Consider the following 57,671-nt stretch of genomic DNA (forward strand, 5'->3'; position numbering starts at 1 on the left):
AACTGATGCTTCAACAAAAGCAAATGCAGCTCAAGCAGCAGCAATTACGGCAGCAGCAACTGATGCTTCAACAAAAGCCGATGCAGCACAAGCAGCAGCAATTACGGCAGCAGCAACCGACGCTTCAACAAAAGCAAATACAGCACAAGCAGCAGCAATTACGGCAGCAGCAACTGATGCTTCAACAAAAGCCGATGCAGCACAAGCAGCAGCAGCAACTGATGCAACTGCAAAAGTTTTAATAGAAACAAACCGTGCAACAGCAGCTGAAGTAAAGTTAACAGCTGATAAGGAAGATACAGCTAATAAATCAACAACTATAGTACTTACTTCTAATTCAGACCTAAAATTCCCAACAGAAAAAGCGGTAATAGATTATGTTAATACAAGAAGTATTATTTCTATTGTTACCCATACTTCAGCTTACACTGCATTAGCTACTGATAATACTATTCTTTGTAATACTTCATCTGGAGGTTTTAAATTATCCTTACCAGTAGCCTCAGGATCTATCGGAAAAATTTATGTAATTCGTAAAACAGATTCGTCAAATAATGCACTAACTTTTGATGATTTAACGCTTGTAGACCTTACAACTATTAATTCTTTGAACTATCCAAAAACAATTAGAGTTCAATCTGATGGTAGTGCTTGGTATGTTATTGACTAATTTTTCTGAATTAAATTTAAAATAATAATGCATACTACTTCATTTTCTAAAACATTCCTCTGTCTAACCTTGCTTTGGTTTTGCACCTATGGTGTTTCGGCACAGATAATGCAGAAATTCGGAGATAATTCAAATATTATAAATGATAAGGCTGTTTTAGAAATAGAAAGTACCACCAAAGGATTTTTGCTTCCCCGAATGAATAAAGCCCAAAGAGATTTAATTCAAAATCCACCTGAAGGTTTAATGCTTTGGTGTACGGATTGTTCTCGATCTAATGGCTCAGAAATAGTAGTTTGGGTTAAGAATTCTTGGACAGGGCTTTTGATTTCTAATCTAGGAGTTAACAATTTTTTGCTAGGAAATGCTGATGGAAAAGCCACCGCTGTCACTTTTAGTGGTGATGTTACTATTGACAATGCTGGAGTAAGTGCTATTGGTAAAAATAAGGTGGTTAGTTCTATGATTAATGATGGAACTATAATCACATCAGATATAGCAAGTGATGCCGTAGTTACTAGCAATATTTTAGCCGCCAATGTTACCTATTCTAAAATTCAGAATGTGACCACTAATTCTATTTTAGGCAGAACCACATCAGGTGAAGGATCGGTGGAGGAAATTGCTACAACAGGAAATGGTAATGTGGTTTTATCAGCATCTCCTTCTTTAACAGGAGTGCCACTTGCACCCACGGCAAGCTTGTCTACCAATACGGATCAAATTGCTACTACAGCTTTTGTTTTAGCAAATAACACTAACGATTATAAATCGTTAAATGCCAGTATTGAAACATCTACTACGTCACCTATTGATTTAGTGGTAGGAGGAATGAGTGTAAATCCTGGTGCAGGAACCTATTCGGTTATGTTTAATGGGCAATATGTAAGTTCATCAGCAGGTACAACAGCTCGAGGGATTTCCTACTTGTCGAATGCAAATCAACAACTCCTTGACATTGCAACAACAAATTTAAGCCATTCTGCTACATTTGGAAACGGAGAAACTTTAACCGCTGGTGTATATGCTATTGGTGGGGCAGGGTCACTATCAGGAACGCTAACTTTGAATGGAACGGCGGATGATCTTTTTATATTCAAAATAAATGGGGCGTTGGCTACTGGTGCTGGTGCAACTGTTATATTAACCGGTGGTGCCCAGGCTTCTAATGTTTTTTGGGTAGCTACTTCAGCCGGTGCAATGGATATTGCTGCTGACAATAAAATGGTAGGAAGTCTTTTTGCCAAAGATGCTGCCGCTTCGATAGGTGCAGGAAGTACACTAGAGGGAAGGTTGTTCAGTAATACAGGAGCTATTACGGTTGGTACTAGTATAGTAAAGTTACCTTTAGGAAGCTCCTCCATCAACTTAGGGGAATTGAGTAGTTATGCACTATTCACCTCGTCGGGAGCAATAGTGAATGCTGGAACTTCAACTATAATAGGAAACATAGGTACCAATACAGGAGCTATAACGGGTTTTACTTTTCCAACTGTAGTTGATGGTTCGATTTATACCCCTGTTGCTGATTTAGGAGGTGCGTTGTCTAGTTTCAGTATCTATCAAAATGGAGCATTAATAGCCAATTCTACCAGAACAAAAATGGGTGATAAAGGAGATATTTCACTACTCGCCATTGCAAGCGTGTCCGAAGGTCAGACCATCGACATTAGATGGAAGACCTCTTTAGGGATATTAAAATTACAAAATAGAATTCTTACTTTGATTAAAGTTCGTTAATCACATATTATTTTGACATTGCTAAACGTTACTTATTTATCTCTAAATAAATTTAACTTTTTCATCCTTATCAATTTATTACTTTCCTATAAAAGATTAATTTTAAAAGTATAAATTTAATCTAGTTTAAAAGTAATCCCTATTAGCAATGGATTTAAGTAAAAACAATCAGAAACGTGATTTTAATTCCACCACCAAACCCAAAGGTGAGATAAAAAAATCTAAAAATGAATTGACTTTTGTAGTACAAAAACACGCAGCATCCCATTTGCACTATGATTTTACCTCTAAATGATTGGTGTTTAAAAAAGTTGGGCAATCCCAAAAGAACCCTCAATGAATCCTGAAGAAAAAAGATTGGCGATTATGGTGGAAGATCATCCTCTTATAGATACAAGGTCTTTGAAGGCAACATTATGTGCAGGAACAGTTATTATTTGGGATAAAGGAACTTATTCTTTAGCTGACAAACAAAATACAAAATTAATAGGAGACAATGTCAAATCCGGTTTACAAAGCGGAAACCTAAGTTTTTTTTCTAAAAGGAAAGAAATTCATAGGAGAATTTCCCCTGGTAAAATTAAAAATCAAACAAAAAAACGACTGGCTTTTGATATAAAAAGAGGACCAGTATATCAGTGAAAATGATGTTTTGAAAGCAAATAAATCAGTGCTTTCCAATTTGACTTTGGAGGAAACGGAAAATAATTTTTCAATACTAAATTGACATTCAAATAGAGATTCACATATATCACTCTTCCTCCATACGAAACACAAAGTAGTGAAGAAATAATGAGGAGAACGAATTGTAGTTTTTGAGATTTAAAAATTGATTTTCCAAAGGAAAGACTAAACAATCCCAAGCGAGACTAGTGAGTCCATTTATTGGTGAACAATTGCCCAGAATTTGTTAAAAAAGAATTGTTGTTTTTTTAATTCTGGAAAAATGAGATTGAGTCGCACCAATCTCATTTTTTTATTTAAATGTACTTAAAAATCAATAAAAAATATAACATTAGCAGGCGATACTGTTATTTTTTTATACTTTTGAACTACTTAAAAAAAGCAACTTTCATGACTTTCGACAGCAAAAACCTTAGCAACGAACAATTATTAGATTTATATAAAAGACTAGTTGTACCAAGACTAATCGAAGAAAAAATGTTGATTCTGATTCGGCAAGGAAAGGTTTCGAAATGGTTTTCTGGAATTGGTCAGGAGGCTATTGCTGTAGGTGTTACAGCCGTTTTGGATGATGACGAATACATTCTGCCGATGCACCGCAACTTGGGAGTTTTTACGGGACGAAATATTCCATTACACCGATTATTTTCGCAATGGCAGGGTAAGGCTAATGGTTTTACCAAAGGTCGGGATCGCAGTTTTCATTTTGGCACACAAGAATTCAAGATTATTGGGATGATTTCGCATTTGGGTCCTCAATTAGGGATTGCTGATGGGATTGCTTTGGCGAATAAACTAAAACAAAACGGAAAGATAACTGCGGTATTTACTGGCGAAGGTGCCACAAGCGAAGGAGATTTTCACGAAGCCTTAAATATTGCAGCCGTTTGGGAATTACCAGTTCTGTTTATCATTGAAAACAATGGTTATGGACTTTCGACACCCACAGACGAGCAGTTTTGTTGTAAAAATATTGCCGATAAGGGCATTGGTTACGGAATGGAAAGTCATATTTTGGATGGCAATAATATTCTGGAAGTTTTTACTAAATTATCCGAATTAAAAGCATCAATGAAGGAAAATCCACGTCCGGTTTTATTGGAATTTAAAACCTTTAGAATGCGAGGTCACGAAGAGGCGAGTGGTACCAAATATGTTCCTTCGGCCTTGATGGAGGAGTGGGCTGCCAAAGATCCGGTGGAAAATTACAGGAACTATTTAAAAGATAAAAACGTTCTTTCGGAGGAATTTGATTCTAATTTAAGAAGTGAAATCAAGAACGAAATTGATGAAAATCTAGCTCTTGCCAATGCAGAACCAGAGATTGAAGCTACTTATGAAAATGAATTAAATGATGTTTATAAAAAATATGATTATCAAGAAGTTAAGCATTCTTACAAAACAGGAAATATTCGTTTTATAGATGCTATTTCCAGTAGTTTGAGACAGTCGATGGAACGTTATGAGAACTTGGTTATCATGGGTCAAGACATTGCTGAATATGGTGGTGCTTTTAAGATCACCGAGGGTTTTGTAGATCAATTTGGAAAAGAACGAGTTCGCAACACACCCATTTGCGAAAGCGCGGTGGTTTCGGCTGGAATGGGATTGTCTATCAACGGTTATAAAGCGATTGTCGAGATGCAATTTGCCGATTTTGTCTCTACAGGTTTCAATCCGATTGTGAATTTATTGGCGAAAACGCATTACCGTTGGCAAGAAAAAGCTGATGTTGTGGTTCGGATGCCTTGCGGCGGCGGCACACAAGCGGGGCCATTTCATTCGCAGACTAACGAAGCCTGGTTTACTAAAACTGCGGGTTTGAAAGTGGTTTATCCTGCCTTTCCGTATGATGCCAAAGGATTGTTGAACGAAAGTATCAACGACCCGAATCCAGTATTATTTTTTGAACACAAACAATTGTATCGTAGCATCCACCAAGAGGTGCCAACTGATTATTATACGATTCCACTAGGGAAAGCCGCGTTGTTGAAAAAAGGAAGCCAAGTGACGATTATTGCTTATGGTGCTGCAGTGCATTGGGCGTTGGAAACTTTGGCTAAAAACCCTGAAATTTCTGCCGATGTGTTGGATTTAAGAACCTTGCAACCATTAGATACAGAAGCTATTTATAATTCTGTAAAGAAAACTGGAAGAGCGATTGTTTACCAAGAAGATTCTTTATTTGGTGGAATTGCCAGCGATATTTCGGCTTTGATTATGGAAAATTGTTTTACCTATCTCGATGCTCCAGTAAAACGTGTGGCGAGTTTGGACAGTCCGATTCCATTTACCAAAGCCTTGGAAGACCAGTATTTGCCTAAAGGAAGGTTTGAAAAGGAGTTGCTGGAATTGTTGGAGTATTAACGTTCTCTATTGTTTAACTTTACCATCTTTCATACTAAAATAGTATCGAAAAATATTTAACCCCATTATTTTAAATTAATTATGCCAATAAACCTAACAGTAATCCTTAAAAGCAAAACAGAAAGTATAGAAACTTTAAAATCTCATTTGCTTGATTTAGTACAAAAAACCAAAAAAGAAACGGCTTGTCTTCAGTATGATTTGCATCAAAGCGACCAAGAGCCCAATACTTTTATTTTTCATGAAGTATGGGAAAATCAAAGTGGATTGGATCACCACAATCAACAACCTTATATTCAATCTTTTTTCCAAGATGCAAAACTGTATTTACAGGAAACCCCCATTGTTTATAAAACGAATAAATTATTTTAATAATTAAATATATATACACAATACCCTCAAAAAATTAAAAACTTTTTGAGGGTATTTTTATGAAAATAAAAACTAAGATTTACCTATTACTCAACTTCGCTTTCTCCTTGATAATATCACTTATTTTTCGGTTTTCGATTTTGCTTTCGAGCCAAGAGATGATGTCGAGATAAAGGAAAGCCCTTTTTTCGTAAGTGTTTTTTTCCAATTCGACAAAACGCTCTTTTACTTTGATGAATTCTTTTTTGATGTCACTTGGATAAATGGTGCTTAATTTTTTCAAAAAGCGAATGATTTCCTTTTGTACTTCGTGTAAATCGTTCATCTTTATTAGAAATTTATAGGTGCTCACCAACTGATTTTCTAAGTTAAAATCTTTACCAGATTCGTAATGCGCAATCAAGCACAACAATCGGGCGAAACAGGCCAAATCTTCACGAACATACAGGTTTTTGTTATTGATGATTTTTTCGAGATACAACACACATTCGTTGTATTTTTCGTTGCCAAAATAAATACAGGCAATTTTGTAGTAAAACAACATTTCGTGATGCTCATCCAGATGCTCAGAGTGCAGATTTATTTTGTCTAAAACTTCTGGAATCAGGTATTCCGCTTCGGCAAAAGTGCCTTCGAGAATGTGATAATTGAGTTTGTTGTTGTACAAATACAGGAAAGACAAAGAAGTAATATTATCATTGATAGGAAACTGCGGATCGTTGATGGTTTCTTCCAGTAGCTCTAAATATTTCTTGAAATTGGACTTGTATTTCAGCATAAATAGTGACTCCAATAAATAATGATTCCCTTTCAAGAAAAATACTGGATTAAGGAAAATCATATTTCTATTGTCATAAAAAAGCGTCACCCATTTGTGCGAAAATTTATAACAGGACAAGAAATCCTGAACTAAGAAACTGCGCCAAAGATTGGCATTGAAATACCAATAGCGTTCTCTAAAGCCAAACTTTTTCTCGTCGAATTTAGAGATGTGTTTATTGAAATAATCGTCAATATATTGGTGTTCTTCATCACTGCGCACATAGCCCGTTTTCAGCATAATACCATACAATTGCAAAGACAAATTCGACAATTTACTCGAAATCGTATTTTTATAATTCAGTTCTTTGGCCTGAATAACTAATTCGTCGGCACGACCTTGAATACTGCGGGTAATGTACTGAGATTCTATTAGTTTTTCGAATTCTACAATTTCATACGCCATATATTTTTCGTCGTTTTCCATCGCTTGTTGTTTGGTTTTGTCCAAAATTTTCAAACTCTGCTTGTACAACCCTTTATTGTATAAAATAGCCGCAAAATCAATTTGCTCTCTTAATTGGTAGCGAATGTTTTGGCTGGGAATATTCAACCGAATACTCACTAATATTTGTTTGTATAAATACGATTTAAGGTTCGATAATTGTGCTTTCTTGATGACGCCACTTTTCAAGATAATTTTCTCGTCATAGGCTTCAGATTTATCCAAAACATTGAATAATTCGATAAATTTTGTATTTGAACTCGTTTCAAGACGACTAGCAAAAATCTTAAATTGTCTTTTTTCAGACTTTGAAAGGGATTTAATTAAAACAAATAAAGAATCTTTTTGATGGTTAGCCATTGTAAAATATAGTATAGTAACGTATTGTTTTTAAGTAGTTTACAAAGATTTTACATCCCTTATAAACAGTATAATTTACAAAAATGAGTTTTATTATAAAAGAATGAAATCTATTTTTGTTCAAAGATGTGAAATTACATTAAATATTTTAAAATGAATAGAGAGAAAGTCCAAATTTTTGATACCACTTTAAGAGACGGTGAACAGGTCCCAGGATGTAAATTAGATACCAAACAAAAACTAGTAATTGCAGCTCGTCTCGACGAAATGGGAGTTGATATAATTGAAGCTGGGTTTCCTGTTTCAAGTCCCGGTGATTTTTTATCTGTTTCTGAAATAAGCAAAATTATAAAAAACGCTACGGTTTGCGGACTTACAAGAGCTGTTAAAAACGATATTGATGTGGCTGCGGCGGCTTTGAAATACGCCAAAAGACCCCGTATTCATACCGGAATTGGAACGTCAAATTCACATATAGTTCACAAACTTAATACCACAAGAGAAGACATTATTGCCCGAGCAAAATATGCCGTTTCTTATGCCAAATCATATGTTGAAGATGTAGAATTTTATGCAGAAGATGCGGGTAGAACGGATAATGAATTTTTGGCACGAGTCTGTGAAGAAGTCATAAAATCAGGAGCAACTGTATTAAATATTCCCGATACAACAGGATATTGTTTGCCTGATGAATATGGTGCAAAAATAAAATACTTGAAAGAAAACGTAAAAGGCATCGAAAACGTAATTCTTTCTTGTCATTGTCATAATGATTTAGGAATGGCTACAGCCAATTCGATTGCTGGTGTTATCAACGGTGCCAGACAAATAGAATGTACCATCAACGGAATAGGGGAAAGAGCAGGAAACACAGCACTTGAAGAAGTGGTAATGATTCTAAAACAACACCCATATTTGAATTTAGATACCAGCATAAACACAAGACAATTGAACGAAATGAGTCGATTGGTATCTGAAAGTATGGGAATGATTGTACAACCTAACAAAGCCATTGTAGGTGCCAACGCATTTTCACACAGTTCAGGAATTCATCAGGATGGTGTGATTAAAAATAGAGAGACCTACGAAATTATGGATCCTCTTGAAGTAGGAGTCAACGAATCTTCTATCATTCTTACAGCTAGAAGTGGTAGAGCAGCATTGGCCTACAGAGCCAAAAAAGTGGGTTATGAATTGACAAAAGTACAATTGGATATCGTATATGTTGAATTCTTGAAATTTGCAGATATTAAAAAAGAAGTTCTGGATTCAGATATTCACCAAATTGTGGAAGCTTGTAAAATTGAAAGCGACTTAATAAGAAGCTAAAAATAAAATTAGAAAGAAAATCAAATAATGGAATTAAATAAATATAGTAAAACAATAACTCAAGACATCACACAACCTGCTGCGCAAGCTATGTTGTACGGAATTGGCTTGACAGAAGAAGATTTGAATAAAGCGCAAGTGGGTATTGTAAGTATGGGTTACGAAGGCAATACCTGTAATATGCACTTGAATGACCTTGCAAAAGATGTTAAAAAGGGCGTTTGGAATGCGGATTTAGTGGGCTTGATTTTTAATACTATCGGAGTAAGCGACGGAATTTCAAACGGAACCGAAGGGATGCGCTTTTCATTAGTTTCTCGTGATGTCATCGCCGATTCTATCGAAACGGTAATGGGAGCACAATGGTATGATGCGATGATTGCTATACCAGGTTGTGATAAAAATATGCCGGGAGCCTTAATTGCAATGGGAAGAGTCAATCGTCCTGCAATAATGGTTTATGGTGGAACAATAAACTCAGGAAGATGGAAAGGCGAACACCTTAATATAGTATCTGCTTTTGAAGCCTTGGGAAAAAAATTCAATAATGCTATTTCCGATGAAGATTTCAAAGGAGTTATCAAAAATTCTTGTCCAGGTCCAGGCGCTTGTGGCGGAATGTATACTGCTAATACAATGGCGTCTGCAATTGAAGCATTAGGAATGAGTTTACCTTATAGTTCTTCAAATCCTGCAGTAAGTCAAGATAAATTACAAGAATGTGAGGATGCTGGAAAAGCTATCAGAATATTATTGGAAAAAGATATTAAGCCAAAAGATATTATGACTCGTAAGGCTTTTGAAAATGCTATTACTATTGTAGCCGTTTTAGCTGGTTCAACCAATGCTGTGATGCACTTAATTGCTATGGCTCATTCAGTTGACATCGAAATTACATTAGACGATTTTCAAGCTATTAGCGATAAAACCCCAGTTTTGGCCGATTTAAAACCAAGCGGAAAATTCATGATGGAAGATTTGCACGCCGTTGGTGGAATTCCTGCATTAATGAAATATTTATTAAAAGAAGGCTACATCCACGGAGATTGTATGACTGTAACAGGGAAAACAATTGCTGAAAATTTAGAATCTGTACCAGATTTATACGAAGGTCAAGAGATAGTTCATGATATTAAAAATGCATTAAAATCTTCAGGAAACATTCAAATATTGTACGGTAACCTAGCTACAGAAGGTTGTGTTGCCAAAATAAGTGGCAAAGAAGGAGAATATTTTGAAGGAACAGCTGTGGTTTTCGAAAGCGAATTTGAAGTTATTCCGGGGCTTGAAAAAGGAATGATAAAACCGGGCGATGTTGTCGTCATCCGATATTGTGGTCCAAAAGGCGGACCCGGTATGCCAGAAATGCTAAAACCAACTTCAGCAATTATGGGTGCTGGTTTAGGAGATAAAGTGGCTTTGATTACCGATGGTAGATTTTCAGGTGGTTCTCACGGTTTTGTCGTAGGACATATTACACCAGAAGCTTACGACGGTGGTGGAATTGCTCTAATCGAAAATGGAGATATTATAACAATTGACGCCGTAAAAAACACCATCAATTTAAAAATTTCCGATGCAGAATATGCCGAAAGATTGGCCAATTGGGTTCAACCTGATTTAAAAGTAACTAAAGGAGTGCTATTAAAATATGCTAGATCAGTTTCAAGCGCCTCTACAGGATGTGTAACTGATAAGTAAATTTCAAAAATCAATACCAATTGCAATAGCAAATAGGCACAAGTTTAAAATATAAATAATGGAAAATAATAAAATATCAGGCGCAGAAGCCGTTATACGATGTTTGCTAGAAGAAGGCGTGGACTTGGTTTATGGTTATCCAGGTGGAGCCATAATGCCAGTTTATGACGAATTATATAAATTTAAAGATCAATTACACCACGTTTTAGTAAGACATGAACAAGGTGCAACCCACGCTGCTCAAGGGTATGCAAGAGCTACAGGAAAAGTTGGTGTTGCTATAGCCACTTCAGGCCCTGGTGCAACCAATTTGGTAACTGGAATTGCCGATGCTCAAATCGATTCAACTCCAATAGTGTGCATCACAGGTCAAGTAGGTAAACATTTATTGGGTTCTGATGCTTTTCAGGAAACGGATATTATCGGAATTTCAACTCCTGTAACCAAATGGAATTACCAAATTACCGAAGCATCTGAAATTCCAGAAATCATTGCCAAAGCTTTTTACATTGCTAGAACGGGTCGTCCGGGTCCTGTTTTAATTGACATTACCAAAAATGCTCAATTCGACAAAATTGATTTTAGTTATAAAAAATGCACAGGAATTCGAAGCTATAATCCAAGACCTACCTTAAATCTTGAAAAAGTTAAGGAAGCCGCAGATTTAATCAATACTGCTAAAAAACCTTATATCATTTTTGGTCAAGGAATTATTCTTGGAGAAGCCGAAGCCGAATTAAAAGCATTGATCGAAAAATCAGGAATTCCAGCTGCATGGACCATTTTAGGACTTTCGGCTTTACCAACAGACCATCCTTTGAATGTGGGAATGTTAGGAATGCACGGAAATTATGGACCCAATTTATTGACTAATGAATGTGATGTATTAATTGCACTCGGAATGCGTTTTGACGACCGAGTTACCGGAAATTTAGCCACTTATGCAAAACAAGCTAAAGTAATTCACTTCGAAATTGATCCAGCTGAAATTGATAAAAACGTAAAAACAACAGTAGCCGTTTTGGCCAATGTCAAAGAAGCATTGACTGCATTGATTCCATTAATTGAAAAAAAATCACACGATTCTTGGCACAATGAGTTCAAAGAAAAATACAAGATTGAATTGGAAGCAGTTATCAACGAAGAGTTGGCTCCAACCGTTGGTGGAATTTCGATGGGAGAAACAATTGAAATGATTAATAAGCATTCTAAAGGAGATGCTATTATGGTTTCGGATGTGGGTCAACACCAAATGTTTGCTTGCCGCTATGCCAAATTCAATTCAACCAAAAGTAATATTACCTCCGGAGGTCTAGGTACGATGGGATTCGCTTTACCCGCAGCTATTGGTGCCAAAATGGGAAGACCCGATCGTGAAGTGGTGGCTATTATTGGCGATGGTGGTTTTCAGATGACCATTCAAGAATTAGGAACTATTTTTCAAACCAAAGTTCCGGTGAAAATTGTTGTACTCAATAATGAGTTTTTAGGAATGGTTCGACAATGGCAAGAACTATTTTTTGATAGCCGATATGCTTCAACAATAATGACCAATCCCAACTTTGTGGCCATTGCCGAAGGCTATCATATTAAATCAAAAAAAGTGACTAAAAGAGAAGATCTAGATGCAGCCGTTGCCGAAATGTTAGCTTCAAAAGATTCCTATTTCCTTGAAGTTATGGTAGAAAAAGAAAACAATGTATTTCCTATGATTCCAACAGGAGCTTCGGTTTCGGAAATGCGATTATCATAAGAAAGTTTAAAAGTTTAAGGTTTAAAATTGTTTAAAAAGTCAACTAATTTGATGAAACAACTTTAAATTTTTAAACAGTTTAAACAACCTTAAACAAAATAAAAAATGGAAGAAAATAAAATATTCACTATTTCTGTTTATTCAGAAAATAATGTGGGCTTATTGAATAGAATTTCAGGAATATTCTTGAAACGCCACATCAATGTGTTGAGCCTTAACGTATCCGAATCGGAAATCGAAAACGTTTCCCGATTTATCATTGTAGTAAAAACTTCAGAGAAATGGGTGCAAAATATTGTAGGTCAGATCGAAAAACAAATCGAAGTTATCAAAGCTTTTTATCATATTGACGAAGAAACCATCTTTCTCGAAAGTGCCATCTTCAAAATTGAATCCAGCTTATTATTCGACGAAAGACAAATTCAAAACATCATCAAAGAAAGTCATTCGGAAATTGTAACGGTTTCAAGAGACTTTTTTGTGATTTCAAAATCAGGAAAACGTGCCGAAATCAATGATTTGTATAATAAATTAAAACCTTTCGGAATTATGCAATTTGTTCGCTCCGGACGAATTTCAGTTTCCAAAGAAAAAATGGAAGTAACGACTTTATTAGAAGAACTTAAATAGGGTTCAGGTTGCAGGTTACAAATAGCAGATTACAGATTGCAGGTTATGGAAAAATCATAACTTTAAATTATAAAATTATAAATCATTCAATTATTAAATATTAAAAAATGGCAAATTATTTCAATTCATTACCACTTAGATTACAATTAGAACAATTAGGCGTTTGCGAATTTATGGATCAATCCGAATTTGCTGATGGAATAGAAGCACTTAAAGGTAAAAAAGTTGTTATCGTAGGTTGCGGAGCACAAGGTTTGAACCAAGGTTTGAACATGAGAGATTCTGGTTTAGATATTTCATATGCGTTGCGTGCCGAAGCGATTGCTCAAAAAAGAGTCTCTTTTATGAACGCTGCCGATAATGGTTTCAAAGTGGGAACTTATGAGGATTTAATTCCAACTGCTGACTTGGTTTGTAACCTTACACCAGACAAGCAACATACTGCCGTAGTTACTGCGATTATGCCCTTGATGAAAAATGGTTCTACATTGGCATATTCACATGGTTTCAATATTGTTGAAGAAGGAATGCAAATTCGTAAAGACATTACTGTAATTATGTGTGCTCCAAAATGTCCAGGTTCTGAGGTTCGTGAAGAATACAAAAGAGGTTTTGGTGTACCAACATTAATCGCTGTTCACCCTGAAAACGATCCAAATGGAGTTGGTCTTGCTCAAGCCAAAGCCTATGCAGTAGCAACTGGAGGAAATAGAGCAGGAGTATTGCGTTCTTCTTTCGTAGCCGAAGTAAAATCAGATTTAATGGGAGAACAAACTATCCTTTGTGGTTTGTTGCAAACAGGTTCTATCTTGTGTTTTGATAAAATGGTAGCCGAAGGTGTTGATGCTGGATATGCTTCAAAATTAATTCAATACGGATGGGAAACTATCACCGAAGCATTGAAACACGGTGGTATCACCAATATGATGGATAGATTATCTAACCCAGCAAAAATTACAGCATTTAAAGTTTCAGAAGAATTAAAAGATATTATGCGTCCGTTGTTTCAAAAACATATGGATGATATTATCTCTGGTGAATTTTCTAAAACAATGATGGAAGACTGGGCAAATGATGATGTGAACTTGTTGTCTTGGAGAGCTGCAACTGGTGATACAAATTTTGAAAAAACACCAGCAGCTAAAGTTGAAATTTCAGAACAAGAATATTTTGACAATGGAGTATTGATGGTTGCCATGGTAAAAGCGGGTGTCGAATTGGCATTTGAAGCTATGACTGATTCAGGTATTATCGAAGAATCAGCATACTACGAATCATTACACGAAACACCTTTAATTGCTAATACTATTGCAAGAAAAAAATTATTCGAAATGAACCGAGTAATTTCGGATACTGCTGAATACGGATGTTATTTATTTGACCATGCTTGTAAACCGCTTATCGCTGACTATGTGAAAAATGCTCCAAGTAATCTTGTAGGTCGTCCTTTTAGTGACGGAAATAATGGTGTAGATAACAAAGAATTAATCGAAGTAAATTACATCATCAGAAATCATCCTGTTGAAGAAGTTGGAGCTTGGTTGAGAGAGTCAATGACTGCAATGAAAAAAATTGGATAATAAAATTTATTAGTTGGGGATTATGCACTGCATCTTTTTATAATATTTTTGAATTAGTTAGAACATATTAAAAAATAAATGAGATAAAGTCAAAAAAACATTCACTTAACTTGAAATCTCGTGGAGAGTTAAGTGAAGTAATCCCTAGGATTTAAATATAAAAAAGCGAAATAGAGAACTTCTATTTCGCTTTTTTTATGTAAAAATTAAATTTAATTATGTAAATAAAGTGGCTTAATAATTACTAAATTAGCAAAACTATGGAAACTAATGTAGATGTGTTAATTATTGGCGGAGGCTTAGCCGGCTTGACTAGTGCTATACATTTAGCAAAATCTGGGTTAAAAGTTACCTTAATTGAAAAAAATGAATACCCAAAACATAAGGTTTGCGGTGAATACATTTCAAATGAAGTATTGTCTTATTTGCAATGGTTGGACTTGGAAATTTCAGATCTAAAGCCTTCCCATATTTCTAAAATAGCTTTTTCTACTGCAAATGGAAAAATGATTTCTGGTAATTTACCTCTCGGTGGTTTTGGTATTAGTCGCTATGAATTGGATAATTATTTATATCTAAAAGCTATCAAAAAGGGTTGCCAAATCATTCAAGACACTGTTACTGATATTCAATTTATCGAAGACGAGTTTCGAATTTCTACTTCCAATACTTTAGAATTGAAGTCCAAAATAGTAATTGGAGCTTTCGGAAAACGTTCTAATATTGACCAAAAACTCAATCGTGGTTTCATTCAAAAAAAATCACCTTGGCTGGCAGTAAAAGCACATTATTCGGGTGAATTTCCTAATGATTTAGTAGGTTTACACAATTTCAAAGGTGGGTATTGTGGTGTTTCAAAAGTAGAAAATAATATAATTAATATATGTTATCTTGTCGATTATGAAACTTTTAAACAATATAAAAATATAGAAGAATTCCAATCAAAAGTAATATATAAAAACCCACATCTGAAAGCTGTTTTTGAAAACTGCGAACTGCTTTTTGAAAAACCTTTGACGATAAGCCAAATTTCTTTTGAGGAAAAAGAAGCTGTTGAAAACCATATTTTGATGATTGGCGACACCGCCGGATTAATTCATCCTTTGTGTGGTAACGGTATGGCAATGGCCATTCATAGTGCCAAAATAGTTTCGGAACTTATTTTAGAATTTTCAGAGAATACAATCCGTTCTAGAAAAGAATTGGAAGAAAAATACACTCAAGCCTGGAATGCTCATTTCAAAAGTAGATTGCGAATGGGTCGGTTTTTGTCTAAAATTTTACTGTCACAAAAATTAACTACTTTTTTGATGCAATTATTAGCTATATTTCCCTTCGTATTACCAGAAATAATAACGAAAACGCATGGCAAACCCATAATTTTAAAATCCTAAGATGTTTATAAACACAAAATATAGGTCTGAAGAACCTGAAATTATGGATGATTTTGCGATGGAGGGCGAAATCTTGCGCGAGGCTTTGGATAAAATTGCCAAAATAAACCAACTCTTGGGCGGAAACCAGCTAACTTTACAAGGCGTTCAGGAATTGATTGTGAAAATTCCAAAGGGAACACAAATCAACATTGTAGATGTGGGTTGTGGCAATGGTGATATGTTGCGAACCTTGGCAGATTATGGGTTTAAAAATCATTTTAAATTTAATTTGATAGGAATCGATGCCAATAATTTTACCATCAATCACGCTATAAAATTATCCGATAATTATCCAAATATTAGCTATCGATGCGAAGATGTTTTTGATAAAGCTTTCACCGAATTAAAATATGATATTGTACTCTGTACATTAACATTACATCATTTCAAAAAAGATAAAATTTTACAATTGATGACTGTTTTTAATGCCAATTCAAATATTGGAATTGTAATTAATGATTTGCAAAGAAGTGCATTAGCTTATCGATTATTTCAAGTTTTATGTTTTGTTTTCAGACTGAATTCAATGTCAAGAGAAGATGGATTAGTTTCGATATTAAGAGGTTTCAAAAAAGAAGATTTTGTTTGTTTTTCAAAAAAATTAAAACTCAACAACTATAAAATTCAATGGAAATGGGCTTTCCGTTACCAATGGATAATTGAGAAAGTGGGAAGTTAGAAGAGGGAAGTTAGAAGAGAGAAGTTAGAAGAGAGAAGTTAGAAGAGGGAGGTTGGAAGAAATCTTTCCGTGATTGATTAAAATATTGCTGGTATAATGGTTATTTTTTTTTGATTTTGCCATTGCCATTGATATTGCCATTGATATCGTCATTGATATCGTCATTGATATTGCCATTGAATTTAAATTTTATTATGAAATGAGTGTAAAAATCAAATGTATTTCTAAGCAATTGCCAAAATATTCCCGAACCACCGAGGAAATTATACCTTTCTTGGACGCTTGGCTCGTTGGACAAGACAGTCGTTTTATCAAAAAAATAAAGAAGATTTTTGAAGGTGCCGCAGTCGATAAGCGCTATTCTATTATGGATCCAATCGAAGTTTTTACCAACACTTCTTTCGAAGAAAGAAACGATATTTACGTTCGCGAAGTCATAGATTTAGGTACGAAAGTTTTGGAAAAAGCCTTAGCGAAAGCCAATTGGAAACCCGAAGATTTAGATTATATTATCACGGTAAGTTGCACCGGAATTATGATTCCTTCTTTGGATGCTTATCTGATTAATAAACTGAAATTACGTCAAGATATTGTGCGACTTCCTGTAACCGAAATGGGTTGTGCTGCCGGTATTTCGGGTATTATTTATGCCAAAAATTTCTTGAAAGCCAATCCCGGAAAACGAGCAGCTGTCATCGCTGTCGAAAGTCCAACGGCTACGTTTCAACTCGATGATTTTTCGATGGCCAATATTGTAAGCGCAGCCATTTTTGGAGACGGAGCAGCTTGTGTTTTGCTTTCTTCCCATATTGACGATGAAGGTCCTGAAATTTTGGATGAAGAAATGTATCATTTCTACGATGCCGAACATTTGATGGGTTTCAAACTAACGAATTCTGGCTTGCAAATGATTTTGGATATAGAAGTTCCCGAAACAATTTCTTCTCATTTTCCGGATATTATTAATCCTTTTTTGGATAAAAACAATCTAAATATAGAAGATTTAGAACACTTAATTTTTCACCCTGGTGGGAAAAAAATTGTTCAAACTGTAGAAGGTTTATTTTCTGATTTAGGCAAAAACATCAATGATACGAAAGAAGTATTGCGATTGTACGGAAATATGTCGAGTGCCACAGTTTTGTATGTTTTAGAACGAATTATGGATGCCAAACCGAAGAAGGGCGAGAAAGGATTGATGTTGAGTTTTGGTCCAGGATTTTCGGCTCAAAAAGTTTTATTGCAGTTTTAAATATTTAGCCACAGATTCACAGATTTTAATATTTTTAATGAATTATTTTTTTAATTAATCTGTGAATCAGTGGCAAAAAACAGTATGAAAAAAGAAGATATTATATCAAAATTACCCTATTCCAAACCTTTTTTGTTTGTGGATGAATTGTTGCATGTAGATGAAAACGGAGTGGAAGGATGTTATGCTTTTGATGAAAATCTAGATTTTTATAAAGGTCATTTCAAGGGTAATCCTATCACGCCAGGAGTAATTCTCACCGAAGTTATGGCGCAAATTGGAGTTGTTTGCTTGGGGATATATTTATTGAATGATACATTTAACAAAAATACTACAATTGCCTTAACCTCAAATGAAATAGAGTTTTCAAAACCTGTTTTTCCAAACGAAAAAGTGACGGTAATTTCAGAGAAAATATATTTTAGATTTGGCAAACTAAAATGCAAGGTTGAAATGAAAAACGAAAAGGGAGAAGTAGTTTGCTCGGGAACAATTGCTGGAATGATTGTTTAATAATTTTATATGAATAAACGTGTCGTAATTACCGGTCTTGGTATTGTTGCTCCCAATGGAGTAGGATTGGAGACGTTTACAAATGCCATAAAAAACGGAATCTCTGGTATAAAACACGATCCCGAATTAGCACGATTGCAATTTTCTTGTCATATTGCTGGAAAACCAGAAGTTTCAACAGAGTTATCATTAAACTATTTTACCGAATTAGAACTCCGAAACTTTAATTCATCAGGGATTTTATATGGAGTTATTGCCGGAATTGATGCTTGGAAAGACGCTGATTTATCAATGGAAATTAACGATGAACCCGATTGGGAAAGTGGAACTATTTTCGGCACTGGAACCTCTGGAATAGACAAATTCAGAGAAAGCATTTATAAAATTGACGATTTCCAAACTCGAAGATTGGGAAGCACAGCCGTGGCACAGACTATGAACAGCGGTGTGAGTGCTTATTTAGGAGGAAAATTAGGCTTGGGAAATCAAGTGACCACCAATTCGTCTGCTTGTACAACAGGAACCGAAAGTATTTTGATGGCTTTTGAGCGTATTAAATCAGGTCAAGCCAAACGTATTTTGGCAGGAAGTACAAGCGATTCTGGCCCTTACATTTGGGGAGGATTTGATGCAATGAAAGTCTGTACTTTTAAGAATAACGAAATTCCAGAACAAGGTTCAAGACCGATGTCGGCAACAGCTTCTGGCTTTGTTCCGGGAAGTGGGGCAGGAGCTATGGTGATGGAAGATTTGGAAACGGCTTTGACGCGAGGAGCTAAAATTTATGCCGAAGTTCTTGGCGGAAACCTGAATTCTGGTGGTCAACGAGGTTTGGGAACTATGACAGCTCCAAATCCGGTTGCTGTGCAAAAATGTATAAAAGACGCTTTGAAAAATGCTGGAATTCATCCAAAAGAAATTGATGCTATCAATGGTCATTTAACCGCCACTTCAAAAGATAGTTTGGAAATTCAAAATTGGAGTGAAGCCTTAGATAGACGTGGCGTGAATTTTCCTTATATTAACTCCTTGAAATCAATGGTTGGCCATTGTTTAACGGGTGCTGGAAGTGTCGAAAGTGTAGCTTCGGTATTGCAATTGCATCACGGATTTATTTTTCCGAATACCAATTGCGAAGATTTACACCCTGAAATAACGGCTTTAATTGATGTATCAAGAATTCCTCAAAAATTAATTGAAAAAGAATTGACTATTATTGCCAAAGCTAGTTTTGGTTTTGGAGATGTAAATGGTTGCGTAATTTTTAAAAAATATAATCCCAACCCCAGCCCTTCTCACCCGAGCAATAGCGAACTGGAGTAGCAAAGAGGAGGGAGCTAATACGAAAATAAATATACATTATGGACAAAAAAGAAACTATTGAAAAGTTAAAGAATATAGTCAAGCCTTATATCAAAAACCAAGAAGCTTTTGAAAATATAACTGAAAAGACTGATTTTATTGCTGATTTACAAATCAATTCGGCTAATTTGGTGGATGTTATTTTAGATATTGAAGAAGAATTCGATATTATTATCGACAATCAATCTATGGAACGAATGCTCGATATAAAATCGGCCATGGAGATTATTGAAATCAAATTATCCGAAAAATGATTGGAAACGACATTGTAGATTTGGCTTTAGCCGAAAAAGAAAGCAATTGGAAAAGGAAAGGTTTTATGAATAAAATATTTACCCAAAACGAACAATTACTGATTTCGATTGCCGAAAATCCTACAATTATGGTTTGGAATTTGTGGAGTAGGAAGGAGGCTGCTTACAAAATCCACAATAGGAAAACGCAAATTCGAGGCTATTTCCCTTTGCAATTGGAATGTTTTGATTTGGATTGTATTAATGAAATCACTTTTGGAAAAGTAGTGATAAAAGACTTCGTTTATTATACAAAAACGGAAATTAAATCCGAATTTATCCACACAATAGCGGTTGAAAACACCCAACATTTCGATTCCATTTCAATATTGGATAATAGAAAAAATATTAGGAAAAAAAATGGAATTCCAGAATATTTTGAAAATAATATTTTATCAAAAAAACCAGTATCTATAAGCCATCACGGTCGGTTTGAACAAATAATTACCCTTTAATTCAATCCCAATCTCGATTTTAATTTCAAGAAAAGTAAGCCAATTTTATAAGCATCTTCAGAAGAAGAATTTCGGTCACTTTTAGGTAATTTATAAATATCGCATAATTCTTCCAATGAAAATTGTTTGTTATTAATATCCAATAATTTTCTGTGCATTACATCAATATCTAACGCCTCGTTTTTTAATCTTCCACAGTCCAATCTTTCGAGTGCTGCATTAATCATTTCGACATCAAAATCGATGTGATGCCCCACTAAAACTGAATTGCCAATAAATTCAACTAGGGACTGAATGGCCTCAGATTCTCCCATTTTTTTCATTTTTGTTTCAATAGTAAATTCGTTAGAAATACCATTCTCATGAAAGAATTTATATTGTGCAATAACCGTTTCAAAACTATCACCAATAACAATGCTATTGTTGATTATTGAAAAAGAACCAAATGATAAAATAACATCCTTTTCTAAACTCAAACCAGTAGTTTCAGTTGATAAAACAACAAAACGATTTGATTTTTTTTCAAATTTAGAAAGGTATAATTTCCAAAATTCAGGATATTCCTTGTTGATATTTTTTATCCAGTCTAACATTATTATGAAAATTGGGTCAGTTGAAATTTGTTTTTGATTAAGTCTTCCAATTCATCCATTGGGGCAAGGGCATTTTTTAAAATTTCCTTGTTTGCTTTTGACAATTCCTGCATATTTATATATTGACCTGAATTATCATTTTTTAAGCCTTCCATAGTTCTAAATTTTGACAAGGTTAAAAAAGCTTTTGCACAATTTAGATAAATCTCTGAATTTCGTGGGTCTGTGATGGCTAGTTGTTTGAAACGCAAATAAGTATTATTAACTCCACGCAGATTATAGCTTAAACTAAACAAACGAGCTCCGTCGATTAGTGGCATCAAAGCACGAGTTTTGATGTCAAATTTATCTTTGTTTGGGCCTTTTTCTTCGACATTAAATTTTTTGAAAAAAGTTAACGGAGAGTTTTTTCTTAAAGCTTCATTTCCAAGAAAATCAAATAATAATGTATTGTTTTTTATGTTATTAAAAACAACATTCTCGATCACTTCTTCAATTTTATTCTCTCCAATTACAATTTCAAAATCAAAGAAAATACTGCTCAATTGATTGCTATTTTCGCCTGGAGTATTCATCCAACTGTTGTATTGATTTGTCCAGTCAGTCAGTGATTTACACCACAGCATGTTGCTTGCCATATGTCCGTAAGTACAATATCCGTAACCCACTTTTTCAAGAATTGCCGTAGTTCTTTTTCCTAATTTTAAAAAATAATCTTTAACATCTCGATATTTTTCGGCAGTTACATCTTCAAAAATTAGCATACTATCCTGATCAGTAGTTAATAATTGTTCTTTTCTACCTTGACTTCCAATGCTTAACCAAGCATAACGAGCAGGAGGAGAGCCCAAATCCAAAATAGATAATTCTACAGATCGCTTAATAATGGCCAGATTTATTTCACTTGCTAGGTTATTTACGTGCGAAAGTGGAATATTTTTAGAAATTGATTTTTGAATAAGTTCAGTCAACCGTTCTCGAATTCCTTTTAAATCCTTAGGAGTTTGTGAGCGTTTGATTTCCTTAATTAAAACACCAGGATTGCTGGCCTGAGCAACAATTAAATCATGTTCAGAAATGACACCTTTAACAGCAGATTTATCGGTTCCGTCTTGTGTAACACACAAATGTGTTACATTGTATTTTAACATTAATAATTGAGCCTCTGCCAATGAAACATTTTCAATAACAGTGACTACTGGCGAAGACATAATTTTATCTAAGGTTGTCGTAATTGGAAATCTACCAGTAGCAATTTTTGAGCACATATCCGTATTGGTAACAATGCCAATAGGCAAATTGTTTTCGCAAACCAGTACACTAGTAGACAAAGAATTTGTCATCAATTGAGCTGCTTCTTGAACAATACTAGATGCTGTTGCAGTTATTGGAGCAATATTGTAAGTCAGAGATTGAAAATATTGCATTTCTGATTGTTGGTTGGAAAAATATACATTGTCAGAAATCAATTTTCCACGTAAATTTTCTTTATCACTTGGATTACTTGTGTTAGTTGCAAAACTGTGCAATAAAAAGTCCAAAACCTCAGAATTATTCGCTACAAACGGACGGAAAACAGCTATCGGAATAGCATAAATAATACTTTCTTCACGTGCTTTTGCCGTCATCATATAATTATTTTTGGCAAAAAACGGACGCAAACCAAAAATATCACCTTCGTAACATTTATTCAATAAAGTTTCCTCGGCATCTGCAATGACTGAAAGATTGATAACACCAGAAGCCACGACATAAAAACTATCGTGCAAAACGTCATTAATTTGAAACAAAACTTTGTGTTTTTCAAGATTGATTACCCGAATACTAGTAGCAATTTCAGATAGTTCTTGAAAAGTTAAATTGTCAAATGGCGGATATTTCTTTAGAAAATCAGCGATGTGTTCAGCAATTGAGTTCATATATTTTTTATATTGTCGATTGTAAAAATAATAAATTAATAAATTATAATCCCTTAATAATTAGACAAAACGATTAATTTATAAAATCCTTAATTTTTTCTTAAAGTTATTGTGAAATATGATAAAATTAGATTAGAAATTATAAATTTAGTCCTTAAACTAAAACAGTATAATATGAAATTACAAAAGAAAATTCAGGCTATTGTCTTTGCTTTATTTATGACAACTTTCGTTAATGCTCAAAACAAACCTGCTAGTCCTGCGGCTGTAGCAACCGGTAAAATTAATGGAGCAAACATTAGCGTAAATTATAGTAGTCCTTCAGTAAAAGGTAGAGTTATTTGGGGGGAATTGGTACCATTCAATAAAATTTGGAGAGCTGGAGCGAATGCAGCAACAATTATCGAAACCGATAAAGATCTTATTGTTGAAGGCTCAAAATTGGCAGCAGGAAAATATTCGTTTTTTGTAATACCAAACGAAAAAGAATGTGTTTTGATTTTTAATAAAGTTTCTAAAATGTCTGGAACCAATAATTACAATGAAAAAGAAGATCAATTGCGAGTAACTGTCAAACAGCAATTAGCTGGTTCAAGTACTGAAAGTTTGGTTTATACTATCAATGAGAATTCAATTGTTTTGAGTTGGGAGAAATGGAATATTCCGTTTTCTGTAAAATAATTTCAAACTAATTGATTTATTAAAGCATCATCAAGATATCTTGATGGTGCTTTTTTATTTGAGGGATATTATGAGAGTAGGATTTAAAAGTAATTAGTATTGTTATTAATTAGGACAACACACTTTAATTAATTTTCTATTTTACATAATATAAATTATAGTTCATTTGTGGTATAAACTATCAACAAATAAATTATGTGCATAAAACGTTCCCCTCTTGAAAATTATGTCCTTCTTTTGGACTTGGTTTTAAAAATGCGTGATAAACCATTTAAGCCTAAAACTTTCCTAAAAAAAATAAGACCTTTTTGTAAAACTGAACATTCAAATTTCCGAATGCTTCATATCCGTGTTCGTGGTGCTAAATTAGGTGTTACAATCCAGATAAAAAAGGATTGTTTTGTTGTTTGTCAAAATCGATTAATTCACGAGTTTATTTTTTATGGTAATCCTTTCGAATTTTCTTCTAAAGTGCTTCTTACTAAATTATTAAAACATAACCTTTTAACTGCTTAATTATGGCTACTATCCCCGAATTTATTAAACAACGTGAATCAAAATATTTTGACTTGGTTGTATTGAAAGATGATATTCAGGAATTTATTAAATCTCCTGTAGATACTGTTTCTATTCATTATTTAAAATATCAATATGCTTTTTTGCTCCTTGAGATTAAAAATATTGATGCTTCTATAAAAAATATCATTTTATGTCAAATTGAAACTGCAAAGTTGGATTTAAAGAATTTAGAAACCCAATTGACTATGTTTCCCTAACGTTTCAGATTTACCTTCTTATTCCTAAATTTTTAAATAATAATTATGAAAAACATTGAAACTGTTTTTGAATATATTGTAGATTCTGAATTGACTATTTATAAAACTTTATCACTTCATCAGCGTATAAATTATAAATCAAATTTGTTTTTAGACCCTATAAACGTTTTTTTAAAATTATGCTTTCTATGCCTGATTTGGAAAGGTTTTACAATTGAGTTTTATAATTTCTATCATAACTCGCTCCCGTTGGGTATAACGGGAGCCAACTCACTATAACATCAAAAATATGAACCAACCTACAATAATAGAAAATCAATCAACTTTAATAAACATTGATTATCTAATTTTAAACCTAGAGGGGTCTCCGTTCGGGGAATTTCCCGAAACCTCAAATTTTTTAACAATCCAACACGATTACGGAACAAAAATATTTTTATTTCGTGCTGATTTGTATTATAAAAAAGAAAAGATAGCAACGTTTATGCATTCGCCCCGAAGTAAAATTATTAATGACCAACTTTGCCAAATTCAATTTGAAAATCATTTGTTTTATACAATATCATCAAATCAATTAAAACACATTTTAACAGAATTTCTCGAACAAACAGGGTACTATTTCAAATCTATTAATCGTCTAGATATTTGTTTAGATAAACAGGACAAAGAAAATACCTATCGAAATTTATTTGATAATCTTATATCAGGAAATTATTTAATATCAGGCAGACCAAAGAATATATCTTCACACTTTGAAACCTATAAAGGCAAATCAATATTAAACGGTTTCCAAATTGGTAAACGTACAAGTGATAAATTGATAAGAATTTACAATAAATCTTTAAACTTACAAATCACTGAAAAGCCCTATATCAATGAATATTTTTTTAACAATAATATCAAAAATGATAATATTTGGCGTTTCGAAATTCAACTTAATGCACCCTTTTTTAGAGATTTAAAACAAATTGCAACCCACAATGAAACAGTTCAACAAGATATGACATGGGGAATTTTTGACGTATCAACCCTTTTTGAGCTGCTTAAATCTAGTACAAAAGGATTTTTTGAAGTTCGGGAAAATACAGGTCTATCTCAAGTAAACAAAGAAAAAATTATTGAGGTTTTTAATTACGATAATTTGCGTGACCAAGTGACTAAACAAAAATGTATTCTTCGAAGAAATTTCAAACTACCAATTTCAACTACTACCATTAAAAAACGCTTGGCAAAGTCATTATTTAGAGAGTATTACGCAAATGAACAAGATATTTCATATATCATAGCCTTGAACTTGGTTCTTGAAGAAATTGATTATTCAAATGAATTAAAATTAAAATATTGGTTCGATTCTAAAATTTATTTCTACCTACAGGAATTTAAAGAAAAGGATAAAATTCTTAAAAAATTCGACAAAACTCTATTTCTCGAACATCAAAATTTATTCTTATGATACAAAAAAATCTGTCTCAAAAAGTATCAAAAAAGCAATTAGCATCAATTTTAGGTGTATGTTATAAAACAGGAATCAAAGAATATTCAATAATTATTGATTGTTTATCTATCAAAAGAAAATTTTTGACTTTGCAAGATTTGGTCGATTACGGTTTGTTAAAATAATAACAATAACCCAAAATATCCAAAAAGTGGTAAAAACTGTTACCCTTAAATTCAAATTGAAATAACCTTTGTATCGAAATAAATTATTAATCAAAAAAAAATACAAATGAAAATTATTGAATTAACAGGGGTAACAAAATCAAATGAAATAACAGTAAGCAAAGGAATTTCATCTTTGATTATTGCAACTAGTTTGGCTTTAACCGACTTTTTAAACGAAAAAATCAGTATTTACATTGAACGTGCAAACGGTAATAACGTACCAATTGCCAATAAAGTAAAATTACAGGATTTTCTTCTATCAGCTACATACGGCGGTGAAGCTATCCATTCAGATGGATCATTCCCAACGATTGCAGTATGTGAAATTGCTTTAGATGGTGCAATTCTTTTACAGGAAAAAGAAAATATTAAAATCTCTTTGGAAGATTTGAGAGCACCCAATACTTACGCTATTTATGGTGTTGAACATCCATTGAATACAAACAATTTGATGCATTGGGAGCAAAAAAGTTGCGCAATTGAAGATTTAAGCAAAAAAATTGATGTAAAAGGTTATGATTTGGCAGTTATCGATTTAAACAATACAGTAACCGATATTTCATATACCTATTCAAACGGTCAAACAATCAAATATGACCCTTTTGAATTGCGTGCCTTATCAGTAGATGTCGACCCGATTCAAAGTATTAAAAATGGTATAGTATCTTCAAGAATAGGCGATAAATTATGTTTGCCTTTGGTAAACGTTGATTTTATCGATGTAAACAAAAATCAAGGTTCAATCGTAAATTTCGTTATGCGAAGTGTACAAACAGAAGCGTAATTATGAGTATTTTCAAAACAATTGGAAATAAACTCAAAAGAGTTGTTTCCTTAAAAAATGCGATTTCTGCTGTTACAGGAAATTACGGTGCTGTTGTGGCAGATGCCAAAAGAGTAATGTCAACACCCGACTCAAAACGTAAAAATCCTGCTTCTCAGGTAGTTCTACCCGTTACAGAATTACCAAAAGAAATTGATCAATTGATTAACAATCAAGCTAACTTGTATCAGGATAATCTTGCCAAATCAATTGGTAAATCTAAACTTGTACAGGATAATATCAACGGTACAAACGCTTTATTTTCAAAAATTTGGTTTCAAGCCACTTGGGAAAAAAACAAAAAGTATTTAATCTGGGTATTAATGGCTGTTGCCTTGTTTATCGGTTGGAAGCTGTATAAAAAATCCTCAACCTCCATTCGTGGAAGAAGAAGATAAAAGTAAATTATCAGGCTGTCGAAATTGGGTTTATTTGATAGTTTTCTTCATTGACAGTCTGATATTAATTTCAAAAAAATCAAACGAATTAATTTTAATACTTAAAAAAATATATTATGGCTTATTCTAAACAGTCAAACAAAAACGAACCAATAAAAAAACACTCAGGTTGTCAACATCATACCCATTTCTTCGACAAAAAAACAGGAGAGCAAATTGATATGAATTTTATCACGGCGTGGAACTACAGCAAATCAAGAGGTTTGTTAACCATTATTGCAAGTCCTAGAAAAGACCCCTCAAAACGTAAAACCGCTAACCCAAAATTTGAAAATTGGGCTTGTAAAGTTTTTTTCAAAAGAACATTACAAACAGTATGGTACAATGGCTTTTTTGATCTGGCAAAGAAAAAACTAACCATTAAAGATATGGAATTCGTTTTGAATCCTAAAGCCAAAAACGGTGGGTATTGTGGAACATTCGTAAAATCTTAGTTATGTTTAAACTACTCTCTAAGTTTCTGCCTTTAATCATCCACGAGTTGGCAGATGCTTTACTTGAATACGTGGCGAAAAAACAAAAAGAAAAACAATCAAAAAATCAAAACAATGAATAAGCTAAGAGGAATTATTTCAATCATCGGTGTAATTGTTAAATATTCTGCTGTAGTGATGGCAATCATTAAGGGAATTGAAGTTGTTTATTCAGAACTTGAAAAGATTGATTTAACCACTAAAGATAAAAGCGATGGCACTATCTAGAGGAATCAGAAATAACAATCCGGGTAACTTAATAATAACTTCGATTGCGTGGCTGGGAAAAATTCCAATACCTCAAAATACTGATAAAAAATTCGAGCAATTTTCATCAATGGAATTAGGTATCAGGGCTATGTTCAAGGATTTAATTAACGATATTAACAAAGGTAAAAACACCGTTAGAAAGTTAATTAATGAATACGCTCCACCTAGCGAAAACAATACAGCACAATACATTAAAGATGTATGTCAAAGTATAGGAGTTCAACCCGACCAACAAATAACATCAATAAATCAAAGTTTTTTATTGAAGTTAGGAAAGGCAGTAATAAAAAAGGAAAATGGAACGGATTCAAAACACGTAACAGACACCCAAATAATAAGAGCCTTATCATTATTGGGTAATGTATCAACTGAAAATTTAAAGGTCGATTTGAAAACCAAAGTATTAAAATACGCAATACCCATTATTTTGGTTTTTTACTCGGTGTTTACTATTACACTCTAAAGAAATCGGAAAGACGTTAAAAAAAAATTAATCCTTAAAACAAAAAAAATGTTAGACAAATTAAAAGAATTCTACGAAAAAAACACAATGTATGTTAATATTGCATTGGGAGCTGTTATTGTGTACATCGGTTACAAACTTTTGAAAAAAAAGTAAATAATGATACCTATCAGAAAAGCAAATCAGCCCGTTAATAAGGGCTTTTTTGCAATAATAGAACGTTATTGGCTTGTTATTCTCGGTTTAATTCTGTTGATACCTGTATTATTCAGATATTTAAAAGACAGTAACACAAAAAGCGAAGTAAACGAGGTAGAGGAACAAATTAAACTTAATAATGTTGTAAACTTATCCCCTGTTACTCAACTGGAAGCCTTAAGCAAAATTGAACCAAATCAGGCTTATCACAATTGGGCTCGAAGTATTGCACATCATTTGGGAACTTTATACTTGAATCAGGGAAATTGGTACGATTTCGCAAATCCTAAAAGTATGACAGAAAACGACCAAGAAGCCTATAAACTTTTGGCACAAATTACCAATACAGGACAAAAGAAAATACTATCAGAATTGTATTTTACTTTAACAGCTAGAAATTTAAGTACAGACGTTACAAGCCTATTGGACAAAGAATTTTTAATCAAACTTAAACTATTTAGATAATGCAATATTTAAACCCAACTACATACGTACAGTACATTACTGCAAACGGAGTTATCAAAGTAAAACAAGTAGAAAGGCAAGTAGAATCAAACGAAATAATCTATAATCTTGATGGAATAAATGAAGATTTTTTCATTCTTGGCGTTTATGATCTGAATAAACGTGTACTAGGTGTTACTTTCGGAAATGTTGAAAACTTAGAAATGATATCTTTTTTAAATTCAGACTTTCAAAGTGTCGAAGCCTTACCAAAAAATTCATTTTTTCCACCAAATACAATGGTATCAATTTTTAAAGATACCTTGAATTATAACATTAATTTTGATGTTATTAATACTCCAAAAGTTAATTTATGGCCTTTTTATAACCCGTATCGTTATTATGTAGAGTTAAATGGTGATAATCGTGAAATTGAAGGTGTTTCTCTTTCTATTTCAGAAGGTAAAATACATTCTTACTTTATTGATACATTGTCTTTAATTAGGTCTTATCAAAATGATCAATTAGATTTGATACCAATTTATTTAAATGGTTGTTTACATCATAATTTTTATGGCTTTGAAATATATATAGAGTTGGACGTTCCCTGTTCCTTTGACTTTTTGATTGATACTAAATTTAATATTTTTGATATTGTACCAACTGAAAGTGTTATAAACACAAATTCAGTCAAGTATGTTGGTTATTCAAAGGGTTTTCACAAATATATTATCTATGAGGATTTAGATTATATTAGTCCCGCTTCTGTTGTTTTTGTTGCTTATAAAGTGCCTGCTGGTTACGTTTTTGTTCCTTTTTAAAATGGCTAATACTTCCCCTACTCCTTATAGCTGTACTATCTTTCATAAAGATAAAATTGTAAAACCTATAAAGATAGGATTTTGTAAATCAATATATTATCTTCATAATTGGCTTTTGAAAAAGCGTTTTGATTATCATTATATTAATGTTTATAATCGAAAAACAGGACAATTTTTGTTAAGACAGTATTCGGATGAGCATATAATAGATAAGCCTTTGTATTAATTACAAAGGCTTTTTTTTTAGGTATAATTATGTATTCTTTTATAGCAAATAGGTTGCTATAGTAAAATTTTTGGCATTATCTTTGAAAAACATTAATCGTTATTAACCTACTAAATTAAAAAACTATGAAAAAAATTATTTTAGCATTATTATTTGTTACTGGCTTAAATGCTCAAACTACAGAAATTGAATATAACTATTTAACCAAAGGTTATCAGGAAACAGTAACAAAAGGTTTGGATTTAAAGCAAGGTTACGAGCTGAAAGATATGTTTGTTCACAATGAAACAAATTACCAATTTGATTTTAAATTATTCAATGAACAATCAACAAAGAAAACAAAAGCGATTTTAGTTATAGCAACATCTAAGACTTGGGGAAATGTTTACTATTTGTGCTTACCTATTTCAAATTTAGATTTACAGTTAAAATATAATGATTATTTACAAACTTGGGATAAAGACATATTACGAGCCTATTCATTTGCGCTAAGTAGAATAACATCGCTTTCCTTAGAATCAGCGGATTAACAAAAAAACAAAACCCCATTAAATAGGGGTTTTTTTATATCCAAATTTAAACCAATAAAATGTTAATAAATTTGTTAACAACTTCTTGGACGTTCTAAAATACATACTATAAATTATAGTTCAAATATTGACATAAGTAGATTGTTTATTAATGTGTCTATAAAAAATAACTATTATAAGCCCTACAACGAAGAACAATAAATTGAAAGGTAGCATGATTTTATTATAAATTTTTAATTAAGCATCTCTTTTTGACCTTTTTTCCGGTCTGATAATCATTCGTAAAGATTGATCTTTAGAGAAATAAGCAATCATCCAATTGTAAAAAGTTTGAATTCTATTTCGATAAGAAATTAAAGACATCAAATGTACAAACAACCAAATTAACCAAGCAAAGAATCCGTTGAAGTGCAATTTGGGACGAGGTAAATCTACCACTGCTTTGTTTTTTCCGATAATTGCCATCGAACCTTTATCATTGTATTTAAAAGGTTTTAACAACTTGTTATTACGCATTGACTTGAAGTTATCAGCTAAATTTACACCCTGCTGAATAGCTACTTGGGCTACTTGTGGGTGTCCTTCAGGAAAATTCAGATCTGTAATTTGAATACAAGTATCTCCAATAGAATAAATGTTTTCGGTAAGCGTTATTTTATTGAAAGCATCGGTTATCATTCGTTTGCCACGACCAAAACTTTCTGCTGGAATACCTTCAAATACTTTGGCTGTAACTCCTGCGGCCCAAATTAGATTCTTAGTCTGTATGGTTTCGCCATCGGCAAAATAAACGATATCATTTTCATAATTGACTACACGAGCATTTAGTCTAACAACAACACCAAGTTGCGTTACGGCTTCGAGTGTGTATTTCTGGGAAGCTGAACTCATTGGCGACAACAAAGCATCGCCTCCATCGACCAAATAAATTTGACTGGCAGCTGTGGCAAGCTCAGGATATTCTTTGAGCAAAATATTTTTTCGCATTTCGGCAAACATTCCCGAAACTTCTACTCCTGTTGGTCCGCCACCAACAACCACAATAGTAAGCAATTTTCTTCGCTCACGAATGTCATTGCAAATAGCCGCTTTTTCTAGATTTTTCAAAAGCGTATTGCGCATTTCAATAGCATCATTGAGCGTTTTCATTGGAATGGCATTTTTCTTGACATTTTCCATTCCGAAATAACTCGTTTCGGCTCCGGTGGCAAAAACCAAATGGTCATACTGTAATTCGCCGTTGTTGAGAATGATTTTATTTTCTGAAGGTAGTACTCTTTGCAATTCGCCCAAACGAAAATGCAGGTTTTTTTTTCCTGCAAAAAATTTACGAAATGGATAACTAATGCTCGAAGGTTCCAAATATCCTGTGGCAACCTGATAAATAAGTGGCGGAAAGAAATTATAGTTGTTTTTGTCAACAAGAGTTACTTCAAAGCCTTTTTGATTGGCTAGTTCTTGGGCTAAATTGACGCCTGCAAAACCTCCTCCTATTATTACTATTTGCATTTTGAATCTTTTATAAAAATGATTTATTTATAAAAGTACAATATAAATGCAGGGCAAAATATTAGTTTTTGAATTTTTTAACAGGTTTTTCTCTATTTGAATCTGCTTTCGTTTGAAGTAATTGATTGGCCAACAATTTTTCAATCAATTCGTCTTTGGTCAAATGATGAAAAACGGTTTTGATTTTGTTTTTAAAATCAGCCGAAATTTCGTGATTGGGTTTGGTTTTGAAGATTTGTTTTGCCCATAAAAGCGTATTATTTTCTTCAATATTTTCGGCAGATGGTTTTTGGAATTTATTGAATTTGATTCCCAATTCTTTTTCGAATTCCGCAATTTCAGCAACTTCTTCTTGTTGCAAAACAGTTAATGAAAGCCCTTTAGCTCCTGCTCTAGCAGTTCTTCCGCTGCGGTGAACATAGTTTTCATAGGTATCTGGCAAATGATAATTGACTACATAAGAAATTTCTTTTACATCAATTCCTCTGGAGGCCAAATCGGTGGCGATCAAAATATTGATGTGTCCTTCACGAAATTGCTCCATAATTCGATCTCGGATTCCTTGTGACAAACTGCCATGTAAAGCTCCTGATGAAAATCTATTAATGGCTAAATTCTTGGCCAATTTATTAACAGCTGCTTTGGTTTTGCAAAAAACAATACCGCGTTCGCCATCTTTTGAAGTCAAAAAATGCATTAAAACATCTAGTTTTTCAATGGGATCTACGACGATATATTGGTGATCAATTCCTTGATTTCCTAACGTTTGCATATCAGCGCTGACTTGAACGACATTTTTGTTTAAGTAGTTCTGAATCAATTGTTTTATGTTTCCTGGCATAGTGGCCGAGAAAAGAAATGTTCTTCGGCTTTTAGGCAATTCAGCAATGATTTCGTCTAAACTTTCTTTCAGAATACTAACCATTTCGTCTGCCTCATCAAGAACGAGAAATTTTGTTTCTTTTAAAACGATGGCTTTACGCTGAATCAAATCAATCAATCTTCCTGGTGTGGCCACAACAATATGTGTTGGCAAAGTCAATCGTTCTATTTGGGGTTTTATGGGGATTCCTCCGCAAGTTTCGGCAATGGAAACTTCAGGAAGATATTTGGCGAAAGCCTCTAAATTACTAAAAATCTGGTGTCCTAATTCACGTGTAGGAACTAATATAACTACTTGAATTACATTGATTTTAGAGTCTATTAATTGAAGTAATGGTAATCCAAATGCGGCCGTTTTTCCCGTTCCAGTTTTGGCCAAACCAACAACATCAGTATTAGATAAAAGCAACGGAATTACTTTTTGCTGAATTTCTGTAGGCACAACAATTTTTAAACCATCAAGTGCTTTTAGAATCGATTCTTGGATTCCTAAATCGGCGAATTGTTTTGACATTTTGTTGATTTAATAATTAAAAAATTGTTGTTTTATGAAATTGGAATTTGATTTAAATAAAAATAATCTCGTTGTAAAACATTTTCATTGCGATATTCAACGGATTAAAATTTGATGCTACAACATGTTTCGTCCGTAACGGACTCTCAAATTACTATTTAAAATCACTCGAAGTGACGGTTATCGATTTAATTTTATTCGATTAAGGCTCGATTCCAACTGAAATCTGCAATCTAAATTAATCCGCTTCGTTCATAATTTTCTCGCGATACTTCTTCCCTATCAACAACGTAAGTTTCAGTTTGTAATCGTCGACCAACCATTCGCGGTAGTTTTTGCTACATTGACTCAAACATTTGGCATAACGTTTCAATCGGCAATCGATATCAGGATCTAACTCCTTGCACAATGCTTTGGCATCTCTTAATTCTTCGGTATTATCGACACACATTGCAGCGTGTTGTTCCAAAGATTTGTCCAAAACAATTTTGGAACGCAAATTTTGAGCAATGGCGAGTTTGTGTTCTTCATCGACATCAAAAGTTACAATTTCGGTTTTACTGAATTTGGCACGCAATTCAGGTGGCATTGTATATTTGAAATACAATTCGATTTCGGTATCATCGCGCAAGTTTTCTAAGTAAAATTCAGGTGATTTAAAGATGTGTTGCCAATTGACAGGCTCATTCCACAAGCCAAAACGCGCGGCATTATTTCCTAAATCGATTACTGAAAAAGTGTTTTTATTGGGCAATTTACGAGAACCCCGACCTATCATTTGAAAGTATAAAGTCAATGATTTTGTGGCTCTGTTCAAAATAATAGTGTCGACAGTAGGCTCATCAAAACCTGTGGTGAGAATTCCAACCGAGGTTAAAATTGCATCTGGAGTTTTCTTGAACCATAGCAAAATATCTTTACGATCCTCATTACTAGTAGTATTATCAAGATGACGAATGGTATATCCAGCTTCACGGAATGTTTCATAAACATACAAGGAAGTATTGATTCCGTTATTGAAAATTAGGGTTTTTTTACCCAAAGATTTTTCGGTGTAAGCATGCAATAATTTTTCTTGCATCGCCATATTGGTATATAAATCATCGGATGATTTTACAGTATAATCGCCATTAATTCCCACTTTCAAGGAAGTTAAACCTACATCATAACTATAGGTAATTGCTTTTGCCAGGAATCCTTTTTCAATTAGAGAACTAATATTGTCGCCAACGATTAATTCGTCATAATTTTCGTGCATTGGCAACTTGATATTCGAACTCAAAGGTGTGGCTGTAACTCCAAGAATAAAGGCATTTTTGAAAGAACTTAATAATTTTCGAAAGGAATTGTAGTGCGCTTCATCGATAATAACCAAACCAATGTTGTCGAGATGCAACTTTTCGTCATTGATTCTGTTTTTCAAAGTTTCGACCATAGCCACAAAACAAGAATAATCGTTTTGATCCGGTAATTCTTTGACTTTGCTATTGATTATTTTATTTTTTACATCGAAGCCTTTAAGCATTTTTGAAGTTTGCTTACACAATTCAATTCTATGCGTCAAAACAACAACTTTTTTATTGTGCTTTGATAAATATTGCCTAACAATTTCAGAAAACACAACTGTTTTACCGCCTCCAGTAGGCAATTGATACAATAAATGATGGTTGGCAGGTGCATTTTCTAAACGTTCAAAAATGGATTCAATATCTCCTTTTTGATACGAATAAAGTTCTTTTCTGTCTTCTATTTCTGTTTCTACTGCGTTTTGAAGCATTGCTATTGATGGATTTTTGCAAAAATACACCTAAAAAAGAGTTTTTCAACTAAATATTCATCTAAAAAAAGAATAGTGATTAAATAAAAACAACTATGTAATTGATTTTTAATACTCAAAACGTTCAATTATGGCGTTGAATTCTGGCGCATTATACCATTTTTGGTACACTGTTTCTTTGTTTATAGCTATAATTCTAGTTTTGAAATCTTCCGTTATTCCGTTTGCAATCATAAAAATAATGGCTTGTTCATACGAATTGAACATACTTTTGTAAAACAATTCAGACTTAACAGTCTTTTCGGCTGAGAAAGTTTGAGCAATTTCTATCGAATAAAGCATCAGATCACTAATAATGAATGGATCTACACCCAAAAGAATAAAATGTTTGATGTATTTTTGAGCCACCGAGCGACGCATTTTTGGTCTTCGAGGTTTCCCTGAAGTGCGTGCTGGGAAATATTCATTCGAAATTTTAAGTTTAGATTCCTTGAGTAGCGTATCTTCTTTTGGATTAAAGACAAAATCATAATACGTTTTTATAGGACTAAATTTTTCATACAACTCAATAATTTGTTCTTCGAGTTGCCTTTTATCGAGTTCTTGAAGGTATTTTTTTAAATCACGTTTGCTCATTTTCTAATTATATTTATGCAAAAGTAATTTACTTTAGGAATTAATTCACTTTAAATCAATGATATTCCTTAGTTTTGCGTTTCGAATTTAGAAAAATAATTTTATGCTCAGAATATTCAAAAACATTGCCATCCTAGAAGGAATCTCTTATTTAGTTTTATTTTTTAATATGCTTTTTATTAAACCTTCCAACTTAGAACTCTACAAAAGTTTGTTGTATCCAATAGGAATGACCCACGGAATTTTATTTATTGGTTATGTTTTGTTGACCGTTTTACTAAAAAAATCTCAAGAATGGGACTATAAAACAACTTTAATTATTCTGGGAGCCTCGCTTCTACCCTTCGCCACTTTTTTTATTGAAAAAAAATATTTGAGAAAAAAATAAAGGATTTAAATAGACCTATCTCTATTTTTAAATAAAAAAATCTGGGTAAAAAATTAGTTATCCAATCGGTCTTTAATAAATTCGATTTCGGTCTTTCCATGTGGTTTTGGTTTGCCATCAGGACCCAAATTTACCATTGTGGTGTGGTCGATTGTAATAATCGTTTCGCGAGTCATCATATTGCGAGCCTCACATTTTAAGGTAAGCGAAGTGGTTCCAAACTTTAGCACATCAATTCCTATTTCGATGATGTCCCCTTGTTTTGCTGAGCTTCTAAAATTGATTTCAGACATATACTTGGTTACAACTTTAGTGTTTTTCAATTGAATTATAGTGTATAAAGCCAATTCTTCATCAATCCAAGCCAATAATTTACCTCCAAATAAGGTACCGTTTGGGTTTAAATTTTCTGGTTTTACCCATTTTCTAGTGTGAAATCTCATATTTATATTTTATATCTGCGAATTTAAATTTTTCCTATCTCATTTTTTTTTATTTTTAAAGAAAAAAAAATGATGAATCAAAGAGATGTTTTTTTAAAAGAATTTCGAGGAGAAACAATTGGCAGTATAACAAATGAATCATCATCAGATGAATTATTTCAAAATCAAGCACTTCGCCCTATTTTGAAATTACAAAACGAAATTTTAGTCGAGTCCTTCATTAATTATTTAAGCAAAAACAAAATAGATTTCGGCGCATTTACAATCGAAAAAAAAATGGCTATGATCGAAAATTCGATTCAAAAAGACATCAAGTTTCGAAATGTCTTAAAAGGAATGATAATTGGACTTTTTACTTCTGATGAATATGCTCAATACATCAAAAAATCCTCTAGTCTCAACAAAAGAATGATGGGAATGCTTATCGAAAGATTGAAAAGTCAGGTGCAATTATTATAGTAAAATACCCAAAAAATTATACACTATGTGATTTTAAAGAATATTATTTTTAATAAACTATTTTTGATTTTCGTTTCATTATTTTCATTATAATTGTTAAAAAATAGGAAGCATGAAATCACCACAAAAAACCAGTTTGTTGCAAACAAACACCTTTGAGAAAAAAGGTGATACCATATATGACAACTAAAAAATAAAAATTTACATATATGAAAGAGGAATATTTCAAATGGTACTCGCACAATTTAAGTAGAGAAATAGAAATGCTCGTTTTTGGTCACGCTGGTTATCCCGTACTACTTTTTCCTACTTCTATGGGAAGTTTTTACGAAAATAAAGATATGGGTTTGATAGACTCCGCAAAATGGTTTATCGACCAAGGATTAATCCAAATATTTTGTCCTGCAAGTATCGATAAAGAAAGTTTTTACAATAAAAATATACATCCAACACATCGAATTGAAAATCATACTTGGTATGATAAAATGATATGTCATGAAATTGTAGAAAAAGTAAAAAACAATACTTCTTCAGGAAAAGTAGCTGTTGCAGGTTGCAGTTTTGGTGGCTATCACGCTGCCAATTTTGCCTTTCGTCATCCAGGTTATATAAGCCATGTTTTTTCTATGGGTGGCGCTTTTAGTATCAAAAATTATATGGATGGGTATCACGATGACAATGTTTTTTATAACAGCCCGGAAGATTATTTATATGGATTGAATGATCCTGAACTTTGGAATATGGATATTTGTTTGGGCACCTCCAATTGGGATATTTGTTATGATGCCAATCTAAAATTAAGTAAAGTTTTAAATGATAGAAATATTCATCATTGGCTGGATATTCGACCGGATAGAGAGCACGATTGGCCAGTTTGGAAAGAAATGTTTCCACATTATTTATCCAGAATTAAGTTCTTTTGAGTATTAAGATTTGATTATTTAGTAGATAAGACTAAAAACATATATGATGAAATCGTAGATTATTTTATCCGTTCGCCTTTCAGGATCGGGTCACGAAAACCAAAAAAACTATATAAAAATGAGTAAAAAAATTGGAATATTATTCGGGATGGAAGATACTTTTCCGCAAGCATTTATAGACAGAATAAACTCAAAAAACGAAAAAGGTATCATTGCCGAAGCCGTTTCTATAGACAAAGTAGTTCAAAATAAAGATGGAGAATATGCCGTAATTATTGATAGAATTTCACAAGATGTTCCGTTTTATAGAGCTTACTTAAAAAATGCAGCTTTGACAGGAACCAACGTCATCAATAATCCGTTTTGGTGGAGTGCCGACGACAAGTTTTTCAATAATGCATTAGCCGATACTTTAGGAGTTCCACTCCCCAATACCGTAATTCTTCCATCGGCAGAGCATCCCACGGACACCACTGGTAAATCGTTCAGAAACCTAAAATACCCAATGGATTGGGAAGGAATTTTTGATTACATCGGCTTCCCAGCTTATATGAAACCCTATGCTGGTGGCGGGTGGAAAAATGTATATCGACTTGAAAACAAAGAAGAATTTTGGGAAAAACATCAAGAAACTGGGCAATTGGTAATGATGTTGCAGGAAGAAATTGTCTTTACCGAATATTTCCGTGTGTATTGTTTGGGTTGCAAAGACGTTCATATTATGCAATACGAACCAAGAAATCCGCATCAGCTTCGTTATGTAATTGATGGTCCTCCAGTTGATAAAAAATTATTAGCCACCGTAAAAGACTATACGTTAAAACTTTGTAAAGGATTAGGTTATGATTTTAATACTGTAGAATTTGCCGTTCGTGATGGAATTCCTTACGCCATCGATTTTGGGAATCCAGCGCCAGATGCCGAGTTGACATCTGTGGGGGCAGAAAATTTCGAATGGGTTGTTGAACACGCTGCAAAAATGGCAATTGCTGCAGCAAAAAAACAAAAACCAGGCAAAATGAATTTGACTTGGGGAACATTTATTAAAGATGCTGTTTCTGTTAAATAACAACTTTATTTATTATGAAATGAGCATATCGGAAATACGACGCAAACACCGATCAAGATATATGCGAATTACATATTCCTTTTAAAAGAAAATATTATCTACATATGAAAAAATTACCCGTTTTTACTCTCGGTGTTGAAGAAGAATATCAAATTATAGATCCAATTACTAGAGATTTGCGCTCGCATTTATCTAAAATTGTAGATGGTGCGAAAGTAATTTTGAATGAACAGGTCAAAGCCGAAATGCACCAATCGGTGGTTGAAGTGGGAACAAATATTTGTAAAAACATACACGAAGCCGAAGCCGAAATCAAATCTCTCAGAGGACATATTGTAGATTTAGCAGATAGACAGGGTTTAATAGTTGGTGGTGCAGGAACTCATCCTTTCTCGAAATGGCAAGACCAACCCATAACCGATGACCCTCGTTATCATAATATTGTAAAAGAGTTGCAAGACGCTGCACGTTCCAATTTAATTTTCGGGATGCATTGTCACGTTGGAATTGAAAATCGAGAAATTGGATTGCAATTAATGAATCAGGCGACGTATTTTTTACCTCATATATTTGCTTTATCTACTAATTCCCCTTTTTGGGAAGGAAGAAATACAGGTTATAAATCCTATAGAACCAAAGTTTTTGATAAATTCCCTAGAACAGGTTTGCCTGAATATTTCGATTCGCTTTCCTCCTATGAAAACTTTTTGGAAACTTTGGTAAAAACCAATTGCATTGACAATCCAAAGAAAATTTGGTGGGATTTGCGACTGCATCCGTTTTATGACACCATAGAATTTCGCATCTGTGATATGTGTTTAACAGTGGATGAAACGATGTGTATTGTGGCTATTATCCAAGCCATTGTGGCCAAATTATATAAATTGTCTTTGCACAATATGAGTTTCAATGTCTATCGTTTAGCCTTGATAAAAGAAAATAAATTCCGCGCTGCACGGTATGGAATTGAAGGAAATATGATTGATTTTGGTCTTCAAAAAGAAGTCGAAACTAAGATGCTTGTTCTCGAATTGCTCGAATTTATTGACGATGTCGTGGATGAACTCGGAAGTCGTGACCAAATTAATTATGTTCACACCATTATGAAAAACGGAACTGGAGCCGACAGACAATTGGCGGTTTATAAAGAAACGAACTGTTTGAGCAAGGTGGTTGATTTTATAACCGGTGAATTTACAAAAGGGCTTTAATCAGATTACAGGTCTCAAATTACAGCTTGAAATTGATATAATAATTGCCATCGAAATTACCATTGCCATTGAAATTGCCATTGAAATTGAAAAAGTTATCTTTGCAAATTAATTTAGCCTGCCAATAATGAATAATACTATCATAAAAATAGCGGTTTTAGATATGTACAATGGAGAACCCAATCAGGGAATGCGCTGTATCATTGATATTATCAACCGTTTTAATCAAATTGTTACTTTCCAGATTTTTGATGTAAGGGTAAAATCAGAATTACCAGATATCAAAAAATTTGATATATACATTTCGACAGGTGGGCCTGGAAATCCTTTGATTGGTGATGGAAATTGGGACTTGAAATACTACAATTTTATTGATGAATTGAACCAATGGAACAATGAAAATTCAGTAAAAAAACACGTTTTGTTTATTTGTCATTCGTTTCAAATGGCTTGCAAACACTTTGGCTTAGCCGAAATTACAAAACGACACGTTACTTCTTTTGGCGTGAGGACTATTCATAAAACAAAAGAGGGATTAACAGACGCACTTTTTGAAGGGCTACCTGATCCTTTTTATGCTATCGATTCTAGAGATTATCAGGTTGTACAACCCAAATTGAGTGTGTTTTCGAAAAAAGGGGCTAAAATTATTTCTCTGGAAAAAATTCGAGATAAAGTACATTACGAAAGAGCTATTATGGCGGTTCGTTTTTCGGATTATTTTGTGGGAACTCAATTTCATCCCGAAGCAGATCCAATCAGTTTTATTGCCCATTTGAGAAATAAAGAATCCAAAGAGAAAATAAGAGTATTGAAAGGCAAACGTAAATTCAGGAATATGCTTGAAGATTTAGTCGATGATGATAAAATTTACCGAACAAACGAAACCTTGATTCCAAATTTCCTCCGAATTGCCATCAATGATTTGATGATCACTAAGAAAATGCTGTCGAATTAGATTAGAATTAAGTATTAATAATTAAGGCTAACTAACATTTAAACAAATACATTTTTCATAATACTTGAAACTTTTGTCTTAATACTTTTAAACGTCCTTCTTAATACTTGATTTTTTTATCTTAATACTTTTAAAATGATTGACAAATACAGACATCTTTTTAATTCCCAATTTACTGAAGAAAAGTATCAGGAATTAAAAGACGATATCGCTTCCGATTTTGATTATGCACCCACTTTTCGAATTGGTGAAACCCCTTTTTTTATTTCCAATGAGTTAAAAGCAAAAATCATTGAAGGTTGTAACGATGTTATAAAATTGATTCAACAAAAAGACTTTAAAAGCCTAACAAACAAATCATTAGAACTAAATCATAATATTCCCAACGAAGACGAACACACCACTTTCTTAGCCATAGATTTTGGAATTTGCGAAGAAAACGGAGTTGTTGTTCCAAAATTAATTGAAGTGCAAGGATTCCCTTCATTGTATAATTACCAAATCAATCTTTACGAAAAATTCAAGAAGCATTATCCGTTTTTAGAGGAATTGACACCGTTTATCAACAACATTACTATAGAAGAATATAACAAAATGCTGGAAGAAGTGATTTGCAACAATCATCCAAATGAAAATGTAATTCTGCTGGAAATTGAACCCGAAAAACAAAACACAAAAATTGACTTCTATTATTGTCAGAGAGATATTGGTATTCCGATAGTTTGTGTTACTGATATAATTAAAAAAGGCAAACAACTCTTTTACAAAAACGAAAGTGGCGAAGAAATCCGTGTCAAACGCATTTACAATCGCGTGATTTTTGATGAATTGGATTCGCGAACCGATTTAAAACTGAATTTCCATTTCTCAGACGATCTTGACGTGGAATGGGCAGGACATCCCAACTGGTTTTTTAGAATCAGCAAGTTTATTTTGCCTTTCCTGAAAGGCAAGTATTTCATAGAAACCACTTTATTGAGTGATTTGGCAGCAATTCCAGAAGACTTGGAAAATTATGTATTGAAACCTTTATTTTCTTTCTCGGGTTCGGGCGTAATTTTTCACGTAAAAAAAGAAGACATCGATGCCGTGGTCGAAAAAGAACTGTACATTCTCCAGAAAAAAGTGAATTATATTCCAATAGTGCAATCTCCCGACGGAAAAGTAAAAGCCGAAGTACGCGTGCTTTGCGTCTGGAAAAAAGATGATGACGCTCCCACTCTACTCTGCAACTTGGCACGATTGAGCCGTGGCGAGATGATTGGAGTGAAATTCAACAAAGACAAGGATTGGGTTGGTGGAACTTTGGCGTTGTTTGAGAGGTAGAAATTAATTTTTTGTTTCTACATTTCTTTTTTATTTTTTTATATTAATATATCTACCCTTCTTTACATATAAATAGAAAGAATCAATTATTGTCGTATTTACACATTTAATCTTACCATATAAGGCATATAAGTTCACATAAGCGATTCAATCAAAAAATTAAATGTTCTTATATGCCCTTATATGGTAAAAAAAAAACGACACTATTTTGTTCTCATTACCTATCGAACTATTATTATATTTATTTTCTTTTAAACTGTAATTATTTAAATAAATCAGTCCTTATTGTTTCTTTTTTAAGCAATAAGATTTTAATTTTTTTAATTAAAAAAAATTAACAAGTTAAATTCTAATAATTTGCTACAATTACAACCTGTTCTTATTGTTTAAACAATAACAAAATATTTGTTTCGTTGAATAAATAATAATTAAAAATTGTTTAAAATCATAAAATATATAAATTAATATGATAAATTCAAATAATAATAATAATAATGTATTTTTGACACGATAAATAAAAATAAATTACGATTATAATATTTAATTCATTAATATTGGAACAATGTATGAATTACATATTTAGTTATAATAAATACACATTTTTAATAATTTGACAACATGGATAGAAGAAGGGCGCTAAAAAACGTAGCAATATTATTAGGAACTGCCATTTCATCTAGTACAATGGCAGTATTGTTTGAAGGTTTTGGAATTCCTGAAAACGAAAAAAACAGAGTGTCTTTTTCTTCATCAGATGAAGAAATTTTAGCTGAATTTGCAGATATTATTTTACCAACCACAAAGTCATCCCTAGGAGCAAAAGCTGCAGGTTTAGGAACTTTTATTCCTATGATGGTTAGGGATTGTTTTCCAGCGGAAATCCAATTAATTTTTGCTTCGGGTTTAAAACAAATGGAAGAAAAATGTATGACAATGTACAATAAAAACTTCCTGTCTTTAAATATAGAAGAACGCCAAAAAATTCTAGTTGATTTGAGAACCGAAACTATTGAAGCAAAGAAAACTTCTTCATTTTTTGTGATAGCTAGAGATTTGACTCTTTTAGGTTATTTTTCTTCAGAAATAGGATGCACACAAGCTCGAGAATATCTTCCTATTCCAGGTCGCTATGATGGTAGCGCTGAATATAAACCAGGGCAAAAAGCTTGGGCAACTAACTAATTTTTTTTGTAATACATAAAATGACAAGCTCATAATGAACATAAATACAAATTTAAAAAAACAAAATACTTACGATGCAATTGTTGTAGGTTCTGGTATAAGTGGCGGTTGGGCCGCAAAAGAATTAACCGAAAAAGGATTACGCGTTTTAATGTTAGAACGAGGTATGAATATCGAACATGTAAAAGATTATGATTCTGCAATGAAATCTCCATGGGAATTTGAGCATGCCGGAAAATTAACAGAAGATCAAAAACTTAAACATCCTGTTCAAACGCGTGATTATCCCTATAATGAAGCAACCGAAAAATGGTGGGTTAATGATTTAGAATGTCCTTATACGGAAGACAAACGTTTTGACTGGTATAGAGGTTTTCACGTAGGTGGAAAATCATTGATGTGGGGACGTCAAAGTTATCGCTTTAGCGATCATAATTTTGAGGATAATGCAAGAGATGGTCATGGAAATGATTGGCCAATCCGTTACAAAGATATTGCTCCTTGGTACGATTATGCAGAGCAATTTATTGGAGTAAGTGGTCAAAATGAAAATTGGCCTTTATTACCAGACGGACAATTTTTGCCTCCAATGGACTTGAACTGTGTCGAAAAATCAGTTAAAGAACGTTTAGAGAAGCACTATAATAAAAGTAGAATACTTACCATCGGTCGTACCGCAAACTTAACCGTTCCACATAACGGTCGTGGTAGTTGTCAATATAGAAATTTATGTAGTCGCGGTTGTCCATTTGGAGCTTATTTTAGTACACAATCTTCTACTTTGCCAGCAGCAATGGCTACCAAAAGACTAACCGTTAGACCCTACTCAATCGTAAATCATATCATTTATGATAAAGATACCAAAAAAGCAAAAGGGGTTATGGTAATTGATGCAGAAACCAACGAAACAATGGAATTTTATGCCAAAATTGTCTTTGTAAATGGTTCTACTCTAGGCTCTACTTTCTTGTTATTGAATTCTACTTCCGATGCTCATCCTAATGGATTTGGAAACGGAAGTGGTCAATTAGGACATAATTTAATGGATCACCATTTCCGTTGTGGTGCGGAAGGAAGTGCTGAAGGATTTGAAGATAAATATACATATGGTCGCAGAGCCAATGGTATTTATATTCCAAGATATCAAAATATGGGCAGCGATAAAAGAGATTATTTAAGAGGATTTGGTTATCAAGGAGGCGCTTCAAGGGGTTTATGGCATAAAGAAGTGGCAGAATTAGCTTTTGGTGGCGACTTTAAAGATACCATGTCCTTACCAGCCGATTCTTGGAGTATGGGATTAGGAGGTTTTGGTGAAATGTTACCTTACTATGAAAATAGAGTTTATATAGATCATACTAAAAAAGACAAATGGGGGCAGCCTGTTTTAGCTATTGATTGTGAATTCAAAGAAAATGAAGCTAAAATGAGAGAAGATATGATGTATGATGCAGCCGAAATGCTAGAAGCTTCAGGAATAAAAAATGTAAAACCGTATGATAATGATTGTTATCCAGGAATGTCCATTCACGAAATGGGAACTGCCAGAATGGGTAACGATCCAAAAACATCAGTTCTAAATAAATGGAATCAGATGCATGAAGTGAATAATGTTTTTGTTACAGATGGTTCTTGTATGCCTTCAATTGCATGTCAAAACCCGTCCTTGACATTTATGGCATTAACTGCTCGTGCAGCCGATTATGCTGTAAAAGAATTAAAAAAAGGAAATATTTAGAATCGAAAAAATGAATAGAAAATTAAGAATGGGAATGGTTGGAGGTGGTCAAGATGCTTTTATAGGCGCAATCCACCGTTTAGCTGCCAATATGGATGGTCTTATCGAATTAAGTAGCGGCGCACTTAGCATAAATCCAGAAATTGCGATTGCTTCAGGAAAAGCATTATTTCTTCCAGAATCAAGAACTTACTTGACTTATGAGGAAATGATTAAAGCCGAAGCAGCATTGCCCTCAAGCGAAAGAATTGACTTTGTTACAATTGTAACTCCAAATTTTGCCCATTTTGCACCTGCTATGATGGCGTTAGATTATGGTTTTAATGTTGTTATCGAAAAACCAATTACTTTTTCTTTGGAAGAAGCTAAAATATTAAAACAAAAATTAGACGAAACAGGATTAACACTTTGTTTGACGCACACTTATTCGGGTTACCCAATGGTGAAACAAGCCAAAGCAATGGTTAGAGAAGGAAAATTGGGAAAAATCCGTAAAGTCTTGGTAGAATATCCCCAGGGATGGCTGAGTACCTTGTCAGAAAGAGAGGGAAATGCTGGAGCAGCTTGGAGGACAGATCCAAAAAAATCAGGAAAAAGTGCGGTAATGGGAGACATTGGAACACATGCCGCTCAATTAGCCGAATATATTACAGGAGCAAAAATCACCGACGTCTGTGCTGAATTAAGTACCCTAGTCGTAGGCAGGGTTATGGACGATGATGGTGCAGTTTTATTGAAATTTGATAATGGTTCGAAAGGCGTTTTAATGGCTTCACAAGTTTGTGCTGGTGAAGAAAACGCTCTAAAAATTAGAGTTTATGGCGAAAAAGGTGGAATCGAATGGTTCCAGCATGAGCCAAATACTCTAATTGTAAAATGGTTAAACGAGCCTACACAAATATTGAGAGCTGGTAGTAATTATGGTCATTTATCATCATTTGCAACGTATAATTGTAGAACTCCTGGCGGACATCCAGAAGGATATTTAGAAGCATTTGCCAATATCTATCGCAATTTCGCGCTAACATTATCATGTAAATTAGATGGTGTAGAACCTACACCCGAAATGTTAGACTTTCCTTCCGTTGAAGATGGTTTGCGAGGCATGGCTTTTATAGATAGCGTTGTGGCGTCAGCACAATCAGATAAAAAATGGACCCCTTATCTTTTGTAGATTAATGATTAATTCTTTAAAATTTAAACAATAAATATGACTACAATTCAAGGCCCTGCGGTTTTTTTGGCTCAATTTATAAGTGACGAAGTACCTTTTAATTCCTTAGACGGTATTTGCAAATGGGCATCCGATTTAGGTTTCAAAGGAATTCAAATGCCAACTTTAGATCCTCGTTTTATTGATTTGCAAAAGGCTGCCGAAAGTAAAACTTATGCTGATGAATTAACCGGAATAGTAGCTTCTTACGGAATGCAAATCACAGAATTATCTACACATTTACAAGGACAACTTGTTGCTGTTCATCCAGCTTATGATACTATGTTTGATGCTTTTGCACCTTCAAACGTTCATGGAAATCCTAAAGCGCGTCAAGAATGGGCTGTTCAGCAATTAAAATATGCTGCAAAAGCTTCTTTTAATTTAGGTCTTACTGCACATGCTACTTTTAGTGGTTCTTTACTATGGCAATATTTTCACCCTTGGCCTCAGCGTCCTGAGGGTTTGTTAGAAGAAGGTTTTGCTGAATTAGCAAAAAGATGGATGCCTATTTTGAATGAATTTGATAAATATGATGTAGATGTTTGTTATGAAATTCATCCAGGAGAGGATTTATTTGACGGAGAAACGTATGAAATGTTTTTGAAGGCAGTTAATAATCATCAAAGGGCTTGCATATTATATGATCCTTCTCATTTTGTATTGCAACAATTAGATTATATTCAATATATCGATTTTTATCACGAACGAATAAAAGCGTTTCATGTTAAAGATGCTGAGTTTAATCCAACAGGAAAACAAGGTACTTTTGGCGGTTACCAAAATTGGATTAACCGAGCCGGGCGCTACCGATCACCAGGAGATGGTCAAGTCGATTTTAAAACAATTTTCAGTAAATTGGCACAATACGATTATAAAGGTTGGGCAGTAATGGAATGGGAGTGTTGCTTGAAAAATCAAGAAGATGGAGCAAAAGAAGGCGCCGAATTAATACGAAATAACATTATAAAAGTTACCGACAAAGCATTTGATGATTTTGCTAAGGTAAAAACGAATCAGGTATTAAATAGAAAAAATTTAGGAATATAAAATTTTAATAAAATGAAAATCAAGCATTTAGTCATTACCATTGTTCTAGTTACATTAAGCTCTTTTACAAAATTTAATTCAGATAAAATTTATATTGCAACTCCAATAAAATCAGAAGTAATTGTTCAACAACCTTCAGAAGGTGAAAAACTTATTGCCAAATCAGATTGTATTGGTTGTCACAATAAAGACAAAAAAATTGTAGGCCCATCCTATTCTGAAATTGCCAAAAAATATCCTTCTAACAACAAAAACATAAATTATTTAATTGATAAAGTTTTATCAGGAGGTTCTGGCGTATGGGGACCTGTTCCAATGTTAGCTCACCCAACTTTAAAAAAAGAAGACGCAAAGTCTATGGTAAAATATATTCTTTCGATAAAAAAATAACGAAATTCAAATAGTTACCTGTTTTATTTTTAACTATCCAAAACAATAAAAAATCAAAATGAAAGAAGAGGAAATAAAAAAACCAGAAAATGAAATTGTAAATAGCAGACGTGATTTTATTAAAACTACTACAGTAGCTGCTGCAGGATTTATGATCGTTCCTCGTTTTGTATTAGGTCGGGGTTATGTAGCTCCAAGTGATCGATTGTTGATAGCAAGTATTGGTGTAGGCGGAAAAGGTCAATCTGATACTGCGATGTTTGCAAAAAGTGGTATTGCAGATGTTGCTTTTCTTTGTGATGTGGATACCCGTAGAGCTGCAAAAAGTGTAGCTGCTTTTCCTAAAGCCAAATTCTACAAGGATTGGCGCGAAATGTTAGACAAAGAACACAAGAATTTTGATGCAGTTTCAGTTTCAACACCAGATCACAATCACGCCATTCAAGCCTTGGCAGCTATGCAATTAGGCAAGCATGTTTATGTTCAAAAACCAATGGCTCATGATATTTATGAAGCTAGAATTTTGACTCAAGCAGCCAAAAAATATAAAGTAGTTACCCAAATGGGGAATCAAGGTGCCTCAAATGATGGTACCCGAATCATGAAAGAATGGTATGATGCTGGATTAATTGGTGATGTACACACGATTCATGCTTGGACAGATCGCCCAGTTTGGCCACAAGGAATTCCTTGGTCTACCGCACAAACCGAAATCCCAAAAGAATTAGACTGGGATTTGTGGCTAGGAACAGCCCCTTACAAAAATTATGTAAATAAATTGGTGCCCTTTAACTGGCGTGGTTGGTGGGATTATGGAACTGGTGCTTTAGGTGATATGGGTTGTCATTTATTAGAAGCACCTTTTAGTGTTTTAAATTTAAAATATGCCAAAGACGTACAATGTAGCGTAGGTTCTGTTTATGTGGATGAATTCAAAAGAGGTTATTTTCCTGAAAGTTGTCCGCCTTCAAGCCATGTAACATTGACATTTCCTAAAACTGAAAAAACAAATGGCGACATAACCGTTCATTGGATGGATGGAGGAATTCAGCCAGAACGCCCATCAGAATTAGGTCCGAATGAAATATTTGGCGATGGTGGAAACGGTACTTTATTCACAGGAACAAAAGGTAAAATGATGTGTGATACTTACGGATTAAATCCAAGATTATTGCCACTTAGTAAAAACGAAAATCTTACTATTGCCCAAAAATATGCTCGTGTAGAAGGCGGTTCTGATGGGCATTACAAACAATGGATTGAGGGTGCTATTGCCGGTTATGGCAAACACGAATTAAGTTCTGGATTTGAAGTTGCAGGTCCTTTGACCGAAGCTTTATTAATGGCAAACCTTGCTATAAGAGGTTACGATATTCAAAAAGAAGTTCTAGGCGAAGATACATATCCAGGTCGTTCCGCTAAATTATTATGGGATAATGACCAAATGAAAATTACCAATTTCGATGAAGTAAACCAGTTTGTAAAACGAAACTATCGCGAAGGTTGGAAAGCTTTAACTTTATAAAAACAACAATTTAAAAAATTAAAAAAATGATTAAAAATATTTGTACTTCAATATTACTTTTAATAGTGATTCAAACATCTAAAGCTCAAACTTTACCAAAAGGTTTTAAATTAATATTTGATGGAAAAACCACAACAGGGTGGCATACTTACGGAAAGACAACCGCTGGAAGCGCTTGGAAAGTGGAAGAAGGTGTTTTGCATTTTGATCCTGCAGCTGCAAAAAATGATCAAGGTGGAGATCTTGTAACGGATAATGAATATAAGAATTTTCATTTGAAATTAGAATGGAAAGTTGCTCCAAATTCAAATAGTGGAATTATATTTTATGTAAATGAAGATCCGAAAAAATATAAAAACACCTACAACACCGGACTTGAAATGCAAGTTTTGGATAATGACGGACATCCTGACGGAAAAATTGAAAAACACCGTGCAGGTGATTTATATGATTTAATAAAAAGTTCTTCTGAACCAGTAAAGCCTGTAGGTGAATGGAATAGCGCAGATATAGTATGTAAAAACGGGAAATTGACACTTGTTTTGAATGGTGTTACAGTTGTAGAAACAATGCTTTGGGATGATAATTTTAAATCCTTAGTTGCCAAAAGTAAATTTGCTGGCTGGGAAGGTTTTGCAATATCTAAAACAGGAAAAATTGCTTTGCAAGATCATGGTGAAAATGTTTGGTACAGAAATATCATGATTAAAGAATGGAATACCATGAAAATTACAACAGGCTGTGAAAACGGTATGTAATCTTAATAATTTTATAGTAAACCACTAAATCTAACATCTAACCAATTAACCAAAATTATATGAATTCCAAAATCCGAATTAAATTATCTTTCATGATGTTCCTAGAATTTTTTATCTGGGGTTCGTGGTTTGTAACTCTTGGAACTTTTTTGGCGAGTAACTTGCATGCTTCGGGATCTGAAACTGCGGCAGTTTTTTCAACCCAATCTTGGGGCGCGATAATTGCTCCATTTATCATTGGCCTGATTGCAGACCGTTATTTTAATGCAGAGAAAATCTTGGGAATTTTGCATCTTGTAGGTGCTTTTTTAATGTATCAAATGTATATTTCTACTGATGTAACGTTATTTTATTCTTATGTTCTAGGATATATGATTTTATACATGCCAACATTGGCGCTTGTGAATTCAGTATCTTTTAACCAAATGAAAGATCCCGAAAAAGAGTTCGCCAACATTCGTGTTTGGGGAACTATTGGATGGATTATAGCAGGATTATCTATCAGTTACTTATTTCATTGGGATTCTCCTGAAGCCACAGCGCAAGGGTTACTTAAAAACACCTTCCTTTTAGCAGGAATTGCTGCATTCGTTTTAGGGATTTTCAGTTTTACTTTGCCTAAAACCCCCCCAAAAGTTAGCGATGAAAAAATCAAAATTGGAGATATTATCGGTCTCGATGCTTTGAAACTTTTAAAAGATAAAAATTTCGCTATCTTTTTTGTCTCTTCCATTCTAATTTGTATTCCACTTGCCTTTTATTATCAAAATGCACATCCATTTTTGACTGAAGCTGGCTTAGAAAATCCAACTGGAAAAATGGCAATTGGCCAAATATCAGAAGCTTTATTTCTATTGCTAATCCCTGTATTTTTTACTCGTTATGGCTTTAAGAAAACTATTTTAATAGGTATGTTGGCTTGGGCAATTCGTTATGTTTTATTTGCTTATGGAAACGCACAAGATTTGAGCTTTATGCTAATTATCGGAATTGCTTTGCATGGTATTTGTTATGATTTCTTCTTTGTTTCAGGGCAAATATATACAAATTCAAAAGCTGGAGAAAAATATAAAAGTGCAGCTCAAGGTTTAATTACTCTAGCTACATATGGAGTTGGAATGTTAGTAGGCTTTAAAGTTGCCGGTTGGATTACCGATAATTATAAAATACTAAGTGGTGGTGTAGATTGGAAAATGGTTTGGATAATTCCTGCGGGAATTGCATTGGCTGTGTTCTTAATTTTTGCACTATTCTTTAATGACAAAAGTAATTCTAAAAAAGAAGTTGCATCCATTTAAAAACAAATAAAATGAGTTCAAACCTAAGTAGAAGATCACTTATCAAAGGAATTATAGCAGGAACAGCTGCTTTAGGATTACCTTCAAGTCTTTCGGCTTTTGCTTTGGAAGAAGAAACTTTAAATAATGAATTTGTGAAGCTAAAAGGAAATATTAATCATTCTGTCGCACGCTGGTGTTTCAGTGATATTGATATAGATACACTTTGCATCGAAGCCAAAAAAATAGGAATATCAGGAATTGATTTAGTGGGGCCTAAAGATTGGCCTATTCTAAAAAAGTATGAACTTGATTCTCCAATGTGCAATGGTGCCGAAATTAATTTGGTTGACGGGTTTAATGATTTCCAATTTCACGAAACGTTGATAAAAAATTATACCGAAATGATTCCGCTTGTGGCGAAAGCAGGTTATAAAAATCTAATATGTTTTAGCGGAAACCGAAGAGGAAAAACCGACGAAGAAGGTTTGCGTAATTGCAAAGTTGGTTTGGAAAAATTAATTCCCTTGGCCGAAAAACACAACGTAATATTAGTTATGGAATTGCTAAACAGCAAAATAGACCATAAAGATTATCAATGCTGCAACACCTCTTGGGGAGTAGCATTGGCAAAATCATTACAATCTGAAAACTTCAAATTGTTATATGATATTTACCATATGCAAATTGACGAGGGTGATGTAATTAGAACCATAAGAGACAATCACCAATATATTGCCCATTATCATACCGCTGGAGTTCCAGGTAGAAATGAAATTGATAAAACGCAAGAATTGAATTATCCTGCAATCATCAAAGCCATTACCGAAACTGGATTTAAAGGATATGTGGCGCAAGAATTTGTTCCAAAAAATCCAGACAAAATCTCGTCATTGAGAAAAGCAATCGCTATTTGTGATATTTAATAATCTAAAGATATAAAAAAATGATAAAAAGAAGACAATTTTTAATAAGTAGTGGTTTAGCCTTAGGTACTTTAGTCCTTGCTCCTTCCCTAGCTTTTGCCTCAAAAAAACGTTCTATTGGGATACAATTGTACACCCTTAGAGATTCTTTGCCAAAAAATGTAAAAGGAGTTCTAGCCCAAGTGGGAAAAGCAGGTTTTACAGGAGTAGAAACTTTTGGTTATTCTCAGACTAATGGATTTTTCGGAACTTCGGCTAAAGATTTTCAATCAATTTTGAAAGACAATGGTTTGAAAGCTACAAGTAATCATTTTGATTTTAATAGCTACATTAAAGATGGTAAAACGGATATTTTAAATTCATACATTGAAACTGCTCACATTTTAGGAAGTGAATATGTAACTATACCTTATGTGATTCAAGAATTAAGAGGGAAAAGTATAGATGATTACAAAAAATTGGCTGCTGGAATTAATAAAGTTGGAGAAATCTGTCATTCAAATGGATTAAAACTTGCATATCATAATCATGATTTTGAATTTATAAAATTCGAAAACACTACAGGTTATGAAGTCTTACTAAATGAAACCGATAAAAATATAGTTGACTTTGAATTGGATTTGTATTGGGTAGTTCGTTCAGGAAATGATCCTTTGAAATTATTCAAAGACCATCCAGGACGTTTCAAAATGTGGCACGTAAAAGATATGGATAAAGTAAATCTTGATTTTAATACTGAAATTGGAAATGGAACAATCGATTTTAAATCCATTTTTGCGCAAGCAAAACAATCAGGAATGGAACATTTCTTCTTGGAACATGAGTCTAATTATATTCCAAATCCAGTTGAATCAATAAAAACTAGTTTTGATTATATTAATAAAAATTTAATATAATTTAGTTCTATTCAATATAAATTAAAAAAGGTATTCAATTAATTACTAATTGAATACCTTTTTTAGATAATGATAAATTACCAGTTTTCTAAATCTATTAATTTCTTTCCTAAATAACTTAATTCAGCAATTTTATGCTTGGTTTACTCCAGTTTTATTATATCTACTGGAAAAACAGAACCTTCAGGAGCAATTATATTTTTCCAAGAATCAATTCTCCAATTTCGCAATTAACATTATCTTCCTTCGCAGGCATCATCGCGATATATTGAGCAACTATTACTTTGTCTTTTGCTAAATTAGCTCGAATACCATAGTATTGCGGTTTTGAAAGCTTATCCTATTTCAACAGAATTTTTAAAAAATTAATTGAAGAAAATCCAATTCATTTTAAAAAAAGATAGGTTCTCTCATTAAATGTTTATTTACTCTTTATCACATTCACATAAAAATCCTTGTTCACTTCCAATTTCAAATCTTTAGGAGTTTTTAACATAATAATCCATTCTGCTTGAGGTTTTAGCCATTGTTCTTTTCCGTTAATGTTTACTTTTACCGGTATATTGAAATTGGGAACACAATTCGTCCAGCGATATTCTAGATTGTTGCCTTGAACTTTATATTCGAAAGTCGGGATTCTAATATCTCTCAAATATTGGTCAAAAAAGGATTTTAAATCGAGTCCAATTTGTTGACTTAAATAATCCTCAATTTGTTTGGTCGTAACAGTTTGGTGGTAAAAAGTGCTGTTCAATCCACGTAAAATCGTTCTCCATTTTTCGTCGTTATTCACGATTTGGCGCAACGTGTGCAACATATTCCCGCCTTTTGGGTACATATCGCCGGAACCTTCGTTGTTTACTTCGTAATGTCCAATAATAGTTTTTTTGTTTTTTATTCCTTTTCGGGTGCCTCTAACATATTCAGCTCCGGCTTCCTTTCCGTAGTAATATTCTACAAAAAGGCTTTCAGAATAGTTCGTAAAACCCTCGTGAATCCACATATCGGCAATATCTTTGTAGGTGATATTATTGGCAAACCATTCGTGTCCTGACTCATGAATAATAAGAAAATCGAATTTCAATCCCCAACCTGTTCCGCTCAAATCTGTTCCAAGATACCCTTTTTTGAAATCGTTCCCATAAGTAACACTACTTTGATGTTCCATCCCTAAATATGGGGCTTCAACTAGTTTGTAGCTGTCTTCATAAAACGGATACGGCCCAAACCAATGCTCGAAAGCTTTCAACATTCTTGGTACATCTTGAAAGTGAATTTTGGCTTTTTCTAAATTATATTTCAATACATAGTAGTCACAGTCCAAATCGCCTTTTTCGCCCTTGAAAACTTCTGAAAATGAAACATAATCGCCAATATTTATATTCACGCCATAATTATTAATGGGGTTTGACACATACCAATTGAAAGTTCTGGTGCCATCCATCATATCGATTACACTTTGCAAACGTCCATTGGAAACATCCGTCAAATTCTTGGGAACATTCACACTAATGAGCATATCATCGACTTCATCGTACATATGATCTTTGTTCGGCCACCAAACACTCGCACCCAATCCTTGACATGAAGAGGCAATAAAAGGTTTTCCATTAGCGTCTTTATTCCAAGTAATTCCTCCATCCCAAGGCGGATTCACGGCGATTTTGGGTTTTCCACCATAAAAAATAATGACTTCTTTTATTTCTCCCGTATTTTGTGGCGCGACCAAATCGATATAAAAAACATTGCCTTCTCTTTTATATTTTAGTTCCTTACCATCCTGAGTTACTTTAACTATTTTCAATGGTTCTTGAAGATCAATTTGCATTCGTTTATAAGAATTCAAAACCTTATAACGAATGGTATTCGAACCCGAAATTGTGCTATCAGCGGGATTTACTTTAATGTCAAGATGGTAATATTTCACGTCCCACCACACTCTTTCCTTGGTAATACTTCCACGAAGACTATCTTGTCTGGTAAAAACTTCATCTTTATTTCCTAGAAGTCCTTGTGCATTTGCTGTATTAAAAATTAGAAATGCAATAAAAAAAATGGATATATATTTATTCATAAAATCAATTTTAGATAAAAAGTTTGATGCTTTCGGCATCCATTTTTTTAAACCATTAAGAAATTAAGTTTTTACTTTTTCTTAATGGTTTATTTTAGATACATATTAATGCAATTTCGAAACCTTCTTTTGTTCCCCGACAGCTGCAAAATCAGTAGTTAAGCGATTGGTATAATCATCCAATAAATCTAAAACTCGTTCATTCGAATCTGATTTAACAATTAAACCTGCGTGATAATCCAAAGGAACCCTAAAGCAAACTTCCGAATCTGAAAACGAGGATAAATCAGGATGTTGAAATTTTGATAAAGTCAACACAATTCCTGCATAAGATTTTTTGATTTTTGGCAAACAGTATTTGGTTTCTTTGACCAAAGAATCTTCGATAGCTGCCCATTCTTTCCAAAGATTAATATTGGAAGCTGCTTCTACCATTTCGGCGAGATGTGCTCCGCCAACTCGGGAAGAAGTTTCAAGAAAATAAATTTTTCCGTCGTCCTTGCATTTGATATATTCCGAATGTGCTGCTCCGTGTTTCAATCCAAAACCTTTGATAACTTGTTCATTTACTGCTTTTATTACCGTATCATCTTCAGAATCATACTGAATATTAGCACTTCTAAAAATCCCTCCACCTTGCGAAATTTCCAATGGAGTCGTCAAATATTTTGAAGTGATACTGAACAGTATTTTGCTATTCAAAACCAAACTATCGCAATGATACACATCCCCAGATCGAAATTGCTCCACCAAATATTTAAATCTGTTATTCCCCATTTCGTTGATGTGAATCCACAAACTTTCTTTGTCAAATATTTTTATGATTCCCAATGCCGAAGCTTCGGAACGTGGTTTTAAAACCCAAGGAGGCGAAATCGTATCGGCAAAAGTATTGATGTCGTGATCATTAAATAAAGAGCAAAAATTAGGATTTGAAATTCCACAACTCTTAGCTCTCATTCGCATTGCGAGTTTATCCCTGAAATAGCGACCAGTGGTTTGCCCCATTCCATCAATTCGAAGATTTTCGCGGAGATAAGTTGCTTTTTCGACATCATAATCGTCCAAGGCGATGATGGCATCAATTTTATTTGATTTCATCAAATTGCCAACACCCAGTAAAAGATGCTCCAAATTCCAATCGGTATCTTGCCCTGCCATATAAAATATTTCATCAATATAGTCGGTTGGCCAAGGTTTATTGCTAAGTTTTTCGCTGGTAATGAGAAATACTTTGTTGCCTAGTTTTTTTAATTCAATCAAAAAATCGACACCCTTAAAAAAATTGGAAACACAAATAAAGGTTTTGGCAGTTTTCATATTTGGGGAATTTACTTGTTAGCGGTCATTTATAAATTTTCTATGAATTTAGTCAATAAATGAACACCATAAGCGGTGGCGTGTTTACTTTTTGCAAATTCGTCATCACCAAAGGCAACTCCAGCTATATCAAGATGCGCCCACGCTTTGTGGTTTTCGGTAAAATATTCTAGGAATTTTGCTGCTGAAATGGCTCCAGCAACAGGTTTTCCGCTGTAATTTTTTACATCGGCTATATCACTTTCAATATCGGACTTGTAACATTCCCAAAGAGGCAATTGCCATAAACGTTCGCCAATGGCATCTCCAGATTCTTGAAGTTTCTTTGAAATAGCTTCATTATTGGTAAACAAAGCGGCACATTCGTAACCAAAAGTTCCCACGGCACTTCCTGTCAACGTGGCTATATCAACAATATATTCAGGTTTAAAATTTTTGATTAAATAGGAT

General features: G+C 33.6%; 56 protein-coding genes (1 of these 56 cut by a window edge). 45 read left to right on the plus strand and 11 right to left on the minus strand.

All coding sequences use genetic code 11. The features are described 5' to 3' along the window. Positions 1-697: 697 nt before the first annotated feature. The 4 genes from FNW17_RS12180 (at position 698) to FNW17_RS12195 (ending at position 5,833) form a co-directional block, all read left to right on the plus strand. Positions 698-2,410 carry an ice-binding family protein gene (locus tag FNW17_RS12180; RefSeq protein WP_143389338.1) on the plus strand — a complete coding sequence of 571 codons (1,713 nt, stop codon included), beginning with the start codon at positions 698-700 and terminating at the stop codon, positions 2,408-2,410. A 336-nt stretch (positions 2,411-2,746) separates the two neighbouring features. After that, complete coding sequence (locus tag FNW17_RS16565; RefSeq protein ID WP_235893275.1) at positions 2,747-3,052, plus strand: DNA polymerase ligase N-terminal domain-containing protein; 306 nt, start codon at positions 2,747-2,749, stop codon at positions 3,050-3,052. Between the two features lie 432 nt (positions 3,053-3,484). Further along, on the plus strand, positions 3,485-5,461 hold the full coding sequence (locus FNW17_RS12190) for an alpha-ketoacid dehydrogenase subunit alpha/beta (RefSeq protein WP_143389340.1): 1,977 nt from the start codon (positions 3,485-3,487) through the stop codon (positions 5,459-5,461). An 81-nt stretch (positions 5,462-5,542) separates the two neighbouring features. After that, the gene (locus tag FNW17_RS12195; protein WP_143389341.1) at positions 5,543-5,833 is read left to right on the plus strand and encodes a putative quinol monooxygenase; all 291 of its coding nucleotides are present in this window, start codon (positions 5,543-5,545) and stop codon (positions 5,831-5,833) included. 79 nt (positions 5,834-5,912) lie between these two features. On the opposite strand, the gene FNW17_RS12200 is transcribed toward FNW17_RS12195, so the two are convergent. Further along, the gene (locus FNW17_RS12200; RefSeq protein WP_143389342.1) at positions 5,913-7,457 is read right to left on the minus strand and encodes a hypothetical protein; all 1,545 of its coding nucleotides are present in this window, start codon (positions 7,455-7,457) and stop codon (positions 5,913-5,915) included. A gap of 153 nt (positions 7,458-7,610) precedes the next feature. Between FNW17_RS12200 and FNW17_RS12205 the strand changes: the two genes are divergently transcribed. The 12 genes from FNW17_RS12205 (at position 7,611) to FNW17_RS12260 (ending at position 20,440) form a co-directional block, all read left to right on the plus strand. Then, positions 7,611-8,786 carry a 2-isopropylmalate synthase gene (locus FNW17_RS12205; RefSeq protein ID WP_143389343.1) on the plus strand — a complete coding sequence of 392 codons (1,176 nt, stop codon included), beginning with the start codon at positions 7,611-7,613 and terminating at the stop codon, positions 8,784-8,786. Between the two features lie 27 nt (positions 8,787-8,813). Next, positions 8,814-10,487 carry a dihydroxy-acid dehydratase gene (gene ilvD, locus FNW17_RS12210; RefSeq protein ID WP_144071772.1) on the plus strand — a complete coding sequence of 558 codons (1,674 nt, stop codon included), beginning with the start codon at positions 8,814-8,816 and terminating at the stop codon, positions 10,485-10,487. 58 nt (positions 10,488-10,545) lie between these two features. Beyond that, entirely contained in the window at positions 10,546-12,240 is a 1,695-nt protein-coding gene (gene ilvB / locus FNW17_RS12215; protein ID WP_143389345.1) for a biosynthetic-type acetolactate synthase large subunit, read from the plus strand. Between the two features lie 105 nt (positions 12,241-12,345). Beyond that, positions 12,346-12,870, plus strand: coding sequence for an acetolactate synthase small subunit (ilvN, locus tag FNW17_RS12220; RefSeq protein WP_143389346.1), 525 nt, complete (start codon positions 12,346-12,348; stop codon positions 12,868-12,870). A gap of 107 nt (positions 12,871-12,977) precedes the next feature. After that, on the plus strand, positions 12,978-14,450 hold the full coding sequence (gene ilvC / locus FNW17_RS12225) for a ketol-acid reductoisomerase (RefSeq protein WP_144071773.1): 1,473 nt from the start codon (positions 12,978-12,980) through the stop codon (positions 14,448-14,450). Positions 14,451-14,710: 260 nt separating this feature from the next. Then, positions 14,711-15,844: an NAD(P)/FAD-dependent oxidoreductase gene (locus FNW17_RS12230; protein WP_144071774.1), complete on the plus strand. Its 1,134-nt coding sequence runs from the start codon at positions 14,711-14,713 to the stop codon at positions 15,842-15,844. A 1-nt stretch (position 15,845) separates the two neighbouring features. Further along, positions 15,846-16,565, plus strand: coding sequence for a methyltransferase domain-containing protein (locus FNW17_RS12235; RefSeq protein ID WP_143389349.1), 720 nt, complete (start codon positions 15,846-15,848; stop codon positions 16,563-16,565). A 199-nt stretch (positions 16,566-16,764) separates the two neighbouring features. After that, positions 16,765-17,817 (plus strand): type III polyketide synthase, encoded by a 1,053-nt coding sequence (locus FNW17_RS12240; protein ID WP_144071775.1) that lies wholly within the window; start codon positions 16,765-16,767, stop codon positions 17,815-17,817. 84 nt (positions 17,818-17,901) lie between these two features. Then, positions 17,902-18,330 (plus strand): 3-hydroxyacyl-ACP dehydratase FabZ family protein, encoded by a 429-nt coding sequence (locus FNW17_RS12245; protein WP_143389351.1) that lies wholly within the window; start codon positions 17,902-17,904, stop codon positions 18,328-18,330. A 9-nt stretch (positions 18,331-18,339) separates the two neighbouring features. Further along, positions 18,340-19,653, plus strand: a complete 1,314-nt coding sequence (locus FNW17_RS12250) for a beta-ketoacyl-[acyl-carrier-protein] synthase family protein (RefSeq protein ID WP_144071776.1) — start codon at positions 18,340-18,342, stop codon at positions 19,651-19,653. A gap of 38 nt (positions 19,654-19,691) precedes the next feature. Continuing rightward, positions 19,692-19,946, plus strand: coding sequence for an acyl carrier protein (locus tag FNW17_RS12255; protein WP_143389353.1), 255 nt, complete (start codon positions 19,692-19,694; stop codon positions 19,944-19,946). Then, the gene (locus tag FNW17_RS12260; RefSeq protein WP_143389354.1) at positions 19,943-20,440 is read left to right on the plus strand and encodes a 4'-phosphopantetheinyl transferase family protein; all 498 of its coding nucleotides are present in this window, start codon (positions 19,943-19,945) and stop codon (positions 20,438-20,440) included. Before FNW17_RS12255 ends, FNW17_RS12260 begins: the two co-directional genes overlap by 4 nt. Here the strand turns inward: FNW17_RS12260 and FNW17_RS12265 are convergent. Both FNW17_RS12265 and FNW17_RS12270 read right to left on the minus strand, forming a co-directional pair. Beyond that, positions 20,437-21,033, minus strand: coding sequence for a 3'-5' exonuclease (locus FNW17_RS12265; protein ID WP_143389355.1), 597 nt, complete (start codon positions 21,031-21,033; stop codon positions 20,437-20,439). The genes FNW17_RS12260 and FNW17_RS12265 overlap by 4 nt on opposite strands. Positions 21,034-21,035: 2 nt before the next feature. Then, a complete protein-coding gene (locus FNW17_RS12270) occupies positions 21,036-22,952 on the minus strand; it encodes a DUF294 nucleotidyltransferase-like domain-containing protein (RefSeq protein ID WP_144071777.1) in 1,917 nt (638 codons plus the stop codon). Between the two features lie 174 nt (positions 22,953-23,126). Between FNW17_RS12270 and FNW17_RS12275 the strand changes: the two genes are divergently transcribed. The 12 genes from FNW17_RS12275 (at position 23,127) to FNW17_RS12320 (ending at position 30,777) form a co-directional block, all read left to right on the plus strand. Further along, the gene (locus tag FNW17_RS12275) at positions 23,127-23,633 is read left to right on the plus strand and encodes a DUF2911 domain-containing protein (protein ID WP_143389357.1); all 507 of its coding nucleotides are present in this window, start codon (positions 23,127-23,129) and stop codon (positions 23,631-23,633) included. Between the two features lie 518 nt (positions 23,634-24,151). Then, positions 24,152-24,409, plus strand: a complete 258-nt coding sequence (locus FNW17_RS12280) for a hypothetical protein (RefSeq protein ID WP_144071778.1) — start codon at positions 24,152-24,154, stop codon at positions 24,407-24,409. 289 nt (positions 24,410-24,698) lie between these two features. Further along, positions 24,699-25,862: a replication initiation factor domain-containing protein gene (locus FNW17_RS12285; RefSeq protein ID WP_144071779.1), complete on the plus strand. Its 1,164-nt coding sequence runs from the start codon at positions 24,699-24,701 to the stop codon at positions 25,860-25,862. Further along, positions 25,859-26,029: a hypothetical protein gene (locus FNW17_RS16355; protein WP_185965301.1), complete on the plus strand. Its 171-nt coding sequence runs from the start codon at positions 25,859-25,861 to the stop codon at positions 26,027-26,029. Before FNW17_RS12285 ends, FNW17_RS16355 begins: the two co-directional genes overlap by 4 nt. A 106-nt stretch (positions 26,030-26,135) precedes the next feature. Continuing rightward, positions 26,136-26,855: a hypothetical protein gene (locus FNW17_RS12290; RefSeq protein ID WP_144071780.1), complete on the plus strand. Its 720-nt coding sequence runs from the start codon at positions 26,136-26,138 to the stop codon at positions 26,853-26,855. 2 nt (positions 26,856-26,857) lie between these two features. Then, positions 26,858-27,292: a hypothetical protein gene (locus FNW17_RS12295; protein WP_144071781.1), complete on the plus strand. Its 435-nt coding sequence runs from the start codon at positions 26,858-26,860 to the stop codon at positions 27,290-27,292. A 116-nt stretch (positions 27,293-27,408) separates the two neighbouring features. Then, positions 27,409-27,786: a hypothetical protein gene (locus FNW17_RS12300; RefSeq protein ID WP_144071782.1), complete on the plus strand. Its 378-nt coding sequence runs from the start codon at positions 27,409-27,411 to the stop codon at positions 27,784-27,786. A gap of 114 nt (positions 27,787-27,900) precedes the next feature. Then, on the plus strand, positions 27,901-28,053 hold the full coding sequence (locus FNW17_RS16360; RefSeq protein ID WP_185965302.1) for a hypothetical protein: 153 nt from the start codon (positions 27,901-27,903) through the stop codon (positions 28,051-28,053). After that, complete coding sequence (locus tag FNW17_RS12305; RefSeq protein ID WP_185965303.1) at positions 28,040-28,558, plus strand: structural protein; 519 nt, start codon at positions 28,040-28,042, stop codon at positions 28,556-28,558. Before FNW17_RS16360 ends, FNW17_RS12305 begins: the two co-directional genes overlap by 14 nt. Before the next feature lie 159 nt (positions 28,559-28,717). Continuing rightward, positions 28,718-29,221 (plus strand): hypothetical protein, encoded by a 504-nt coding sequence (locus tag FNW17_RS12310; protein WP_144071783.1) that lies wholly within the window; start codon positions 28,718-28,720, stop codon positions 29,219-29,221. Next, positions 29,221-30,021 carry a hypothetical protein gene (locus FNW17_RS12315; RefSeq protein WP_144071784.1) on the plus strand — a complete coding sequence of 267 codons (801 nt, stop codon included), beginning with the start codon at positions 29,221-29,223 and terminating at the stop codon, positions 30,019-30,021. Before FNW17_RS12310 ends, FNW17_RS12315 begins: the two co-directional genes overlap by 1 nt. Positions 30,022-30,372: 351 nt before the next feature. Continuing rightward, the gene (locus tag FNW17_RS12320; protein WP_144071785.1) at positions 30,373-30,777 is read left to right on the plus strand and encodes a hypothetical protein; all 405 of its coding nucleotides are present in this window, start codon (positions 30,373-30,375) and stop codon (positions 30,775-30,777) included. A gap of 237 nt (positions 30,778-31,014) precedes the next feature. On the opposite strand, the gene FNW17_RS12325 is transcribed toward FNW17_RS12320, so the two are convergent. The 4 genes from FNW17_RS12325 to FNW17_RS12340 all read right to left on the minus strand — a co-directional run bounded on the left by FNW17_RS12325 (position 31,015) and on the right by FNW17_RS12340 (position 36,095). Next, positions 31,015-32,286, minus strand: a complete 1,272-nt coding sequence (locus tag FNW17_RS12325) for an NAD(P)/FAD-dependent oxidoreductase (protein WP_143389370.1) — start codon at positions 32,284-32,286, stop codon at positions 31,015-31,017. A 61-nt stretch (positions 32,287-32,347) separates the two neighbouring features. Next, complete coding sequence (locus FNW17_RS12330; protein ID WP_144071786.1) at positions 32,348-33,682, minus strand: DEAD/DEAH box helicase; 1,335 nt, start codon at positions 33,680-33,682, stop codon at positions 32,348-32,350. 238 nt (positions 33,683-33,920) lie between these two features. Beyond that, complete coding sequence (locus FNW17_RS12335; protein ID WP_143389372.1) at positions 33,921-35,459, minus strand: DEAD/DEAH box helicase; 1,539 nt, start codon at positions 35,457-35,459, stop codon at positions 33,921-33,923. A 108-nt stretch (positions 35,460-35,567) separates the two neighbouring features. Beyond that, a complete protein-coding gene (locus tag FNW17_RS12340) occupies positions 35,568-36,095 on the minus strand; it encodes a DUF6155 family protein (RefSeq protein WP_143389373.1) in 528 nt (175 codons plus the stop codon). 103 nt (positions 36,096-36,198) lie between these two features. Between FNW17_RS12340 and FNW17_RS12345 the strand changes: the two genes are divergently transcribed. After that, positions 36,199-36,483 carry a DUF3817 domain-containing protein gene (locus FNW17_RS12345; protein WP_143389374.1) on the plus strand — a complete coding sequence of 95 codons (285 nt, stop codon included), beginning with the start codon at positions 36,199-36,201 and terminating at the stop codon, positions 36,481-36,483. 53 nt (positions 36,484-36,536) lie between these two features. Here the strand turns inward: FNW17_RS12345 and FNW17_RS12350 are convergent, their stop codons facing one another. Continuing rightward, on the minus strand, positions 36,537-36,926 hold the full coding sequence (locus FNW17_RS12350) for an acyl-CoA thioesterase (protein WP_144071787.1): 390 nt from the start codon (positions 36,924-36,926) through the stop codon (positions 36,537-36,539). A gap of 72 nt (positions 36,927-36,998) precedes the next feature. Here FNW17_RS12350 and FNW17_RS12355 point away from each other — a divergent pair, with 72 nt between their 5' ends. The 16 genes from FNW17_RS12355 (at position 36,999) to FNW17_RS12430 (ending at position 53,827) form a co-directional block, all read left to right on the plus strand. Further along, positions 36,999-37,385, plus strand: coding sequence for a glyoxalase (locus FNW17_RS12355; RefSeq protein WP_144071797.1), 387 nt, complete (start codon positions 36,999-37,001; stop codon positions 37,383-37,385). 209 nt (positions 37,386-37,594) lie between these two features. Beyond that, positions 37,595-38,308 carry an esterase family protein gene (locus tag FNW17_RS12360; protein ID WP_144071788.1) on the plus strand — a complete coding sequence of 238 codons (714 nt, stop codon included), beginning with the start codon at positions 37,595-37,597 and terminating at the stop codon, positions 38,306-38,308. Positions 38,309-38,426: 118 nt separating this feature from the next. Continuing rightward, positions 38,427-39,377, plus strand: coding sequence for an ATP-grasp domain-containing protein (locus FNW17_RS12365; protein ID WP_144071789.1), 951 nt, complete (start codon positions 38,427-38,429; stop codon positions 39,375-39,377). A gap of 104 nt (positions 39,378-39,481) precedes the next feature. Next, on the plus strand, positions 39,482-40,588 hold the full coding sequence (locus FNW17_RS12370; protein ID WP_144071790.1) for a carboxylate-amine ligase: 1,107 nt from the start codon (positions 39,482-39,484) through the stop codon (positions 40,586-40,588). Between the two features lie 127 nt (positions 40,589-40,715). Then, on the plus strand, positions 40,716-41,546 hold the full coding sequence (locus FNW17_RS12375) for a type 1 glutamine amidotransferase (RefSeq protein ID WP_144071791.1): 831 nt from the start codon (positions 40,716-40,718) through the stop codon (positions 41,544-41,546). A 135-nt stretch (positions 41,547-41,681) separates the two neighbouring features. Next, entirely contained in the window at positions 41,682-42,872 is a 1,191-nt protein-coding gene (locus tag FNW17_RS12380) for an ATP-grasp domain-containing protein (protein WP_143389378.1), read from the plus strand. Positions 42,873-43,490: 618 nt separating this feature from the next. Beyond that, complete coding sequence (locus FNW17_RS12385) at positions 43,491-44,054, plus strand: gluconate 2-dehydrogenase subunit 3 family protein (RefSeq protein ID WP_143389379.1); 564 nt, start codon at positions 43,491-43,493, stop codon at positions 44,052-44,054. 34 nt (positions 44,055-44,088) lie between these two features. Next, positions 44,089-45,792, plus strand: coding sequence for a GMC oxidoreductase (locus tag FNW17_RS12390; RefSeq protein ID WP_185964763.1), 1,704 nt, complete (start codon positions 44,089-44,091; stop codon positions 45,790-45,792). 10 nt (positions 45,793-45,802) lie between these two features. After that, complete coding sequence (locus FNW17_RS12395; RefSeq protein WP_143389381.1) at positions 45,803-46,966, plus strand: Gfo/Idh/MocA family protein; 1,164 nt, start codon at positions 45,803-45,805, stop codon at positions 46,964-46,966. A 36-nt stretch (positions 46,967-47,002) separates the two neighbouring features. Beyond that, positions 47,003-48,055, plus strand: a complete 1,053-nt coding sequence (locus FNW17_RS12400; protein ID WP_143389382.1) for a sugar phosphate isomerase/epimerase family protein — start codon at positions 47,003-47,005, stop codon at positions 48,053-48,055. 12 nt (positions 48,056-48,067) lie between these two features. Continuing rightward, on the plus strand, positions 48,068-48,445 hold the full coding sequence (locus FNW17_RS12405; RefSeq protein WP_143389383.1) for a c-type cytochrome: 378 nt from the start codon (positions 48,068-48,070) through the stop codon (positions 48,443-48,445). A 58-nt stretch (positions 48,446-48,503) separates the two neighbouring features. Beyond that, positions 48,504-49,970: a Gfo/Idh/MocA family protein gene (locus FNW17_RS12410; RefSeq protein WP_143389384.1), complete on the plus strand. Its 1,467-nt coding sequence runs from the start codon at positions 48,504-48,506 to the stop codon at positions 49,968-49,970. 26 nt (positions 49,971-49,996) lie between these two features. Continuing rightward, positions 49,997-50,728, plus strand: coding sequence for a 3-keto-disaccharide hydrolase (locus FNW17_RS12415; protein WP_144071792.1), 732 nt, complete (start codon positions 49,997-49,999; stop codon positions 50,726-50,728). Between the two features lie 59 nt (positions 50,729-50,787). Then, entirely contained in the window at positions 50,788-52,026 is a 1,239-nt protein-coding gene (locus FNW17_RS12420; protein WP_144071793.1) for a nucleoside permease, read from the plus strand. Positions 52,027-52,037: 11 nt separating this feature from the next. Continuing rightward, entirely contained in the window at positions 52,038-52,931 is an 894-nt protein-coding gene (locus tag FNW17_RS12425) for a hydroxypyruvate isomerase family protein (protein ID WP_143389387.1), read from the plus strand. A 20-nt stretch (positions 52,932-52,951) separates the two neighbouring features. Beyond that, positions 52,952-53,827, plus strand: a complete 876-nt coding sequence (locus FNW17_RS12430) for a sugar phosphate isomerase/epimerase family protein (RefSeq protein ID WP_143389388.1) — start codon at positions 52,952-52,954, stop codon at positions 53,825-53,827. Positions 53,828-54,248: 421 nt separating this feature from the next. Here the strand turns inward: FNW17_RS12430 and FNW17_RS12440 are convergent, their stop codons facing one another. The 3 genes from FNW17_RS12440 to FNW17_RS12450 all read right to left on the minus strand — a co-directional run. Beyond that, a complete protein-coding gene (locus FNW17_RS12440) occupies positions 54,249-55,901 on the minus strand; it encodes a M1 family metallopeptidase (RefSeq protein ID WP_144071794.1) in 1,653 nt (550 codons plus the stop codon). Between the two features lie 105 nt (positions 55,902-56,006). Further along, the gene (locus FNW17_RS12445) at positions 56,007-57,221 is read right to left on the minus strand and encodes an ATP-grasp domain-containing protein (protein ID WP_144071795.1); all 1,215 of its coding nucleotides are present in this window, start codon (positions 57,219-57,221) and stop codon (positions 56,007-56,009) included. 29 nt (positions 57,222-57,250) lie between these two features. Continuing rightward, positions 57,251-57,671 carry the 3' portion of a leucyl aminopeptidase family protein gene (locus FNW17_RS12450; RefSeq protein WP_144071796.1) on the minus strand. It continues 1,010 nt past the right edge of the window, so 421 of the gene's 1,431 nt are visible here — the last part of the coding sequence; the start codon falls outside the window, past its right edge; the stop codon is at positions 57,251-57,253.

The sequence above is a fragment of the Flavobacterium franklandianum genome, from assembly GCF_007097365.1.
In the GTDB taxonomy this organism is placed as follows: Bacteria; Bacteroidota; Bacteroidia; order Flavobacteriales; family Flavobacteriaceae; genus Flavobacterium; species Flavobacterium franklandianum.

Coding starts and splice junctions, on each gene's coding strand:
- FNW17_RS12180 (WP_143389338.1), top strand. CDS start 698: ATGCATACTACTTCATTTTCTAAAACATTCCTCTGTCTAACCTTGCTT.
- FNW17_RS16565 (WP_235893275.1), top strand. CDS start 2,747: ATGAATCCTGAAGAAAAAAGATTGGCGATTATGGTGGAAGATCATCCT.
- FNW17_RS12190 (WP_143389340.1), top strand. CDS start 3,485: ATGACTTTCGACAGCAAAAACCTTAGCAACGAACAATTATTAGATTTA.
- FNW17_RS12195 (WP_143389341.1), top strand. CDS start 5,543: ATGCCAATAAACCTAACAGTAATCCTTAAAAGCAAAACAGAAAGTATA.
- FNW17_RS12200 (WP_143389342.1), bottom strand. CDS start 7,457: ATGGCTAACCATCAAAAAGATTCTTTATTTGTTTTAATTAAATCCCTT.
- FNW17_RS12205 (WP_143389343.1), top strand. CDS start 7,611: ATGAATAGAGAGAAAGTCCAAATTTTTGATACCACTTTAAGAGACGGT.
- ilvD (WP_144071772.1), top strand. CDS start 8,814: ATGGAATTAAATAAATATAGTAAAACAATAACTCAAGACATCACACAA.
- ilvB (WP_143389345.1), top strand. CDS start 10,546: ATGGAAAATAATAAAATATCAGGCGCAGAAGCCGTTATACGATGTTTG.
- ilvN (WP_143389346.1), top strand. CDS start 12,346: ATGGAAGAAAATAAAATATTCACTATTTCTGTTTATTCAGAAAATAAT.
- ilvC (WP_144071773.1), top strand. CDS start 12,978: ATGGCAAATTATTTCAATTCATTACCACTTAGATTACAATTAGAACAA.
- FNW17_RS12230 (WP_144071774.1), top strand. CDS start 14,711: ATGGAAACTAATGTAGATGTGTTAATTATTGGCGGAGGCTTAGCCGGC.
- FNW17_RS12235 (WP_143389349.1), top strand. CDS start 15,846: ATGTTTATAAACACAAAATATAGGTCTGAAGAACCTGAAATTATGGAT.
- FNW17_RS12240 (WP_144071775.1), top strand. CDS start 16,765: ATGAGTGTAAAAATCAAATGTATTTCTAAGCAATTGCCAAAATATTCC.
- FNW17_RS12245 (WP_143389351.1), top strand. CDS start 17,902: ATGAAAAAAGAAGATATTATATCAAAATTACCCTATTCCAAACCTTTT.
- FNW17_RS12250 (WP_144071776.1), top strand. CDS start 18,340: ATGAATAAACGTGTCGTAATTACCGGTCTTGGTATTGTTGCTCCCAAT.
- FNW17_RS12255 (WP_143389353.1), top strand. CDS start 19,692: ATGGACAAAAAAGAAACTATTGAAAAGTTAAAGAATATAGTCAAGCCT.
- FNW17_RS12260 (WP_143389354.1), top strand. CDS start 19,943: ATGATTGGAAACGACATTGTAGATTTGGCTTTAGCCGAAAAAGAAAGC.
- FNW17_RS12265 (WP_143389355.1), bottom strand. CDS start 21,033: ATGTTAGACTGGATAAAAAATATCAACAAGGAATATCCTGAATTTTGG.
- FNW17_RS12270 (WP_144071777.1), bottom strand. CDS start 22,952: ATGAACTCAATTGCTGAACACATCGCTGATTTTCTAAAGAAATATCCG.
- FNW17_RS12275 (WP_143389357.1), top strand. CDS start 23,127: ATGAAATTACAAAAGAAAATTCAGGCTATTGTCTTTGCTTTATTTATG.
- FNW17_RS12280 (WP_144071778.1), top strand. CDS start 24,152: ATGGCTACTATCCCCGAATTTATTAAACAACGTGAATCAAAATATTTT.
- FNW17_RS12285 (WP_144071779.1), top strand. CDS start 24,699: ATGAACCAACCTACAATAATAGAAAATCAATCAACTTTAATAAACATT.
- FNW17_RS16355 (WP_185965301.1), top strand. CDS start 25,859: ATGATACAAAAAAATCTGTCTCAAAAAGTATCAAAAAAGCAATTAGCA.
- FNW17_RS12290 (WP_144071780.1), top strand. CDS start 26,136: ATGAAAATTATTGAATTAACAGGGGTAACAAAATCAAATGAAATAACA.
- FNW17_RS12295 (WP_144071781.1), top strand. CDS start 26,858: ATGAGTATTTTCAAAACAATTGGAAATAAACTCAAAAGAGTTGTTTCC.
- FNW17_RS12300 (WP_144071782.1), top strand. CDS start 27,409: ATGGCTTATTCTAAACAGTCAAACAAAAACGAACCAATAAAAAAACAC.
- FNW17_RS16360 (WP_185965302.1), top strand. CDS start 27,901: ATGAATAAGCTAAGAGGAATTATTTCAATCATCGGTGTAATTGTTAAA.
- FNW17_RS12305 (WP_185965303.1), top strand. CDS start 28,040: ATGGCACTATCTAGAGGAATCAGAAATAACAATCCGGGTAACTTAATA.
- FNW17_RS12310 (WP_144071783.1), top strand. CDS start 28,718: ATGATACCTATCAGAAAAGCAAATCAGCCCGTTAATAAGGGCTTTTTT.
- FNW17_RS12315 (WP_144071784.1), top strand. CDS start 29,221: ATGCAATATTTAAACCCAACTACATACGTACAGTACATTACTGCAAAC.
- FNW17_RS12320 (WP_144071785.1), top strand. CDS start 30,373: ATGAAAAAAATTATTTTAGCATTATTATTTGTTACTGGCTTAAATGCT.
- FNW17_RS12325 (WP_143389370.1), bottom strand. CDS start 32,286: ATGCAAATAGTAATAATAGGAGGAGGTTTTGCAGGCGTCAATTTAGCC.
- FNW17_RS12330 (WP_144071786.1), bottom strand. CDS start 33,682: ATGTCAAAACAATTCGCCGATTTAGGAATCCAAGAATCGATTCTAAAA.
- FNW17_RS12335 (WP_143389372.1), bottom strand. CDS start 35,459: ATGCTTCAAAACGCAGTAGAAACAGAAATAGAAGACAGAAAAGAACTT.
- FNW17_RS12340 (WP_143389373.1), bottom strand. CDS start 36,095: ATGAGCAAACGTGATTTAAAAAAATACCTTCAAGAACTCGATAAAAGG.
- FNW17_RS12345 (WP_143389374.1), top strand. CDS start 36,199: ATGCTCAGAATATTCAAAAACATTGCCATCCTAGAAGGAATCTCTTAT.
- FNW17_RS12350 (WP_144071787.1), bottom strand. CDS start 36,926: ATGAGATTTCACACTAGAAAATGGGTAAAACCAGAAAATTTAAACCCA.
- FNW17_RS12355 (WP_144071797.1), top strand. CDS start 36,999: ATGAATCAAAGAGATGTTTTTTTAAAAGAATTTCGAGGAGAAACAATT.
- FNW17_RS12360 (WP_144071788.1), top strand. CDS start 37,595: ATGAAAGAGGAATATTTCAAATGGTACTCGCACAATTTAAGTAGAGAA.
- FNW17_RS12365 (WP_144071789.1), top strand. CDS start 38,427: ATGAGTAAAAAAATTGGAATATTATTCGGGATGGAAGATACTTTTCCG.
- FNW17_RS12370 (WP_144071790.1), top strand. CDS start 39,482: ATGAAAAAATTACCCGTTTTTACTCTCGGTGTTGAAGAAGAATATCAA.
- FNW17_RS12375 (WP_144071791.1), top strand. CDS start 40,716: ATGAATAATACTATCATAAAAATAGCGGTTTTAGATATGTACAATGGA.
- FNW17_RS12380 (WP_143389378.1), top strand. CDS start 41,682: ATGATTGACAAATACAGACATCTTTTTAATTCCCAATTTACTGAAGAA.
- FNW17_RS12385 (WP_143389379.1), top strand. CDS start 43,491: ATGGATAGAAGAAGGGCGCTAAAAAACGTAGCAATATTATTAGGAACT.
- FNW17_RS12390 (WP_185964763.1), top strand. CDS start 44,089: ATGAACATAAATACAAATTTAAAAAAACAAAATACTTACGATGCAATT.
- FNW17_RS12395 (WP_143389381.1), top strand. CDS start 45,803: ATGAATAGAAAATTAAGAATGGGAATGGTTGGAGGTGGTCAAGATGCT.
- FNW17_RS12400 (WP_143389382.1), top strand. CDS start 47,003: ATGACTACAATTCAAGGCCCTGCGGTTTTTTTGGCTCAATTTATAAGT.
- FNW17_RS12405 (WP_143389383.1), top strand. CDS start 48,068: ATGAAAATCAAGCATTTAGTCATTACCATTGTTCTAGTTACATTAAGC.
- FNW17_RS12410 (WP_143389384.1), top strand. CDS start 48,504: ATGAAAGAAGAGGAAATAAAAAAACCAGAAAATGAAATTGTAAATAGC.
- FNW17_RS12415 (WP_144071792.1), top strand. CDS start 49,997: ATGATTAAAAATATTTGTACTTCAATATTACTTTTAATAGTGATTCAA.
- FNW17_RS12420 (WP_144071793.1), top strand. CDS start 50,788: ATGAATTCCAAAATCCGAATTAAATTATCTTTCATGATGTTCCTAGAA.
- FNW17_RS12425 (WP_143389387.1), top strand. CDS start 52,038: ATGAGTTCAAACCTAAGTAGAAGATCACTTATCAAAGGAATTATAGCA.
- FNW17_RS12430 (WP_143389388.1), top strand. CDS start 52,952: ATGATAAAAAGAAGACAATTTTTAATAAGTAGTGGTTTAGCCTTAGGT.
- FNW17_RS12440 (WP_144071794.1), bottom strand. CDS start 55,901: ATGAATAAATATATATCCATTTTTTTTATTGCATTTCTAATTTTTAAT.
- FNW17_RS12445 (WP_144071795.1), bottom strand. CDS start 57,221: ATGAAAACTGCCAAAACCTTTATTTGTGTTTCCAATTTTTTTAAGGGT.